This is a genomic window from Cohnella panacarvi Gsoil 349 (assembly GCF_000515335.1).
Classification (GTDB): domain Bacteria; phylum Bacillota; class Bacilli; order Paenibacillales; family Paenibacillaceae; genus Cohnella; species Cohnella panacarvi.
The window spans coordinates 2672383-2730053 of the sequence record NZ_KI911563.1 but is presented as its reverse complement, the minus strand read 5'-3'; the positions used below and the strand labels follow the sequence as shown (position 1 = coordinate 2730053).

Below are 57671 nucleotides of genomic sequence, written 5' to 3'. Positions count from 1 at the left end.
CGCGAATGTCGGGGTCGGCGAACTCGCGGCCCTCGCGCAGCATGTCGTCCCACGCGGGCCAACGGTACACGTCGTAGGGGGGCGGATACTGCCATTCGGTGACGGCTTTCGCCTCTTGTTCGGTCATGGAGTATAGTTGCATTTTTGAGCTCGGCTCCTAGTGTATGATGATTCATTATACAGGATCGGATAGAGATACATCACAATCCTGCATAGTTAGAGTTCGGCGAGAGTGGTATGATGTGGGGGCATAACGGAAAGACGCACCTTATGGAGGGAATAATAACCAAATGCCTCGTCTGATTATATTAGCGTGTATCGCATTCATCGTCGTCGGGCTCGGACAGCTTGTCGTCGGCGCGGTTATGGAACCGATGGTTCAGGACTACGGGATCGATTACAGCGCCGGGGGACAGCTCGTCATGCACCAATTCCTCGGGGGAATGTTCGGGGTCATGCTGACGCCATGGCTGATCGGCAAGCTGGGGAAGCGGAGACTGCTGCTATCCGCGCTGACGATCATGACGGTCGCGGAGCTGGTGTACGTGATGCAGCCGCCTTGGGCAGTCATGCTTACGGTGGGGCCGTTCGCGGGTCTCGGCTTCGGGACGACGGAAGCGGTCGTCGCTTCGTTCATTATCGGCGCTGCGGGCGCCAACGCGAACGTGGCCATGAGCCGCGTCGAGGTGTCGTTCGGCGTCGGCGCCTTGCTGATGCCGTTCGTCGGCGCGTGGCTGATCTCGATCGACCAGTGGGTAACGGCATTCGCCTTCGTAAGCGCGCTGGCGGGAATTACGCTCCTGTTGTGGATTTTCTGGTGGCCTAGCGTGCTGGATCAGCCGGCGGATACGAAAGCCGTGGAAGCCGCCGCCCTGGAGCGCAGCACGAGAACCCGGTCGCGCATGGCCGCGATCCTGATCAGCGGCGGACTGTTCTTCTTGGTGTACGTCGGTTTCGAGATGAGCATCGTTCACTACTTGCCGTCGCTGCTCGTGCAGAACAACGGGCTCGCGGAATCTACCGCTTCGCTGTCGCTTAGCGTCTATTGGGGCGCGATGGTGCTCGGGCGTCTCGTGTCCGGCCATATTGCGGACCGCTGGGGTAACGGGACATATATGCTGTTTACTTGCGTTGCTTGCGCGGTATTGTTCGTCGTGATGGGCGGAATCGAGAGCGTGAACGCGACCTTCGTCCTCGCGTTCTTCACCGGGCTCGTCATGTCGGGCATGTATTCGATCGCGATCGTGTTCGTGAACCGGTCGGTGCCGGGCATGTCCGAGAAAATCACCAGCCTCATGATGGTGTTCGGCGGCATCGGCGGCGCGCTCATGCCGAAATTCACGGGCTGGTTCTTCGACGAGAACGGCACGGACGCTACGCGCTGGCTGTTCGCCGCCATGTCGGGCATCATGCTCGCTGTTATTATCGGCGCGTTACTGCTGGCTCGACCGTCTAGGAAGCGCCAGGCGGAGAAAGCGGCGCAACCGCTCTCGTCTTGAGGACGCTGACTCGGACGATTACCGCAATATGATATAATAAGTCCAACCTTCCCAGCATTGCACGAATGGAGGTGGAACCGGCTGGAGCACTTTCTTGAATTGGTGCAATTGGCACTCTCGATTGGCCTTATCTCTTCTCTAGTGTTTCTTCCTTTCACGTATTTCACTGGACATCAGATAAGTTGGAGTCATGATGTTGCTGCCGTCGGTTCGACTTTGCTCGTGCCCGTCAGACAGCCTCAATTCAACGTTATTCAGCGGTGGATCGCACGTACGGTCAGACGAAAAGAAGCACCCGATGAAGACGCCTTTGGTCCTTCCCTAAGCCAATATTCCATGCTATCTATTAGGGAGGACAACAATGAAAAAGGTGTCTCGCAAATGGGTGAAGCCCATTATTGTCTTATTGATCGGGGTTATTCCGGTTATTCTGCTAAGCGGATGTTCAACGGCATCTCCGTCTAACCCGATTCATTCCGATTCTCCGGGGTTTTTTAATCACTATTTTATATATCCGTTCTCCTATCTGATCGAATTTTTCGCGAATACGTTTCATGGAGACTACGGTTTATCGATCGTGCTGATGACTTTAATCATCAGATTCGCAATCCTGCCGCTCATGTTGAATCAAACGAAGAAGCAGATGGCCATGAAGGAAAAGCTGGCCGTATTCCAGCCGGAGCTGGACGCGCTGAAAGAAAAGTACAAGAACGACGTCAGCGCGGAAGCGCGAAAGCAGCAACAAATCGAAACGATGCAGCTTTACCAGAAGCACCGATTCAATCCCTTGAACATAGGGTGTTTGCCGATGCTTCTTCAATGGCCGATCACTCTCGCATTCTATTACGCCATTCTTCGTACCCCGGAGATCGCCGCTCACGATTTTCTATGGTTTAGCCTGGGGGACAAGGATTTGATTATGCCGTTTATCGCCGTTGCGGTCTATTACGTTCAGTTCCGCGTGTCGCAATCCGTTTCGGCGCAGGTTCAGTATAATCCGAATAAACAAATGGCTTTCATCGGTTTGTTAACCCCGATCATGATGGGCGCGTTTTCTTTGGCTATGCCGGCTGCGGTGCCGTTATATTGGGCGGTTGGCGGTATATTCATTATCGTGCAAACGATTCTATTCAATAGAATGTACGCGAAGCCGAAGCCGAAGCCGATCCAGACAACGACAATAAAGTGACGAATACGCCGCCAAGATGCCCGAAGGCTCTGGCGGTGTTTTTTTTGCAACCTATTTATACGATTTCACCTGATTAACAAATATAATTAATTTTGATAGAATCCATGGTAATATGAGAATAAAATCCAATTATCGATGGAGGAACGATGAGAAAGCTAAGTTTGGTTCCGATGCTCTGCCTGATCTTTATACTTGCAACCTCTAACGGAGCGTATGCGGATCAACCCCGATTAACCAAATCGGAATCGGATATTCTTGCCCAGACGGTTAGCGATATTAACTCGAGGGATCTAGTGGGGGTATCCGAAAGCGGGATCATATAAACGTTCTACGATGTCGATGGGCAAAAAGCGGAATATCGTATCCGTATGGATGGCACCGGGAAAACGTTAATCCGCACATACGATAGTTCGGACTGGGATTATTAACCTTAACCGGAGGTGCGATTCGATACCTATGCTTAGAAAAACGACGGCATTCGGATTATGCTTGATGATCGTGTTCTCCCTCTATTCCTTTGAGACTTCGGCTGCGCCGGCTACTCGGTTCGGCGAAACGTTAGCAAGCGCCAATGGCCGCGTGTACGCCATTCAGAAAGACGGGAGTTTATGGTATTGGGGCAAAGGGACATTCAATGATTCCGCGGGAGACCAATCTCCCGAAAGAGCGAAGATAACCAAATTAATGGACAATGCTGTCGGGGTTTATGGCAATTGGTGGAGCGGCTTCGCCATCAAATCCGATCATAGCATGTGGAAATTCGACGATGACGGACAAGCCGTAAAGGTGATGGACGACGTCCAGGAAGTGGCGAATTCGTATACCCAATGGATCGCGCTGAAAACGGACGGAACCGTGTGGAGAGGCAACATCTACGGAGAGTCTAAACCTAAAAAAATGATATCCGAGGTTACCCAGATCAGCGCCGGCATTGAATCCTTCTACACCGTGAAGGAGGATGGTACTTTATGGGGTTGGGGGCAGAACTACTCTGGAGAACTAGGGGTCAAGACCAAGAGTCCGGACGTATTCAAACCCATTCTTATTATGGAGGACGTAGCGTACGTTCGCGGAGCAGGCCAGGAAGCCTACGCAGTTAAGAAAGACGGTTCGCTCTGGGGATGGGGTAACAGCGACGGCCTTATTTTTACCGGGAAAGACGAAACGTGGGCGTTCGATCCTTATAAGGACGGAAGCCAAAGCGTCGTGACCTCTCAGTTCACCCCTTCGAAGCTGATGGATGACGTGAGGACAATCGACGGAAGAAATCATTTGGCGGTCATTAATAAGGATGGCAGTCTGTGGCTCTGGGGAGACAATAGCAAGGGGCAGTTAGGAGACGGCACGCAGACTTCGAGGTTAACGCCGAAGAAGGCGCTCGACGACGTCGTAGACGTCACGGCGGAAGGGGCTTATACCATCGCTCTGAAGTCCGACGGCACGCTATGGGGGTTCGGTACGAATTCATCCGGTGAACTGGGGCTCGGATCTTTCGATTATGAGTCGCATCCAACGCCTATTTCGTTAATGGATAACGTTGCGATTCCCGGAACCGAGGCGTCCTTCCCGTCCTCATGGGCCAATTCGGATATCCAATACGCCAAGCAAGAAGGATTGTTACCCGTCTCGTTGCAGTCTCGGTACCAAAGCCATATCAAACGTGAAGAATTCATCGCATTGATTGTGCGATTGATAGAGAAAAAGACGGGGCAGACTCTTGAGCAGGTTGTCGAGGATAGAGGTTTAATACCGGCCGAGCCGTTCTTAGATACGGACGACCCGGACATTCTTCGCATTGCGGCAACCGGAATCATCAATGGCGTCGGGGGAGGAAAGTTCGACCCTTCCGGATTAATTACCCGGGAACAAGCCGCGTTGATCTTGACGAATACGGCCCGGTTTCTTGACGTTGATAGCCGCATCGACTCCTATTCCGGTCCTCTATTCGCGGATGATAAGCAATTGTCGCAATGGGCGAAGGAAGCGGTCTATTATTGTCTGCAGAACAACATCATGCGGGGTATAGGGGACAACTCGTTCGGCCCTAAAACTTATTATTCGAGAGAAATGAGCATGTCCACTATCGTACGGTTATATAAGCTTACGAATGGCGAATAGCTTCGCCATCGATCCAGCCATTCAAGAAAGCTGCCATGATTCAGTGGCAGCTTTCTTATTCTATTCAGTTGCCGACCCGTTACTGTCTAACCACGAGAATGTCTCGAGGCGGATTGCCGGTTCTTTGAATAACGGAAATTTCGGTGTTCGTAAGATTGCGGCCTACCAGAATGAATGAAGACGTGACGTTGTTGAAGTTGAAATTGCCTAAGTTCGCCACGCTCTGGCTGCCGCGAAACACGCGGAACGATCCCTGGAAGTTCGTTCCCGAGAACAATACAAGCGTTACCTGAGAGCGCTGCACTACATTGCTGAGCCGGAAGCTCGAGAGGGCATTGTTAAACCGGAACGCTCCAAGATCGCGGACGGCAATTCCTCCGCGCCTGAACAGGATTCGCCTAACGGTAAAGTTGGTGCCGGACCAAAGAGCTAGACGCACATCGCGATTCGCCAATAGGATCTCTCCTTTCTCTGAGGTTGATTCAGTCTATTACCGAATTGCAAGATTGGTATAAGACATATTCAACAGGTTAATCGTTTGTTTTTAGTGTTGGTCCGTCGGCGGGGATAGTGGCGGAATCTCTCTCGTCCTGAGATAATGGGGTCATGAGATCGTTTGTAGAATGCGGAGGCGCTGTAATGCAGAATATCGTACCCATGAAATGGTTGTTCGCCAGACTATACGAACCGGACATCGTCATCGTCGACTGCCGGTTCCAGCTCGGCAAGCCGGATGCCGGTCGCCAAGCTTACGAGGAGTCGCATATTCCCGGCGCGGTGTACTTGGATCTAGAAAAGGACCTGTCCGCCCCGATCTCCCCCGACGGCCATGGCGGTCGTCATCCGCTACCGGACGTTGCCGAGCTGACGGCGACTCTGAGCCGCGTCGGTATCGGCAACTCGTCTCGCGTCGTCGCTTACGACGACCAAGGCGGAGCCATGGCTTCCCGCCTATGGTGGCTGCTGAAATACCTCGGCCACGAGCAAGCGTACGTCATGGACGAAGGCTTCTCCGCTTGGAAAGCGGCAGGCTTGTTGGTTAACGCGGAGCAGAAAGTGCTGATCCCGGCTCTATTCCTCGCCACCGTGCAGCACAATATGCTGGTCGAAGTCGAAGAAGTCCAGGAGATTGTATCAGCCGCCGACGGCTCCGCCGTACTGATCGACTCCCGCGAAGCCCCGCGCTACCGCGGCGAAGTCGAACCGCTGGATAAGGCTGCGGGACATATTCCCGGTGCGATTAACCGCTTCTGGAAGGACGCGCTTGGGGAGAACGGCGGGTGGAAGGATGAAGCGGGGCAGGTAGCTCGGTTCGAGGACTTGCCGCGCGATAAGCCGCTCATCGTCTACTGTGGATCGGGAGTAACCGCTTGCCCTAACGTGATCGCGCTTCAGGAAGCGGGATTCTCGAAGGTGAAGCTGTATGCGGGTAGCTGGAGTGATTGGATTAGTTATGGGGAGAATTCCATCGCCACCGGGGATGAAGAAGGACGCAAATAAGGATAACAGTAACCACTCAATTAATACATCGCCATGCGGTTTGTACGCCCTGGTGATGTATTTTTCTATATAGGAGGTCAACGAGGAGTCAACAAGCGGCTTATGAAAATACTTACAATGTGGTATGGACCAAAGTGCTGTACCGACAAATAAAAGACCGGAAAATCCCACTTTAGCGGACTGCATACCCGCATCAATATACTAGTCAACAGCGTAGCGTGGCCGTAATTCCAATCAACACCAAATTAACAACGTTTTAATCAAAACTTCAACACGATGTGAGGGAATGAAATGTTCGTTGTAAAATAGTAGATGAATTAGATATACTAGGGGTATCTTGAGAGAAGGTGCCGAAACGTGACGAAATGGAATATTTACTGCGAGGAATCAGGAGACAAAGCTATTCCTTGGGTAAATGGTTCGACCCACTTCTATATTGTTACTGCTATTCTAGTAAGAGAGACTGATGACGAGGCATTGAAGGAAACGCTTCTTGATCATAAACGTAAAGTACTAAGAATGAGACCACCCTTAGAGTGGAAGAAATTAAATCCAAGGGTTAAAAGAGACGATAAAATTCTTGGTCGGTTTTTTAAAAAGATCGACGAAGATGGACCAGAATTTATTGTCTCGCAGGTGATATGTAATAAGCACGAAACAATGGGGCCTGGCTTAGTTGACCGAACAAAACTTATGAATTATCTCTATGGGCTTATGTTTAAACGCTTATCTTGGTTTTTGAAGTCAACTAAAGCCACAGCTCGTTTATTTATTGATCGAAATACCGATCCACTAGCGCAAGAGTCACTTCGTTCATATATTTCAAGTGTTACACGTTACTCAACAGGTGAACATCCACGTCATTCAAAGCCAAAATGGATGAATCCAGAGGAAGATCCAATACTGGGACTTGCTGACTTTTTATCAGGTGTAACTCTGAAGTCTATGACTGATTATCATTTGAATGTTAATGCTGCCTGTAAAAAATGTGGAAGCCATTTATGCATCTATAACTGCTCTTCGAGTAATTTTACTTATAAGCGTAGCTTTAAATATATTGTTGATTGGTGTGAGTTTGACTTTGAAAAGTGGGCATGGAGAGGATTGCTTTACCATCCGTTTATAAATAAAGATAACTATAAAAATATTTTCATTCCTATATAAAAAAAAGAGCAGCCTCCGAGGGCTGCTTTATTGTTTTTGTTGAGGCGGGAGGATCCCACACTCACAATGAGTGCTGCCACATAAAAGGAGCTTTCGCTCAGATGTGACCTGCCGCCTAACTTAAAGACTACACAGTTGTAATCTAAATGTCAACTAATTAGTTGACATTTCCAATAACTGTAGGGTGGTGCGGGAGGAGCCCGCCTTCAACTGAAGGCTGCCACATAGAAGGAGCTTACGCTCAGATGTGACCTGCCGCACCAGTAACAGTATATGCAATGGAGCAACAAACGATACAATAAGAACGTTTGTTCTTATTCCAATTTACATTATTCTTAGCCTTTAGTCAAGAAAGAGTAAAGGCTTTAATTTTACTAATTATGAATATAAAAGTACGTGGTCTTTAACGCGGTCGTTGCTACAGAATGAGATCCGAGAAGTCGTGTCCTACGGGCGCTTTCGGACTTGGTGCATGGCAAGCGAGGATGCTTCGGGATGCTCTGTAATATACGATTGTTACTAAAAATACTTTCACGACAAGTACAATCGAGCGTTCGCTCGTAAGCCGAGATTTTCGGATTGGAGCGATTTGATTGATATGAGGGGAAAATCGGTGACAGTAGCAGGTGTAGAGAAAAAGTGATATTTAGTATATCAGAATTCCAAATGAGCGCGGTGAGGTGACCGTGCTCTGTTTTTTGCTCTAAGCAATAATGATTCTTATTGAGATCTATTTTGAAACTGCTTCTATGAGTACTAAATTGTAAAGGATATGAAGAAACGGATGTCGAATAATGGAATAAAGGTAGTAGGTAGTTCAAAAAATCAAATTGGACTAACAGTAGTGGCCGTAGGTGCCAAAAAGGAAACTTGACGTTGATGTAACTTATTCATTTCAAACAAAGGTGAAAATATGTTTAATTACTCCAATCTTAACGATGTCGAATTTGAAGCGTTATGTAAAGATGTAATGGAGAAAAAGCTGTCTAAAAGTTTGCGGTTGTTTTCTAAAGGGAGAGATGGTGGCGTTGATCTAACAGATGATACTTACAAACATAACATCATTGTGCAGGTTAAGCATTATATTGGAAGTAGCTTTTCAAATCTTCGTAGTTCATTAAAAAAAGAAATTGAAAAGGTTCAAAGGTTGAATCCAAAACAATATTATATTTGTTGCGGCATGCAACTTACCGAAGGAAATATCAATGAAATATATGAAATGTTTTCAGGTTTCATGGAGTCAGATAGGAATATTATCACACTAAAAGAAGTAGATGAATTCCTTCAACAGCAAGAAAATAATGATGTAGTAAGACGACATTATAAATTGTGGCTATATGCTTCAAACATTTTAAATGAAATATATAATCAAGATATTTTCATTGATTGCGAATCGCTTCTAAGTGATATTGATGAAGAGTCTAAGTTTTTTGTACAGACAAATGTATACGGACAATGTGTTGAGCATCTAGATAAACATGGATTATTAATGATTACGGGTGGACCTGGAGTTGGGAAAACAATTACGTCTAAAATGTTAGTGCTATTTTATGCTTCACAAGGATACAGAGTCAGATATTCGACTAATGGAGATATTACGGATATAAAAAGATCTTTATCAAGTGATAGAGAGTGTAAAGAAATAGTGCTGTTAGATGACTGCTTGGGACAGCATTATTTTAATATGAAGCAGACCCAAGAAAATGAATTGCTGTCTTTGATAAAGTACATTAAGTTGACAACCAACAAAAAGCTTATATTAAATTCAAGAATTACTATTTTCAACGAGGCCAAAGAACGTTCAATTGATTTTAATAAATTTTTTCAAGAAAGAAGAATAAGAAACTATATTATTAACATGAATCTAATTACATTACTTGAGAAATCGAGGATTTTTTACAACCATCTAATTTTTAAAGCCATACCACCAGAATACTACTCTAACGTTAGAGAAAATAAAAATTATTTAAAAATTGTCCAACATGCTAACTATACTCCTCGTATAATTGAGCATGTGACTTTAGCTACGAACTATCATCAAGTATTACCACAAAAGTATTTTCAATATATTATTAATAATTTATCTAATCCAACTGATATTTGGAAAAATGAATTTGAGCGAAGACTTCAAAATGTTGATAGGGCTTTTTTAAGTATATTATATTCTTTAACTGATACTAATGTAGATTATGGTGTAATGAGAGAATGTTTTAATATGCGTTTACTAAAAATGAAAGATATTGATCATACGTTAAATAACTTTGATTTGGTTATATCACGATTAAATCAGTCGATCATTAGTATTTTTGACAATAAAGGTACTAGGCAAATCGGAGTTATTAACCCCTCGGTAAATGACTATTTAAAAAACGTATTTGCAAAAAATGTAGTTGAATTAAATGAAGTGCGAGGTTCGATTTGTTATTTCATTCAAATAGAACGGTGTTACGCAAAGAACGATTTGCCAGGCGTGTACTTAAAATATTTAGAAAGTGAAAAAATAAATAATATAGTATTTAGAAATGAATTTGAAAAGAATTATTTTATTGCAGCTCATATCTGTGAAAACACAGTAAAGAGAATTACATATAAAGGAAATATTTTTAACTACTTAGAGAAGGGTTACTGCTATGGTTATCCAGATAAAGATTGGAAAACCCATATTGAGATTTTAGAGTGTTTACTAGATGATGAATTGTATCATTTTTATTCCATATCTGATTTTTTTGAAGATGAAGACAACATTTATAAATTGTTAAAAGATCTAGATCTAGATGATTTAATACTTACTATTAACTTATTAAATGATAGCTTTATGAAAAGAAATGCAAATACTGAACGGTTTAAGTTATTGTGCCAGGATTTAATGGATGAAGCGATATCAGACTATGCTAGAAATATAGATGCAGCAAATTATTGCGAAAACTATGATATGGGAAAAATAATTCAGGAAAGTACTAGAACATACTATACTAATGACGAAGAGGACGGACATATTGACTTAGATGTGATTGTCTCAAAATTAGAAGTAAAGATAGTCGAGGACGTTGAACAAGAGATCTATGAAAAGATAGACATGTTAAATGTTGATATAAAAAGCATAATAAAAATTCCGAAAACTTTTGAGCTAGACTCAAGTGAAATTGAAAAAGTAATTGACTCCTTTTTTAGAGATGATGACTATGAAGACAGACGCGATTATGATAGATCAGACAGTTCAAATATCTCTGAAATTGATGCAATATTTGAACGCTAAATATCAATTCGGATTCCAATATTGCAGAGTAAGACTGAAGGTTATTTCCTTCACTGCGCATGCATCGTAAAAAGGCCTCAAACTTCCGTGTGGCATTGTACTTCATGTTTGGGGGCCAGTAGGCTCTCGCTGACGGGGGTAAGGGGGGGAGGGGCACTTCGCTACCACCGGTACCACAGAGGTTCCACCTTCTCTACGGAGCAACGAGAGTCAACAACAAGGCACGGTGAACTGGACTTGAAACCTTGGGGCTGTACGCTCTACCGTATTCTCAGCGTTACAAACCAATGGCGCTAACGCTTCACTTGCCGATCATCACCCTTTCCGGAGTAAAGCACCGGTCGGTACTCAATGGACCTGATGAAACAACGACGATCAACTCACCGGATCGGTATTCTCCATTATCTCGATGTACTTCTTGAAGGCATTTTCACAGGAAATCCGACAGTTGGAGTGATTGGATTAGTTATGAGGGGAATCCGATTGCGGCGGGAGAAGAGTAAGAGCCGAGAGGCCGCGTCGGACGCGGGTTTGGGGGCTGTGACAGGTTGCTAGTTGGTAGCCTGTTGCAGCCCTTTTGCGTCTTTTTGTCAACAGCTTGTAAACAAAAGGTCGACGAAAGCAGTTGCAAGATCCACGGAGCCAGCCACAGCCCCGTAGTCGGGTCAGGTTCTTGTTGAATGAGTAACAAGGTCAAGAGAGTGATTCAGCCACATCCCCGGTAACGTCAAAAGCGGAGCGCTTAGCTTCAAGAACATTGATTATTTTTTATTCTTCTTCTCTTGTTGTCACTCCTCTGTCACCAGCTGTCACCTTCTGTCACTGTGGTGGCAGTTCCGCTTGCTCCTTCTCTGCGGTTCCGAGCTTCACTTTTGTCACGCTGTCACCTTCTAACCTCGGTTCCGAGCTATTTGTTGTTGTACTACCTTGTTGTTCGGTTCCAGTCGGTATCTTCTGGTGACAACGTGACAGAGATTGCTCTGCTGCTCCTTCGCGACGGTTCCAGTTCGCTGCCACCCCCGTGACAACAAGTGGCAGTCAACCGGAGCAAGGTGCGCCCAAGTGACTGCCACGAATTTTGGTGGTGATTGGCTTATGGTGACAAAGGACTAGGAACGAACGACTGTTGCTGCACTCGTCAGAAGCTCGTCCAACTTCTCCGCTACCTCCTGTTGAAGGGTCGGGAACCTTAACTAGCATCGGTACTGTTATAAACACTAGCGGAGGCTTTAGGTTTTGCGTCGATATAGTACACTTCCGGCATTCTCATCCCATCTTGCTTAAACTTTGCTACTAATGAATACAGGTCATTCAGTCTTTTTATAGATCCACCAACAACGTCAATTATCAAATAAATACCTTCAGTTGTCTTCTCTGCTTTTTGATATTCTTTAATTTGGGTCTCAAATCCATGCAATAGTTGATTGTTAGTCGTTAGTTTAGCTTCAACTACAACTCTATTGGTATAACCTTTACTGAACTTAAAATCGACTGGTCCTCGGCCTCCGTTAACTTCCCTGCTTATATCGATATTGTTAGCTTCACAATATGCATCAGCAATTCCAAAGAAGAGTTTTTGCGCTGCTTCCTCTTTCTTCGGTTTATACTTATTCTCGTACAACAGTGATGAAAGTGCATTATTTTCAATTAAATCCTTGTACTTTTCACAAATTATTTTGATAAAACCAACAAGATCTGCCGGGGATTTTACCTCAGGAACATCCTTTAAAGGAAACTCACCGGTATATTTCTTTGATGCTGCGTACCATGCAATTTGTCCCGAACGGTCGGTGTCAAAATCATATATGGACGAAGGTTTATTTCTGTACAATGTGATCAAATCTTTTAATAATTCCGGCTCTTCTATTACAACTGATTTTAATAATTCTTTCTTCTGACTCGTCGCTTGTTTCCAAGTATCACCGATAATATTGTTTACCTTATCTCTTAACTCACTATTGTGTGAACAAACCCTATCAATATCGCTCCATTCAAATGCAATAGGGAGATCACGCAAAATAACTTTAGGAACTAACAAAACAGGTGCATTATTATGTGGATTTTTGACTGAGCAGTATGACTGGTCTCTTACCGTAAGCCTGATAGTTTCAACGCCAAGACTTTCCAAGATACTAGACGAGTATCTCAAAATATCTCCTAATATTATGTTAGCTACAATATCGCTAATCCTGTCGGGACCTATATTCTTTTCCAATAAACCTACGAGTTCAAATATTTCAGGCTCCGTGGTTCCGGCATCAATAATACTTTTTGCAGTTGCCAATAAATTTTGTCTTAGTACGGGACCGATAGCACTTCCTTGTGTGCTTTTGTTTGAATAACCAATGCATAGTCCCTTTACCTCAGGAAAATCAAAGAAACTTTCCGCCTTATTCCAAAATACATCTCCAACAGTCTTGGAGTGTTTAAGGACAGTCAGTATATCTTCAAATCTCTTCTTAACTTTTTGATATGAGTTCTCGAACTCGCTTACCTCACAGGTCTTTAATAAATGAGGGTCAATAAAAAACTTAGAGTCTACGTTTAAAATGCAATCAAACGCCCCTGTTTGATCAAACTTCTCTTTATCTACTTTTAGATAATCCGTTATTGAAATTGCCATTGTCGCACCTCCTAGATATCAAACCCATGCAGATGATGATATATGGCATAGAGTTTCTTATTGTTAATACTAAAAGCAACGTATCTATCAGGACGAATATTAATGCCGGATTCAACTTTAGTAACCTCGCCGATACAACAACATATAACGCTCTGTCCAAACTGTGGCTTGTTATTGACTACAAAGCTTTCATTAAAATGAATCTTTATTCGCATACCGCTTTTTGATTTCAAATTGATATATGCATAGTCTTCTTTGATTTGCATGTTACTAATTTCTCCGATTATACAACGAACTTGCACATAATCCTTTTCATCGATATTTTCAACGAATCTAACCGGTATTCTTGGCTCTCTTCCATGAGTTATTTCTTCACCCTCACCGAACAAGGCTGCAGTACCAGTCGGAGGGAGATCTGAAGGAATGCCCGAACCATTATTGCCTTTATTTTTACTGTCACCTGATAAGTTTGGATGATTGCCTTTAAGAAATGCATCATAGGCCCTTTTAAGGACCGCACTGATGTGCTCATCCGAAAGACGGTACTTAAAGTTAGGATCATTCTTTCTTCTTTGTTTGTCGGATTCCGATTGTTCTATACTATTGGGGCATCCTACAATATGTTTGCTCTTAATATTCTCTTCTGGATTATTACTTTTTCTCCAAGTCCGAAAATGACTTACCTGTACATCTCCTGAGACATGTACTAAGTGTGCAGTACATCCCGGATGCGGGCAAAATAAATATCCTCTATATATATCTTTGTATTTTTGCTTATCCATATCGAGAGGGGTGATAACCTTCTTTTCATATCCTTCGCGGATAAATAGTGCTTCGGTTATTTTTATTGACATTTGAACAATCCCCTCTCTGGATGGTGAATAGTATATCTTCCATTATCATACAACAATCGGCAAATTTATGGTTAAAAAGATTTAAGACGACTCGAATCGAGTCGTCCTATTGTCCCATGCTTATCATTCATTATTGTCCAAAGATTTCATCAAACGCTGTAAACGATAGCGGTTCAGATTAATGTTTTACGTCCGCAGCATGTATTTCCAAATCCTTCTCATCTTGCTTTGACCCGTTAATAATATCGATCGCTACCTGCTTCATATTTGCATCCGCTTGAAGCTCTTCCACAAAGCCGAATATCTCCTTGACCTCTTCCCAATCGAATACCGTATACCGACCGCCCGAAACGCGATAGCCTTGCGGAGCGAGTACCAGCCCGTCACCATCATTTGTTTGAGCGTTCTGGAAGTAACTTAAAATAATCGGCATAAGCATCTTCTCGTCGTACTTATTCTTTATGCCCATGCTATGGAGCGTTTGGATGGCATCGGGGATCTTAATCAGCAGCACTCTCCGGCCACGAACTTCTGCTTTCCGTTCGCCCTCTTTTCCAAATACGTCCTTCTTGTCCTGAGTAGGCTGGTATACCATCACAGTCTTGCCGATTCCGAATATATTTCCTTTGCTGTTGCCATGCGTGTTACCTATGAAGGCGAGGTCATTAAGGAATTTCCAAAGATCATCGGCCTTATTTCCAAGTGTTGTCTCTGCATGCTCGGCGATAGTATCAACGACATCGTAGATCTCTTCATCGGAATAATGGCAGTTTAATCCGTGTTTGGCTCGGGCCGATTGCTCCTAATCATGTTACAAATCGCTTTTCTTTTCTAATTGAATTATTGGAACTTGTTGGGTTGGTCTGGGATGGAGTAAGAAATGTTGAGGGCTGTGACGGATTGCCGGAAGGAAGGCCGTTGCAGCCCTATTCTGCCTTCTCATTCATCAGCCTGCTTACTCGAATAGTTCGCAATTATTATCAAAACATTCAACTAGCTAAACTATATAATTAAGGATATCAAGTGTAGAGAAAGGAATGGAAAACACGAAGTATTCCGAGAGTATTCAAAAAGCGATTCTATATGTGGAAAGCAATTTGAATAAGGAGATTATGCTTGAAGACGCTGCTGGTGCAGCTGGGTTCTCCAAATATCATTTTCACCGGATATTTCAAGCGTTAGTTGGGCAATCATTGGCAGATTATGTTCGAAGGCGCAGGCTTACAAAAGCTTCATACGATTTGCTTGGAACGCAGGCTGGAATTCTCGCAATTGCGCTAGACTATCAATTTGAATCCCAGGAATCATTTACAAGAGCCTTCAAAAAGATGTTTGGTATGAATCCCGGTCAGTACCGGAAAGCCAAACGGCGGTTACAATTAAAGGAAGAGCCTGTAATTTCTGAAGAAAGGATACAACATTTTTATGGAGGGATGCCTATGGAACCAAGAGTAACTGTTAGGGACTCATTCAAGGTAGTAGGGATGAAAGTGGAAACAAAAATGGCCGACGATAAGATACCCGAGCTTTGGCAGAAATTTATTCCAAGAATGAATGAGATCAAGCATCGAATGAATAATTACGACATGTACGGGATCAGTGAATACAGCGATAACTACGTAGATGAATGGTTTACCTACTGGGCTTGTGTTCCCGTGGAGCATGTTGATGATATTCCTGCTGGCATGGAAATCAAGACGGTATCCTCTGCCCAGTACGTCGTTGTTACTCACAAAGGTAAACTGGACTCTATGGGGAACGCATTCGATTATATCCATACTTCATGGCTCCAGAATTCGGGATATGAACTCGCTGAGAGTGACGGGTTTGAGTTGTATGGCGAGAGGTTTCTTGGCGGAGATAATGAAGATTCCGAAACGGATATATACATTGCTATCAAATCATGTACGCCTGCGCAGTAACTGTATGCATATAACGCCCATATTATAAAACCGAGGGTAATAACCAAGTTTTATAAAAGGGTGATAACGGGATGAGTGATCCATATTATCGTGGCCTAGTTACGAGCCAACCGAGTATCGTGGCGTTCGCACAGGGCGATGTGACGGGAGACGGGGTATCCGACAACGTGTATCTTACAGGGGTTCGGACCCCAGACAGTCCGTTTATTCAACAAATCACGTTGGTCGTGCAAGACGGAAGCAGCGGCCGGGTAACCCAAGCGCCGTTGCAGGACAATGCGGGATACAATCCGACTCTCTTTTTAGGCGACTTTACCGGGAACAAGGTTAATGAAATTCTGATCAGCATCGATACCGGCGGGAGCGGAGGGATCATGTATCACTTTGTATACTCGTACTTAAATAACGTTGCGCGAATCATTTTCAACTACAAGGCGTATAACGAGCTCTATTCATACATGGTGACTTTCCAGGATCAATACAAAGTTGAGGTTGTCAGCGAACGGAACAAGATGAAATACATTATCGACATCTCCACTAGAGACAAGGAGTATCTTGATGAGATCTACCAGGCGAACGGGAAGCTGAAGCAGCCGATGTCAGGGTTTGTAAATCCGCTAAGCGGGTTGTATCCTGTCGATTTCGATGGGAATCATGTTTACGAGCTGCTCGCGTATCAGAAGATCGCCGGGAGATATAACGCGGATGCCTTGGGTTACATCTTGAACACCTTGGCATGGAGTAGGAATCAGTTCGCTTTGAGCAATCAGAATGTGGCGATCTTCGGCTCGTCTATTCAATAAAGTAAATAGGCTAGTTTTAAGCAGTCAAGTTTAATAAAGAAAGCTTTCATTCTTCGTAATAATCGTCAAAATAATCAACATTTGCAGGTTGAATCAGTTGGATTCTCTCAATCTGCAAGAGGTGGATTTCTTCGGTATCCTTATCGTAAGACGTCGAGAATTGAATATCCAAAATCACTTCAGAACTCCCAGTATGAATATAATGGTCGTCATCACGGTCTCTAAAACCATTATAAATATATACTTCTACATCCACGCTAACGTTAAACTGACCTGTGATAATGATTTCATCATTTATTATATCTACTTTAAAGTATTTTATATGTTGTATCGATAGTCCGTAAGGTTGACAGTAGGCATCATCCTCACTCACAACGTCATTTCCTTCTCTAATGACGTAATCGGAAGCATCCTCGTAGATAGTGTCAAAGTTGAGTTCAAGTAACGCGTATAATTGTTTCTGAGTGATGGGGTTATCTTCCAACCATTGAACGAGTTCAACTGTTGTAATAAGTGGTTTCAATATAATATCTTTATCAAACAGTTCTCTGCTAGAGGAATATACTTTAAATTTATCGGAGTCTTCTCGTAGATGAGGATGCAGATCACCATTCGAATCCAGAAAGTCATTTTTATTATGAGTAATAAAGTAACAATACTCGTGATTTTCATCCTTAGCTTTTTTCGTATATGTAAGCCATGTAATTGCATCGCGAAACTCTTGCTTATTATCAGTGAAAGGCTTGATTCGATTAATCGATCTGCGTACAAGCTCAGGCAACAAAGCGTTGTCATAATCTACAACTTGAATCAATTTACGATCGATTAACTTATTGAAGAAAGTATCAAATTGATTTTCAAAATCGGCAGAAGATACTTGTAACTTTTCAGTAGAGAGATCATCCGGATAATAGTCTTTTAAAGCTTGTAGCGATTTTTCTAAATCGCCCATTCTCTTCTGTACATTGAGAAGGAATTTATTACGGGCTTCTTCAAATACAACTTTGGATAATATAAGAGGTGTTCCGTACACATCGGCGAATTTAAGAAGTTGTCTGTTGTATGTTTTCTTAAAAAAAGGATCACTGAATAATAGGGTAGTATCGAGGAATAAGTTTATATCTGGGGTTTTCATTTTTTCACCAGCCAGTCATTTAATAAGTTTAATTCTATTATCCCCCGAGATCCTCTAGTACCATTTCCAGGATATAGATGGTATCTGTCTTGAGGCTACCGTTCATGTACTCCTTAATGCAAGTGACCGTTGAATTACCTAATGCTACTAACTGCTCGTAGGCTTCGTAGTCGGTCTTCCAGAAGCTACGCATGCTGCCGTCGCCGAACTCCCCCTCATCGATGGCTGAAATCTAATGTTGAACTTGCTCTTGAAGAGGCTTCTCCAATACCGCTGTAATTGCGGACTTAAACGCCAAGTCTTTCTCTTTAACTTGCGGCATGGCGCTATGCAATTGTTCTTCACTTACGCATTTCCGAATCAATTGGCTAGTGGTCAAGTAGTCGCCGCCGACGCCATCCGCTGCCGATACGTAAGCGATAAAATCATCCGTTCGATCCAATTTACTAAAGCCGTTTTGCAGGCGATGAATGACATCTATAGCAATTAGGAAGAGTTGGGAGTCTACGATTTTCTTCTCGAAAATATAATTCTGATCGATATGAAGATAATCAGGTTCTTCTAGACTAATACAATAGAATATACTCAGCCACTCCTGAAGACGCTCGGGCATTTCTTCATACATAAAGGAGTAGTCGCCTTCGCTGTACTTGTATTCATTGAAGAGTTGTTCTCGGCTCTGATTATAATGGTCTTTACCCGTCTCAAGATATTTCTTCTGATATCTACTATGGGCTTCATCCACGCTTTGGTTTAGTGAAGCTAGATTGTTTATGTAAATCGTATAACTGCCGTGATAGGTATCTGTGTGAATGGAAAAAGTGTAAACATCCTTGTCCATTGATTAATCTGCCAATGTGCACATCATAAGAACTCATATCCTAAACACATCCCTCAACAAATGATTCTAGAATATTCAACAAAATCTACGAATATCCTTCATTTTACAATTGGCCTACTAATTTGGAGTGATTGGGTTAAAACGATGATTTTTGCAATCCGATTTCGTCTAAATAAATGAGAGTGGAATCTTGATAAATCTGCGATACAACCAGGGAGGAGAGTAAGTCGTATGGCAAAGATCGTTTACGCATTAAACCAGTCATTGGACGGGTATGTCGACCACATGGCATTTCAGCCAGACCCCTTGCTATTCCGTCATTTCATCGAAGACGTACGCGGTCTGACGGGTAGTCTTTACGGCCGCCGTATGTACGAGACTATGCGGTATTGGGACGAAGATCATGAGGAATGGGATGCAGCGGAACGGGAATACGCAACGGCGTGGCAAAGCAAACCGAAGTGGGTGGTGTCGAGGACGTTAACGTCCGTCGGACCGAACGCTTCTCTGATCGAGGGCGACCTTGCCTCGGCCATACGCGGGTTGAAGGAACAGCATGAAGGGGTGATTGAAGTTTCCGGGCCGGAGTTGGCACACAGTCTAGCGGAACTCGGTCTCGTTGACGAGTATCGTATCTACCTCCATCCAGTCGTATTGGGTCACGGAAAGCCGTTCTTCGCCGGCCCTCGCCCACCGTTGCGCCTCGTGGCGAGCGATCGAATGGGCGAACAGGTGATCAGGTTGACTTACGTTCCAGTTTAGTATTATGAACTTTACATGGTGCTAACCGAATAAATACATCAAACACCGCTTGTGCTTCGGCACTGGCGGTGTTTAACATGTAGATAAGGAATTATCGATTCGACAAGGAACCAACGATTTTACGGCCAAAGAGACGGCTCATTTTCTACCCTCAACGGAAGAGGCGGTTCAAGTTGCGCTTAGTCGTGCGCGGCGTGGGCCAAGGCGGAGGATGCGTCCCGCGGCAAACCGAGCAACCGGTGCGCAACGAATTGGCACAGATAGATTTTGCTCAGCCACGAATTGGAGCTCGTCGACGAAAGCTTCCAGCCGCCGTCTTCGAACAGGCAGACGCCGGGAACGAGCACCGTGTTCAAATGCGTCAAGCAGCGATGAACGCGCACGCCTATACGAACGGAGTCCGCCGTATGAATTTGATTATGTATACATCGCCAAGCGGCCTAATCGCCACGGCGATGTATTTTTTATTTGACAATATGAATAGTATTATTTACATTATGTATAGTTAACTTTACATGTAGCGCGGGAGGTTCAAGCTATGTCCTATCAAGAAATTAAGAATGTTGTATCGCTGATCAGCACCGTGTGCATCTTCGGAGGTTACTGCGCATATGTGTTCCTGAATAACCGGGATGAAATTTGGCATTCCACCGCGACGCTAAGCTTCTGGGGAGCCGTTGTGCTGATTCTGATTCCCGTGTCGATCGTTGCCAGAATCGTAGTGACGATTCTGTTCATCATGATTTACAGAATGGTAACGAAGGAGCAGGAGCCTTCTTTTGCCGATGAGCTGGATAAGTTGATCGAGCTTAAAGCTTCACGAGTTTCGTATGCCGTATTTGTCGTCGGATTTCTGTTTGGCATGTTCGCGCTGGCGATGGAGTGGCCGCTCTCCTGGGCGTTCGTCTTCATGATCTGCTCCGGCTTTATGGCCGAGGTGGCCGACGGCGTCGCGCAGCTGTATTGGTATCGGAAAGGAATTTAGTATGGATAAACTTCGGGTTAACAATTACATCAGAAAACTGCGCTTTGAACGGGATGAGATGAGCCAGCAGCAATTGGCGGACCAAGTCGGTGTAACCCGTCAGACCATTATATCGATCGAGAAAGGAAACTACTCCCCTTCCCTGGAGCTTGCATTCCGTATTGCGGAAGTGTTTGATTTGCCGATTGAACAAGTATTTTATATCGAACAATGAAACGACGAGGAGGAGCGGATGATGAAGGCTATGGTGCAAACAGGGTATGGATCGCCGGACGTGCTCGAGCTGCAGGAGGCGGAAAAGCCATCCCCCAAAGACAATGAGGTGCTCATTCGCTTGGAGGCGGCTTGCGTAGGGCCGTCCGATTGCGCTTTTCGCAAAGGCGATCCATTCATCATTAAGCTCATGTACGGATGGCAAAAGCCGAAATATCCGATCGGCGGAGCGGAATTAGCGGGAGTAGTGGAGGAGATCGGCAGCGGCGTAAAGCAGTTCAAGCCTGGGGATCGCGTGCTCGCGCTTAGTGCCAAAACTTTCGGTGCCCATGCGCAGTTCAAATGCTTGCCCGAGGACAGTCCTATGGTGACGATACCTGACGGCATCTCCTATGAGGAAGCGGTGGGAGTATGCGATGGAGGCGCTACGGCATTGACGTTCCTGAGAGACAAAGCCAAGGTGAAGGCCGGGCAGAAGGTGCTTGTTAATGGCGCTTCGGGCGCCGTAGGCATATACGCGGTGCAACTGGCCAAATATTACGGAGCCGAAGTGACTGCCGTATGCAGTGCCGCCAACGCGGAGCTGGTCGTCGCGATGGGCGCGGACCGCGTTATCGACTATACGAGGGAGGATTTCGCTGTCGCGGGCGACACCTATGACGTTATTTTCGACGCAGTCGGCAAACGCACCTTCACCCCATGCAAGGGAGCACTAAAGCCTCGCGGGATTTATATGACAACGGTGCCGCAACTGTCGGCGGTCGCGCGAATGCTGTGGACGTCTCGGTTCAACGGAAAAAAGGTTATTTTCGCAGCGGCGGGCTTAATGCAGAACAAAGCAAACTTTCGGTTTCTTATGGAGCGGGTCACGGAAGGCAGGCTACAACCGGTCATCGACCGGCGATATCCCCTTGAGCGGCTGGCGGAAGCCCATGCTTACGTGGAGACGGAACGGAAGAAGGGCAATGTCATTATTACTTTTTAGGCGCGCGGATCAAAACGCCGGAGTTCAGCAGTTAATCCCATTAGGAGGTTTACGATGAAAATTTACCAAGTCGAGGTTCTAGAGAGAGAAGAGATTAAATGTGTTGGCTTTTCGATCGTGGAGAGTCTCAACAATGTTGTTGGATCGAAGATTGGCGGCAAATTGCGCGAGCAACTAGAGAATCGCAAGTCGGAAGTGGCGAACAGGGTCGGATCGGGAATGTATTTAATTCAATTGTATCCTCAAGACGGTCATTGGACGCCCGATGTACCCTTTCAGCATGTGTTTGCTTACGAAGTTAAATCTTTGGAAAAAGTTCCTGAGGATATGGTTACGTATACCTTGCCAGCCGGACGTTATATCAAAATCGTACATCAAGGCGCTGAATCGCAAATCGGCGATACGTATGAGTATATTAATAACACCTACGGCGGCAGACCGATAGATATCGAGTATTGGAACGATATCCATTCATTAGAGAACGAAGACAATCAGATTGATATTTATATACCGTCTGAAGCAAAGTGAAAAATTAGAGTCATTCTCGTTATCGAAATGTTTTATATTTCGTTGTACGTCGCGCCGTCGCATCGTTATGGAATTGTCTTTAGAATGCTGCTGTACGGTTAAACGAAGATGGGCAGGAAGATCAGTAAGTAGAATAAGAGTGCTAAACGAATACACCGCCATTGCCCGAAGGCACTGGCGGTGTATTGTTCATGCCGATATCAACCACTACAGATCGTCAATAGGCGGTTCATGCGAGATCCAGTTCAATTCGCTGTCATGGAGGAATTGATTCGGCCAATCCAGCGACGGTTCATCCAACCGGACGAACTGCAGAATTTGAATGCAGAAGGCATCCACGTCGTCCTGCGTATGATGTGCCAGCAAGCGCTCGATCGACTTGTCGAAATCATCGGGCTTGCGTGGTGCGATCTTCACGACATTGAGCAGCCATTTGTGGTACGGATATAGCATCTGATTCTCGTTCAGAATGAGACGGCATGCGAAAAGCGTGATTTTCTGGATCGCGAGATATTTCAGATAGAGATTGTTCTTCTTGACCGCTTCGCTGTAATACCACTTCCAGGCCAAGATTTGCGAAGCGAATCTTGTTCTGCGCCGGTCTTGGTCCTGAGCCGGAAACCGCGTGATTCGATTCAGTAATTCCGGCAGGTTGTCGATTCTGGACCATAGGATCTTGCTGTCTTGGAAGGCATATCGCGCAGGATCGCTACCCTTGATCATGATCGTGTTCATGAACTCCAAGCTCACGACTTTACAATCGATATAGCCCCCTGGATAGGTGCAAATATCCCACAAGCTGAATGCAAGCTTATTATCGGCTTTCCTTCTTTGGAAATCGGACTCCTCGACGATGAGCATAATGTCGACGTCCGACTCGGGCTTGGCGAAGCCATGGGCAAGGGAGCCTCCGAGCAGGATAGCCAGAATGGCAGGATCGTCTTGGTAACGGGCGATGAATTTCTCTATCGACTCTTCATGATGACGCTGCATTCCGCTCACATCCCATCAAGCCACAGAATGCTTGTGACGCCTCGAGGATAATACCGGCTGCCGCAAGGCACGCCGTTCAGCATCTGGTCGCTCCAGCTCCAGATCGCGGATTCGGGACGGAGCAGCCACTCGACGTGCGCGGCGTCGGCCGCGGCGGAGGATGCGTCCCGCGGCAAACCGAGCAACCGGTGCGCAACGAATTGGCATAGATAGATTTTGCTCAGCCACGAGTTGGAGCTCGTCGACGAAAGCTTCCAGCCTCCGTCTTCGAACAGGCAGACGCCGGGAACGAGCACCGTGTTCAAATGCGTCTTCAAAGCGCGGATGTAGCCGCCGAATCGGCCTTCCTCTTCCAAAGCTTCGGCGTTGCCCGTGAAATAAGGGAAGATGAGCCCTTCGATCGCGGGGATGATGCGCGAATCGTTGTTCTCCCCGATGACGGCGGGAATGTAGCCGCCGGCCGTCATGCTGCCCGCCTGCGTCGCCGCGCAGCGCTCTGCTTGCAAGCCGGCTAATTGCGCCCACTCGTCCCGGCCGAAATCCCGGAAAATCTTCTCGAGCGCAACGTAAGCCGCCCAGCATTTGCCGGCCAAATAAATATTGTTGCGCGCTTGTCCGAGCGACACGTCGAGGCTGTCGTACGTCGTAATTTCCGCGCCGCCCATCGTGCGGCTGCTGTCGAGTCCCATCAGCCCGTTGCGCTGCGCCGGATCCGGATGGTCGCGGTTCATCATGCTTGCCAAGCACTCGCCGAGCAAGGCAAGCCGCTGCGCCAGCCAGTCGCGATCGCCGGTCTGTTCCGCATAGACGGCCGCGGTCAGCACCCAGTTGACGAGCTGCTCGTGCGTCATCTGCGAGAAGCAGTCCGAGATGCCGTGCAGCTCGTACGAAGAGTAGCCCGGACGCGAGAATACGTTGGCGACGCCCATGTCATGGGTGAAGCTGATGCCGCCCGGATACGCTTGGTCGCCGCCGGGGAAATGGGCTTCATCGTAATAGGAGTAGCGTTCCGCGAACAGATCGAGCTCGTTCTTAACGGTCCACGGATTCATCTTCAACTCGTAGAACAGTTGGTCGACGGTTAAATCGAAAGTATTGATCATCCGATATTCGCCTTCGTTGACGATCCACAGCGGCGAGCCGTCGCGATCGAGCAACTGGGTGTTGCCGTAATAGCTGCGAATGGAGTGCGCCATCATAAATTTCTGATCGTCGGACAACGGGGCATCGTCGACCATCCGGTTGGCATCGAGGCAAGTCTGCACGTAATCATCGAACCGGCTAAGCGCGGTTTCGACGACCGACTCGATGTTGAGGTAGTATCGGGAATACCAATAAGAGCAATCCATGCCGGAGGTCACGAGACCGTCACGATGGAAAGCAAGCACGAACCGGTAAGTCCGCTTCTGGCCTGCGGGCGTCTCGAACAACAGCGCGCCGACGCCCCCGAGACCGAACAGTCGGTTTTCTACGCGAATCGGCTTCAGAATAGCTTCCAGGTTAAAGCCTTGCGCAGGCGCGACGTTCGAATCGTTCGTCGCGATGGCGACGTTGCGTCCTTGTCCGACGCCGTGCAATCGGCCGTCGGTCGAATCGTCGAGGCGTCTCATTCCGGAGTAGGGATCGTTGCCTCTGAAGCCGAAGAACGCTTGCCGAGGCTGGTCGCCTTGGGTGTTGTCGATCGTAATTTCCGCGAGCACGGCGGGAAGCAGCGCTTCGCGCAGCTCTTGTTCGGTTGCCGTCAGCGGATCGGGGACGGAGCGGACCTGGGAATAGATGCGGAACGTGAGATCCCCGGCTTGCCATGTGTCGGTGCACAGCCGGAAATCGCGAGTGATGGCGTCGGGCGGGAATACGGAGACGATCTGATCGCCGTTGTTAAGGGAAGATCCATGCTCGGCCGCGTAACGCTTCGTCTCATCGTCTGCTCCTTCGTAGAAAGGGAGAGCCTCGTAGCTGCTTCCGTCACGTTTCTGCAGACCGATGTAGACGTTCTGTCTCGGCGGCACGCCGCGCTCGAGATCAAAGCCGCCGGTTGCGCCGGGGAATCCGAGCGTGAAGCTGGCGAAAGCGCCGATCGGGGAATGGTGGGCGTTGAAGAATGGATTCAAAGTCATGCAGGTTCCTCCTCAAGGTTAAGGGTTGCCAAGATGGGATTCTGATTTTATCCTAAATATAAATCACATTACGCTTATGAAGTAGAAGCAAATCGAACCTGATTTTACCCAAATCGTAACTAGGAGGGGCGCGCCTTGTGGAAGCTGCCGTCAGGCGAAAGGCATAGCCGGGAAGCGCATATGCTGCCCAACATGGAAGCGACGGTATCGCTGCATTACGCGCACATGCGCACGGTGGAACCGAACTGGACGTATCCCGTCCACTCTCATTCTTTGTTTGAAATCAACTGGGTGCTGGCGGGCAAACAGCTCATGCACGTAGGCGGCTTGCCCATCGCGCAGGGAGCGGGCGATATTTTGCTTGTTCGCTCGGGAGAGCGCCATCGCAGCGAGGTGCAGGGCGGAGAGGAAATGACTTATTTTTGCCTGCACTTCGACATCGGGGAAGCCCGTTTCCGCCGGAGGATGCAGCAAACGAACACGGTCGTTTTTCCTCAAGGCTCCGGGAATGCCCGCAAGCTATACGAGCCGCTCGGCAAGCTGCTCGAGATGACGCGCGCGATCCCGCAAACCGCGGACCCGAACGCTCACATTCGCGTACTGTCCGCGCTATTCGAATTGTGTTCCGTGCTGGGGGATGCGCTGGAGGAGGAGGGGAAGGCGGCGGATACCCCGTCGACTTCGCGGCTTCCCGTGGCGCGGGAGATGGCCCGCATGCTGGAAGAGGCGGCCGAGAACGCAGCGGGCGCAAGCGAGCCGGCAACCCTGGATGATGCAGGCGGCGAGGGGCGTACCGTGGAACGGATCGCAGGCCGGCTCGGATTCAGCACGGCGTATTGCAATCGGTTGTTTCACGAAGCTTTCGGCTTGTCGCCGCGGCAGTATCTATCCCAAGTGAAGCTGCAGTTGGCCAAACGCTGGCTGCTCGATCCGAGTACCTCGGTATCCGATATCGCGCTTAGACTCGGTTACCGGGACATCGCCCACTTCAGCCGGCAGTTCAAGCGCTGGTCGGGCGTCTCCCCGAGCGATTACCGAAAATCGCTCATGTAGCTCTCGTCCCAACCCATTGCGCGGTAACTGTATGCATGAAATGCCCATATCATAATAACGAGAGTTAAAACCAGGGTATTTATACGAGGGAGACAACGGGATGAGTTATCATGATTATCGTGGCCTAGCAACGAACCATCCGAGTATCGTAGCGTTTGCCGTTGGTCGTGCAAGACGTAAGCCGCGGCAGAGTAACCTATACGCCGTTACAGGATAATGCGGGATATAATCCGACCCTTTTTTTAGGCGACTTTACCGGGAACAAGGTGAATCAGTTTCTGATCGGCATCAATTCCGGCGGGAGCGGCGGGATCATGTATCACTTTACGCAGAGAACATCGCCCCGGCCCGCGCGCCCCGGCGATGTTGGTATCGTTCAGTTGTTATCCCGATCCCAGCGTTAGGCGCCCCCCTTACTTGCTCCGCTGGAATTGCGCGGGAGTAAGGCGCGTATGCCGCTTGAAGATTTTGGAGAAGTACTTGGGGTTGTCAAACCCGACTTTCTCCCCGATCTCGAACCATGGCTGGGAGCCCTCGCGGAGGAACTCCTTAGCTTTATGGACACGGAGCTCCTGAAGGTAGTAGACGAAGGACTTGCCCGTATTCTTGGAGAACAGATGGCTGAAATAGTTCTCGCTCAGGTTGACTTTGGCCGCGATGTCCGGGAGACGCAACGGACGGTTGTAGTTTTCCTTGATGTATCTGATCGCTAGCTCGATATCGCTGCGTCTGCCGCCGAATGAGACGTCGTCCCACAGCTCCCGCGTGAGCGTATGCAGCCTCAGGCACCATTCACGGAGCTCCGGATAGGTTTCCAGCCGGTTCACGCGATCGAAAGGAGAGTCGTCCTGCCAGATCCCTTGGATCGGGAGCTTCCACTCGCCGATCAGCATCAGGACGGCCGATTGCCACTGGACTATCCGGTCCCGGATGAAAGTCGGCGAGGCTCCTTTCGGCGCTTGAGACGGAAACAGCTCGTCGAAGATTTGGCGGGCATAGGCGTCATCCGGCTGCTCTAGAGCGGTCAAATAAGCTTTCAAAAACGGCCCGGAGGCGAAAGTCTCCGGGCTTTCCGTTCCTTCGGTCGGAGCGGGCGGACGAAACGCGTGAACGCGGCCGGGACCGCTGTAGAACCGCCGTTGCAGCGCGTCCGCCGCTTCGCGATAAGCGCGTATCCGATCCTGCCTGTCCTCGAATACGGAGCTGATCCCGACGGAGACGCTCCGGCCGCGCTCGCCCCATGCCTGGAGAGCCGCGGTCAACGCAGCCTTGACTTCGGAGGCCGCCGCTTCCCGATTCGGCGCGGCGCTTACTGGCATCTCGGCGTAAAAAACGGCTTCACGCTCTCCCTTTTCCATCACCGCTTGGCGCAAATCGTTGTGATCGGCCGATTGCAGCAGTTCCCGGGCCAAGCCGGGGTCCGCATCCGGAGGGAAGCGGACGACGCCGACCACGTACCGAACGTTCCCTTCTCCCGCGCCGGGCAATTCCCGGTAGCTTTCCGTCTGTCCCGCCAGCCAGTCCGTCAGTCGGCTGCCGGCGTTCGAATCGGAGTCGGGGGCAGCCGACGGGGCGGCGGCCGATCGGGAACCGCTTCGAGAGCGATTGGCCTGCAATACCGACTCCAGCAGTTCCTCCGGACTCATCGTGAGCTTGTGAACATAGTCGATAACGCCGAGCCGGAGCGCTTCCTGAACGGCGCTGAAGTCTTCTCTTACGCTTAGGATCAAGATGATCGTGTCGGGCAGTTCCCTGCGGATATGCCGGATCATCTCAAGTCCGTCCATAATCGGCATACGGATATCCGTAATAACCATGTCGGGCTTCAATTGCCGGACCAATTCGAGCCCCGTCCGTCCGTCAGCGGCGTCTCCCGCCACCTCGATGCCGTGTTCCGCCCACGGAATGCCGGATACGATTCCGCGGCGAACCAACACCTCGTCTTCAACCACTACGATTCTCAAGATGCTCTTCCTCCCTTTGAAGCGGAAGCGTTATCGTGACGTATGTTCGTCCTTCCTGTTCCGAGCGGTGAAGCTGAAGGCCGTATTCAGAGCCGTACATCATCCGCACTCTCTTATGCACATTGATCAGACCGACGCGGGAGAACGTCGAACTCCGTTCTTCCTTCCCGATGATATCCATGATGTCCTGGAACTTCTCCTTATTGATCTCAAGTCCGTTATCGACGATCTCGAGCCGCAGATCTCCAGTCGGCAGCACCAGGGATCGGATCAGCATTTCGCCTTTTCCTTCCTGAAACGAGGCATGCAGGTAGACGTTCTCGACTAGCGGTTGAAGCGAGAGCTTCGGCACCAGGGCTTCCAGCGTTCGTTCGTCCAGCTGTTCGATCACCGTGACGTGATCTCCGAAGCGGTAACGCTGAATGGTCATGAAGGAGCGGACATTATTCAACTCTTCCTGCAGGGTAATCTTGTCCTGACCGCGGTGGATGCTCATATCCAGCAAATGGCCAAGCGACAGTAGCATCTCGGTGATCGATCTCGTCCCGGCCATAATCGACATCCATCGGATCGTATTAAGCGTGTTGTGAAGGAAGTGGGGATTGATCTGCGCCTGCAGCGCTTCCAGCTTGGCCTGCTCGCGGTGACGCTCGAGCACGATTTCGCGGTCGATGTGTCCCTGCAGCCTATTCAGCATCTTATTGAAGGTTTGACCGAGCAGGCCGACTTCGTCCCTCGTGCGGATATCCACTTTCACGTCTAGCTTCCCTTTTTCCACCAGCTTCATTACGTTGCGAAGTTTACGCAACGGTTTGGTGAACATATTGGACAAGAACAAGATTACGCCCAGGAACACAGCCATGCTGACGGAGAAAATCGTAACGCTGACGGTGCGAATGGTGTCAATCTCCTGGAATATGGCGCTGTGCGGAACGATTTGGACGATCCGCCACCCCGTCATCGGCAGCGAATACGTGCTCAAGACGTAGTTTTGTCCATTGGATTCGATGCTTGCCGTGCCATCGGCAGAACGGTCGATCTCGCTCCGGAGGGAGTTGTACAGCGGAAGGGTATCCTCCGGGGAACGAGTGAGCACTTCGTCTCCCGGCCCGATGAGAAGACCATATCCGGTAATGCTCGGATCCCCGGACTGAAGGATGTCGAGATACTCCCGCGTCGGCTCGCTGATGACTAGTTGGCCGATGCTTCGGTTGCTCTCGTCCCGCACGACCATGGATACGCTGATCAACCGCTGTTTGCCGGATGAGGTCAGCGAGGCGTGGTTCAACGTCCATACCATGTAGCCGTTCTCTTGGACCGTCCGGCGAAACCATTCGGTATCCTTGATCGCGTCCGTGGTGCCCGGTGTCCTGCCCCAGTTCGTATACAGCGTGCCGAAGTTGTCGAACACGGAGAAGTCCATGCCGTCGCTCGCGATCGCTGTCGACATCTCGAGAAACTTCTTGTCCATCGCCTGCGAGTTATCCAGCATTTGTCGTTCTGTTACCGGAGGATTCACCAGCATCCGTTTCACATTCTCGTCGATCGCGAGCGAAGAGGTGGCGTTCATCATGATTTGCAGCTTGCGTTCTATATTCAGGTTGATCTGATGAAGCCGTTCCGTTGCCGAGGTTTCGACCTGGCGGTGCAGAACGGTCTCGATTTCCCGATACGTATATAAGCTCGCTCCCAGGACGGGAACAAGCACCAAGAAGACGAAGGCGGCAATCCATTTGGTGCGCAGACTGATAAACGGCATTAGGGTCGGCGACCTCCTTCATCCTTCGGATAGAGTCCAATGCGAGCGCTTTCATTAACCCAGTATAGGTCCGGGATTAAGGGTTGTAAACGACCTGGAGACCATATTCGGAGAATCGTATCTCTTTTTCGGAGAATCGGTTCCATGGAAGGTAATGAAAACAAAAATGTATCCGTTTTCAAATGGAATGGCGGTTTTCGGAGAGGTCATGCAAGCGCTACCATTAGGCATATCAACATCCGGAAAGGGGAGCGATACTCATTCGCACGCAGAGACAATCCGACACCTGGGCAGGGTGGCTGTTCATCTTGCCGGGTATTGTCGGTTTCGGGGTACTGACGATCATACCGATCGTGCTGTCGCTCGTAATCAGCTTTACTGACTGGAATTTCTTAGATGGGCTGGGCGGGCTCCGGTTCATCGGACTCGACAACTTCGTTGAGATGTGGTCGGACAATTGGTTCGTGGACAGCTTGAAGAACAACTTGCTATTCGCGGCCGTCACGGTTCCGGCCACGATCGTGCTGTCACTGCTCGCCGCCATCGGGCTGAATAAGGGCGTCTACATGAAATCGCCGATCCGCCTCATGATCTTCATGCCGTACGTATCGAATATGGTGGCGATTTCGATCGTATGGGGCACTCTCTTCAATCCTTCGATGGGTCCGATCAACTCCTTCCTGAGCAGCATCGGCATCGCCGATCCGCCGGGTTGGCTGGCGAGTAGCGCTTGGGCGCTTCCGGCGATCATGATCATCACGATCTGGGCGAATGTCGGCTATAACATGATCATCTATCTGGCGGGGCTTCAGGGGATTTCCAGAGATTTATACGAAGCCGCCACAATCGACGGTGCGGGGCCGCTCACCAGCTTTTTCCGAGTTACGCTGCCCATGCTGTCCCCAACGACATTCTTCGTTCTGATCACGAGTATTATCCATTCGTTCCAGGTATTCATCGCGGTGTTCATCATGACCAAAGGCGGTCCCGGCTCGTCGACCACCGTGCTGACCTACTATTCTTACCGGACGGGCTTTGATTTCTACAAGATGGGCTATTCTTCGGCCATGGCATGGATCTTGTTCATCATTATTTTCTTAATCACGTTCCTGCAGTGGCAGGGGCAGAAGCGCTGGGTGCATTACTGATGCCGGCTGCTGAAGTAAGGAGGAATTATCTTTGACAAGGAATAATACCGCGACGCGTGCTTCGGTTTTGTGGAAATTACTGCTGACTTGCATTCTTGCCGGTTTCGGCATTACGATGGTGCTGCCTTTCCTGTGGATGCTCTCGACTTCGTTCAAGTTCCCGGTCGACGTATTCAGCTATCCGATCGAATGGATTCCCAAGCGATTCAATTGGAACAACTATGATCGGGTATGGAACGGGTCGCAGCCCTTTGATCTGTATTACTTTAATTCTGTGAAGGTGACGGTCCTAACGGTACTCGGAACGGTGCTGATCAGTTCTGCTGCTGCATACGGTTTCGCCCGCATCCGGTTCAAGGGACGCGACGCGGTCTTCTTCCTCTTCCTGGCTACGCTTATGATTCCGGACCAGGTAACGTTAGTTCCGCGGTTTATTCTGTTCAACTATCTGGGCATCTACGATACCCATGCGGCCCTGATATTGCCGGGCATGTTCACGGCGTTCGGCGTGTTCCTGCTGCGCCAATTCTACGTCGGCATCCCCGAGGATTTCTCGGAAGCCGCGCGGATCGAAGGGGCGGGACACTTCCAGACATGGCTGCGAATCATCATTCCGCTATCCAAGCCGGCGCTCGTCTCGCTTGTCATTCTGAGCTTCACATGGAACTGGAATGAGTTCGTTAACCCGCTTGTGTTCCTGGCTTCGAAGGAGCTTTATACGATTCCGCTGGGGCTTACCAATTTCATAGACGAATCGGGCACGGATTATACCCTCATGATGGCCGCGGCCGTCAGTTCGATTCTGCCGGTCATTCTGCTATTCCTCGTTTGCCAAAAATGGTTCATCGAGGGGGTGGTGTCCAGCGGCGTGAAAGGTTGATTGACTGCTCCATCGAAGTGTTGGTTATCCACAATCAAAAAGGGAGATGTCACATGAACAAGTTAAAAACGACAGGTTTGCTGTTTGTCCTCATGCTCGCTCTCATCGTCGCCGGCTGCGGAAACAACAATGCCAATACTGGCAACGCATCTTCGGAAGCCTCCGGATCGGCCGCGAGCAGTACGGATGCGGGCAAGGCTTCGGGGAACGTTATCAAATTGAAATTCTGGGGCGCTGTGCCCGAGGAAAACGGTCCGAAGCAGGCTGTGGAAAATTGGAACAAGGCGAATCCCGATATCCAAGTCGAATACGTCCGTTTTGTCAACGACGAGAGCGGCAATACGAAGCTGGAGACCGCGCTGCTGGCGGGCGATCAGGTCGACTTGTACATCAACTACCGTATGGACAAGCTGGTCAAACGCATCGAAGCCGGCATGGTGGAACCGCTGGACAACTACATTGCCCAATCCGGCTTTAACGTGGAAGAGAACTTCGGAGCAAGCGCTATTACGAAGATCTCGGACCAAACCTACTATATCCCTGCGATCATTCTGAATGACTTCGTAACGCTAAACAAGACGTTCCTGGACGAAGCTAATCTGGAAATCCCTAAGGAATGGACTTGGGACACCTACATGGATTATGCGGCCCAATTGACGCAGGGAGAAGGCGTGAACAAACGTTGGGGCTCCTATACCGATTTGCTGCAGCCTAAGATTTTCGAATTCTTGGACAAAGCCGTGAAAACGGAACTTGGGCCGAACGCATTCTATAAAGAAGACGGTTCGAGTAATTTCGATAACCCTGCTTTCAAACGTTATTTCGACATCATGTATAATCTGGAAAAAACACTCAAGGCGCAGCCTCCAATCGCGGAAGCCAAAGCGTCCAAGATGGAAGGCATCCAACTGTACTTGACCAATAAAGTGGCGATGCAATGGATCGGCACGGCCAGCCTGCGGTACATCAAGAACACGAAAGATTACCCGCACGACTTCATCACCGCGTTCGCGCCGCCGCCGAAGATGACGGAGAATAGCCAGTATCTTGGCGGAGGAACGGGATATCTGGATTTCACTACGATTAATTCGCGCTCGGAGAACAAGGAAGCCGCTTGGAAATTCATGCAATGGTACGTGACGGAAGGCAACGAGCCGCTCATCGCTGGCGGACGCGTGCCGTCGTGGAAGAAAGCGGATAAGGACAAGGTTGCAAGTCTCGTTCTCGGGGAAAATCCGGAAAAGCTGTTCGACGTCGAATCGTTCAAGCGTGTGGTGTTCGCCGATGTCGAATATGTTCGCGATACGAAATTCGATCATCTGGCGGAAATCCAGGCGATCGTGGAGGACGAAGGCGAACGCGTGCTGATCGGGGAGAAAGCTACCGAAGACGCAGTTAAGTCGATGAAAGAACGGGCGGATAAGCTGCTTAAATAAGCCGGCGAATAACGGCAGTGAGAGAGGAAGGATCAGCAGTGGCACAACAGCAAGTTTTCTACGACAAGGGAATTCCGGTCATCGGCGAATTCGATGTGCTCGTTATCGGCGGCGGTCCGGCCGGCATTGGCGCCGCCCTAGCCGCGGCACGCGCCGGGGCCAGGACGGCACTCGTGGAGCGGTACGGTTTTCTGGGAGGCAACGCCACGGCGGGATTGGTCGGTCCTTTCATGACCTCATACAGCGATGATGGGGAGACCCAATTGGTCAAAGGCGTCTTCGACGAATTGGTGCGCAGAATGGAAACGTTCGGCGGAGCGGTTCATCCCGAGCAGGTTCGGACGGGGAGTCCTTACTCCGGTTTCTTCAGCAAGGGGCACGATCACGTGACCCCATTCGATCCTGAAGCAGTCAAGCTTGCCGCGGCGGAGATGATGGAGGAAGCTGGCGTCCGAATGTTCATGCATACGTTCTTCGTCGATTCGATCGTGGAGAATGGCCGGGTCGAAGGCGCGCTGATCGTGAACAAGTCGGGACTCCAGGCGATCCGCGCCGGAACGACAGTCGATTGCAGCGCTGATGGCGACGTAGCGTTCCGCGCCGGGGCCAGGCTCGAGGTCGGCCGGAAGTCGGACGGATTGACCCAGCCGATGACGATGTTCTTCCGCGTGGCGGGTGTGGACGACGAGAAGATTCTGGCCTACGTGGAGGCGCATCCGGAAGAGCGCGATCTGCTGTTCTCCAGCCTGATCGCCGAGAAGCGGGCGGCCGGGGAATGGACGGTTAATAAGAATCATCTAGGGATTTATCGGACGACCCAGCCGGGCGTCTGGCGCGTCAACACAAGCCGGGTGCAAGGCTTGCAGGGAACGAACGCGGAGGATTTGTCGAAAGCCGAACTGGAAGGACGCCGTCAGGTGTTCGAGCTGCTGGACTTCTTCCGGAAATACTTCCCCGGGTTCGAGAATGCGGTGCTGGTCGACACGGCTACGCAGATCGGCGTGCGGGAGACGCGGAGGCTCGTCGGGGAATACATGCTGACGGAGGAGGATCTGATCAGCGGCCGCGCCTTCGTCGACGTCATCGCGCTGTACGGTTATCCGATTGACATCCACAGTCCGAACGAAGTAACCACGGAATTCAACAAGGAGTTCTCTACGGCGAACATCTACCAAATGCCCTATCGCATTCTCGTTCCCGAGACGATGAACGGTCTGCTCGTCGCCGGCCGTTGCGTATCCGCGACGCATGAAGCGCTGGGGGCGATCCGAGTCATGCCGTGCGCATTCGCCCTTGGACAGGCCGCGGGAGCGGCAGCCGCGCTTGCGTCGCTCTCCCGCGTAGAGCCGCGCAACGTCGACGTCCGGGAACTGCAGCGCACGCTGATCTCGCAAGACGTCGTGCTTCCTGCAGGGTTAGCCTGACTTTAGCGTTTGTTTATCCGCATCTTGTGACGGATTACTATAAAGGAGGAGATCGGATTGGCCATGATGCAAGCTCTCGTCGTGGAAAAGCCCGGAAGCGCCGTCGTCAGGCAGGTGCCCGTTCCGCGGGCGAAGAAAGGCGAAATCGTCGTGCAGGTGAAGAGGGTTGGCATCTGCGGAACGGATCTTCATATATACAAAGGGGAGTACTTGTCCCCTTATCCGATCATTCCCGGGCACGAATTTTCAGGTATCGTGCATGAAGTAGGAGAAGGGGTCGAAGGGTTCCGCCTGGGAGACCGAGTCTGCGCCGATCCGAATCTGTCGTGCGGCCGCTGTCGGTTCTGCATGTCGGGCCGCGCGAACCATTGCGACCGATGGGACACGATCGGCGTTACGCTACCCGGGGCCATGGCGGAGTATGTCGCTATTCCCGCGGAGTTGGCGCTGCTTCTTCCAGATCGGCTGACTTTCGCGGAAGGGGCATTCGTCGAGCCGGTCGCGTGCGTCGTTCATGCGATGAACCGGCTGCGTCCCTCGGTTGCCGACAGGGCGCTGTTGTTCGGGGCCGGGGCGATGGGCCAGCAGTGGGTGCAGGCGCTTGCGCGATCAGGCGTGTCTGAGCTAACGGTCGTCGATCTGACGGAAGAGAAGCTTGCGCTGGCTTCTGAGTGGGGGGCAACGCGGGTTGTGCGCGCGGAAGACGCGGAGGCGGAGCTGCAGGACTTCACCGGTAGGAACGGGTATGACATCGTCGTCGATACGACCGGTGTTCCGGCGGTCATCGAAAACTCTTTTCGCTATCTCGCTCCCTGCGGTCGCTACGTTCAATTCGGCGTGACGAACGATCAGGCGACCGTGGACTTGCGGACCTTCGATCTCTATCATTACGAATGGACGCTGATCGGGTCGATGGCGCTCAATCATACAATGGCGCCCGCGCTCGCTTGGCTGGAAGCCGAACGGCTTCGGATCAACCACCTGGTAAGCCGAGAGTTGACGCTCGAAGGCGCGGTTCGTTTCTTCGCAGGCGAGCGTTATCCGCAGGACATGAAATTGCAAGTTTCTTTTGAATAAGGGAAAGTATGTCGCGGCAGCGAGACGGAATCCTATCCGTTTCGCTGCTTCTCGGTTATTGCGGACAGAGGTTAACGCCGGTTCAGCCGTCGCGGATGATAAGCGACTGTCACAATGGTCGAATCGGCTTATCCCTAAGCACGGCAAGTCCCGCCGTAAAGGCGAGCACCAACAGCACAATGCCCGTTGCTACGAACACCCCGTAGCTCTGCACCCACTTCTCGGCGTCCTTAAGAATATCGAATATATACCCGCCCAACATCGGTCCTCCGAAGCCTGCCAATCCTGTAATCCCCGAGAAAACGGCAATATAGATCGGTCTCTCGGCCTTCGGCGTATCGCCAATGACAAAGTTAAAGACAAGCTGGTTGAAACCCCCGATACCAAAGCCAAGCAGCATGTGTGCAACAATCAACACGAGAATCGCGGGAAGGAACGCCAATGTGCCCCAAACCAGGCAACAGAGGGCGATAATCGGCAATGTCCAGAATAACAGCTTCTTGTTGGAATACTTCATATTCAAATTGCCCCATATAACGAATCCGATCATGGAACATACCGTTTGAATGATCGTGACGATCGATACCCACTGATAGCTAATATGCATCAGATTGAGCATGACGTAACTAAAGAACGGTAAAGCGATGCCTTGCAACAGCATCCACAAGGACAAGAACAGCATAGCGTTCAAAAATAGGCGGTCGCGAAAAGGCTTTAGCAGAATCAACCCCATATTGTTTTCATTCGATTTCTCGAATTTCGGATTCGGGTACAACGCTAATAACACGAGATTAACGACGACCATAATCGCACTCACAATATATAGGATATTGAATCCGGTCCCGCCTGGATACTTTTCCAGCACTGCTCCGCCTACGAACAAAAACAAGCTAGTGAGGCCCCCGTGAATCGTATTCCGGATGCCGAAAAATCGCCCTCTTACTTTCGATGGGACCATATCCGAAAAAAGCGACGACAAAAATAGCGATCCTGCGGAAAGAGAAATGTACGCTATACAATAGACGATGATATAGATGACGACCCACAGCTTCTCGGGGAACAGAAACGGGATCAGCCCCGTCGAGATGGCGACGACACGATGGATGACGAAAAATATCATAAGAGCGGCTTTTCTGTTCTCCAGCTTCTGCGAAATCACGGCCATGGCGATTTGCACCAGATTTGCGAGGGCCGGTACTGCCAGTACAATGCCGATTTGCTGCGATGTCGCACCTAAATACAATAGATACCCGGTCAGAAAAGGGCCTGACAGGAAGTTCATAAAGATGACGGCAGGCAGACCTTCGTAGACGGAAATTCGCATTCCCTTGCGTAGAGGCGAGTCGTTCTTTCTGATGCGGAAAATGCGTGAGATTTCCATATGCTGATTACCTCTCAAGTCATTAGAGAATGTTCCTCCAGTAAAGATTTAAACTACAATATAAATCAAGAAATTCTGTATGGATATACACAATATTGACGTATGTATGTATTAATTTATCATCGGCAACTTTATTTTTTAGACGATTGACATAGGCGAATATTCGATTTATTCTGAACTCAGAAATCGTTACAGCTAACGATACAGGGGGTGACACCGCTATTCTGAAATCATCGAATGTGACCATAAAGGATATCGCAGCATTCGCCAAGTTGAGCGTGACTACGGTATCGAAGGTCATTAATCAGCATCCGGATATATCTACGGCAACGAAGAAGAGAGTGCTAAAGGCCATTGACGAGTTGGGTTATGTGCCTAACTTAATGGCATCCAATTTGAGAAAAAAAAGCGCGAATTTAGTAGCCCTTCTGCTGTCGGATATGTCAAAGCCTTACTTCGCGAACATGATTAACGGTTTTGACAAGGTATTGAACGAGTCGGGATATCAAACCTTGATATTCAGCTCGAATGAAGATGCCGAGCGCGAGCAGAAGTTGATTCGGCAGATTTCTTCGATTAAGATTGCCGGCATTATTGTGGATTCGGCTCAGAATGGCGAGAAGAATATCGAGCTATTAGATACGATAGGGGTTCCATACATTCGGGTTAATCGTATTTCCAATAGCGAGTCGGGATATTACGTCGCTGCGGATAATGAATTGGCGGGTTATCTTGCAACGGAACATCTGCTGCAGGTCAAGCCTGACGCACCGGTATTGTGCGTGAATGGTCCCGACGATATATCTCCTACAATCGCGCGTTACGTTGGGTATCGCAGAGCATTGCAAGAAGCAGGCGTTAACGAGGATGAACAATGGGTCTTTAATAATCATTATGGGCTAACCGATGCGTATCGTACGGGATTGTATATTGCGGATCATTACAAGCCCCCATTCTCGGTATTCTGCTCGACCGATCTAATTGCTCTAGGCTTGCTTCGGGCATTAAGCGAACGCGGGATTAAAGTTCCTGAAGAGGTTAGCGTTATCGGGGTGGATGATATCGATATAGCGGCCTATTCGACGCCGGCATTATCTACCATCTCGCTGCCCAAGGAATTAATAGGCGAGAAGAGCGCGGAGATGCTGATCGCATTGATCAACAATGAAGAGATAGAAATTCCGCGTTGCTTGCTGGCGCCGGAGCTTATTATTCGCGAATCGACATAACTAGAAATTTTTTTATCCTTTACTATAACGTTACAGGAAACGATTTCCACCGTTGTATTTTCATGATCGATGCGGCTTCAAAGGGCTTACATTCCTTTTTTTTCAACCATTCAGGTAACGATACAGTAAAGCGAGGTACTTATTAAAATGACAAAAATGGTTAAAGCAGCAGTGCTAGAACAACCGGGCAAAATCGCCATCCGAGAGTTTCCAATGCCTAAGCTGGAAAAGGGAGGGGCAATTGCAAGAGTAATATTATCGGGGATCTGCGGCACGGATAAACACAGCTATAAAGGTGAGAGCGTACAGTACAAGGGCACATCCAATGAAATCGATATTCCCTACCCTATTATACAAGGACATGAAAACGTTCTCATTATCGAAGAAATTGACGAGCTCGGAGCAAGAACTCTCGAATCCGATGGCGTGATCTTAAAGCCGGGCGACAGGGTAACGATGTGCCCGGATGTGACTTGCGGACATTGCTGGTATTGCAAAAACTTTCCCATGTACCCTTGGTGCGACAATATGCAATTCAGCTATGGAAACATGAGATCGTGCAATGTAGGCAAACACTTGTATGGCGGGTTCTCGGAATATATCTACATCGAGCCGGGAACACGGCTATATAAGGTGCCGGATGGTCTGCCGGACGAAATGGCCGTGCTGACAGAGCTGCTGTGTGTAACAGGTACATTGGATAAGGCGAAAGAATTCAATTCCTTCTCGCTTGAGGGCTTTAGTTTCAATGATACCGTTGTGATTCAAGGGGTTGGCCCTCTTGGATTATCTCATATCATTAAAGCTCGTATGATGGGCGCAGGCAAAATCATTGTTACGGATATCTCGGATTATAAACTGAACTTGGCGAAAGAATTCGGAGCCGATGTGGCGTTGAATGTGACGACAACGACAGAGGAAGAGCGGATCGATATCGTTAGACAGCACACTCACGGTAGAGGCGCGGATATTGTCGTGGAATGTGTAGGAATGCCGCATGTTGTGCCGGAAGGCTTGCGTATGCTTCGAAAAGCCGGCATGTATTTAGAGCCCGGAAATTTCGTGGATTGCGGCGCCGTCCCTATCAATATTCATGAGATTTGCTCCAAGAACCTGCGTATCGTAGGCATGTCGAATCACATTCATAACACTTACCGCTCCACAATGGAAATGATGGAGCGCAGCATGAAATGGTTCCCGTGGGATAAGTTTATTAGCCATAGATTCTCGATAGACGATGCCGACCTGGCCATCCGCACGAGCATGACGGATGAGAGCATGAAGGTTCTTATCGATCCGAGCAAGTGACGGGTGCCTCGCCATCCTTCCAAGCTTAAGGAGACGTCCTCGTTTTCCGCAGATATGTTAGCGCTTTCAATTATTGGGAAAAGGCTCTACTACACCTCGAAAATTCAATAATGGGGGGTTAAATGTGGCGAAGAAAAGCTGGCTAAGCATGGTCATCAAAAACCTGGTCAGAGACAGGTACTTATATCTGATGATTCTGCCGGGCATAACGTTCTTCTCGATCTTCAGTTACGGCCCGATGTACGGTCTCCTCCTATCGTTCAAGGATTTCAAATTCAATCTTGGCATCTGGGGCAGTCCTTGGGTCGGCATGGATAACTTCCAGAAGATGTTCGACGATTCGGATTTCTGGAATGCGTTCAACAACACGATCATTATCAGTCTAGGGAAATTGCTGTTCGGTTTTCCGTTCCCTATTCTACTAGCCATTCTATTAAATGAGCTGCGCAAGAAGTACTTTATGCGATTCATGCAATCGGTCCTGTATTTGCCCTACTTCTTATCTTGGGTTATATTGGCGGGCGTTCTGCTTAACTTGTTCTCTACGACCAACGGCACATTGCCTAAAATGTTCGAAGCCTGGTTCGGCATCGACATGCCGCAAATCATGGGCAATGCCGATTACTTCAGACCGCTGGTCTTCATCTCTCAGATTTGGAAGACGATGGGCTGGGATACGATCATTTATCTAGCGGCCATCGCGGGAATATCGCCTTCGCTGCATGAAGCGGCGGTTATTGATGGCGCAAACCGCTTCCAGCGCATCATTCATATCACACTGCCTTCGCTGGGCTTCCTCATCGGGGTATTGTTCGTGCTCAATGTCGGCGGAGTTATGAATGCGGGCTTCGATCAAATATTCAACCTGTACGACCCGGGCGTATATAACGTCGGCGATATTCTGGATACGTATATTTATCGGGTCGGGATTGCCTCCATCAATATTAATATCGAGTATGGCGTTGTTGTGGGCTTGATCAAGAGCGTGCTGAATTTACTATTGTTGGTTGCAGCCAACTCGGCGCTAAAAATGTTTAGAAAAGACAGTATTTTCTAGGAGGTGAGATGATCATATGCGCAAGAAATTCAACGGGGGAACCGTATTCGATATTCTGAATGTCGTATTCTTCCTATTGCTCGCGGTAGTGATGATATTTCCTTTCTGGAATATCCTGGTGACGTCGTTAGTCAGCAACGACGAATACTTGTCCAGGCCCGTCATTCTGTGGCCCAAAGAATTCGTATTCAACTCCTACGAAACCATCTTTGAAAACCGGTTGATGGTACGATCCTTTTTCAATAGCGTATTTATCACCGTTGTAGGCACGATATACAGTATGTTGATGACGGTCATGCTTGCATACGGTCTGTCGAAGGACAATCTGATGTGGGGAAAGTTCTTCAGAGTGTTCGTCATCATCACGATGTATTTCAGCGGCGGTCTTATTCCTTATTACATGCTGATCCGCAACCTGGAGCTTCGCGATACCATATGGGTGCTGATTCTTCCGATGGCGATCAACGCATGGAACTACATTATCGTCCGATCCTTCTTTAGGCAGCTGCCCGAAGGCTTGGATGAAGCGGCGAAAATCGACGGAGCCAACGATATCATGATTCTATTCCGGATTATGCTGCCGATCTCTGCGCCGGTGCTAGCTACATTCTCTCTCTTCTACGGTGTCGAATACTGGAACTCTTGGTGGTATTCGCTGCTGTTTATTACCGACTCCAGCCTGTTCCCGCTGCAATACGTGCTCCGCGAGCTGGTACTGGTCAATGCGACAGCAGCCAGTAAGGCTCTCTCGGCCGGCGGGATGAATATGTTCGATCAAGGCATCAAAATGGCTACGGTTGTCGTCGCCACAGTCCCGATCCTATGCGTATATCCTTTCTTGCAGAAGTATTTCACGAAAGGCGTAACGCTAGGAGCCATCAAGGAGTAGCGGATACTCTTTCAAGGGGGTGAGGCCGACTAACGTACGCGGATAAGCTAGGCAAAGCATGTAGGAACGAACAAACAACAGGAGGGTACACCGAATGAAGAGAAAAAGTTCAATATGGTTACTGGTAGCTGCTTTAGTTTCAGTATTTGCTCTTTCTGCTTGCGGTGAAAACAATAAAGAGTCTGCATCCAGCTCCCCAGCAGCATCGGCCGGCAGCTCGGCAACAACATCCGAGACGAATGCGAACGATGACCGCAAGGTCCTCGATCTTTCCATGGCCCTGTGGGAAGTGAACGACTGGAATGGAGACGCTTACGGCAAGTTCTTCCAGGATAAATTCAAAATTAATATGAAAACGATCCAACTGAGCTGGAACGAGTGGACCAACCAGTTAAATACGCTCGCCGCAGCGCAAGATTTGCCGAACTATATCGCCACTTACGGATTTAACTTCCAATATAACGACCAAGGGTTGTTGAGATCCATTCCGGACGACATGATGGCCAAATATCCGGAGCTCAAGAAAATGATCGACGGTTCCGTATACGCAAGCGCTGTCAATGAAATGCTTGGCGGGTATTATTACATTCCAAGACCGGAAAGTTTGACAGGGCTTTTCAAAGCGCAAAAAACGTACGTCTATTACAGACAAGATTGGATGAAAAACGTCGGCATTACGAAAGTGCCGGAAACCGTCGAAGAGTACTACCAACTGTTGAAGGCGTTCAAGGAAAAGGATCCGGATCAGAACGGACTTGACGATACCGTCGGTTTAACGATCGTAGGGACGAACAAGGATGCCTATCCGCTATTCCCGATGTTCGGAATCGATCCTTCGAAATGGGTAAAAGAAGACGGCAAATGGATCCCAGGCTATATGTCTTCTCTAAATATCGAGCCGCTGAAATATTACCAGAAGCTGTTCCGCGAAAAGCTGCTTGATCCCGAGTTCCTGCAGTTGAGCTATAACGATGCGATCAGCAGACTGGCACAAGGCAAAGCCGGTTCGATGCACCGTGACGGCGATTCAGCTTGGCTCAATAATACTTTCAAAGCCTTTAAGGAAGCCAACGCAAACACTGATCCGATGGAGGCGCTAGCCATCTTGCCTCCGTTGAAGAAGGACGAGAACAGCGCGCCATCCGTTAAACAGGATATTTCCGACGGCGGCACGATGATCAGCGCCAATACGTCTGACGAACAACTTGATCGTCTATTGGAAATGTTGAACTGGATGCTGACCGATGAAGGGCAAAGAGTCAAATTCTACGGTCTTGAAGGAGTAGACTTCAAGGTTGAAGACGGTAAGGTCACTAGACTCGTAGACGATGAGGAGCTCAACAAGAAATATCCTTCTAAGAACCCGATCTCTTTCATGAATGACTGGAGCATCGATGTGGATGAAGGAGTATCTACTGTAAAGGCGTCGGTTATTCCGCAAGAATACATCGCGCTATCCACAACGGCTAGAGAACAGTACAATGCCGCGGCGAGACAAGATAATCTGATTGCGAACTTGATCGTTACGCCTGCCAAGATGGAATTGGCGATTAACTGGGTCGATTCGTTCGCGCAGATCATCGGCGGCAAAGAAGATGCCGAGACTGCCTTCAAGAAATTGACGGAAGAATGGGCAACGAAAAAAGGCGTAAACAAAGCGATCGAGGAAGTTACTGCGGAAGCGAACAAGAGAGGCCTGTAATCAGAGCAAGCGGGACGGGGAGACCGGCAACGGTTTCCTCTTCCTATATCAGGGGAGAGCTTTCATGAAATATACATTCGGCATTTCCGCGATTAACTGGGTTAACGAAGACGTGTTGGAGGTAGGCGACTGGTATACGTGCGACGACGTGCTGTCGGATATGTCTCGGCTAGGCTTCAAGGGCACCGAGTATTGCCGCAAGTTCCCGCGGGATACCGGACAGCTCGCCAGTAAGCTGAAGGAATACGGGATGGTATTGACGTCGCAGTGGAAGTCGGTGCTGTTCAGCGATCCGCAACGGAGAGAGGCAGAGCTGCAAGCATTCCGCGAGCATGCCGATTTCCTAAAGGAGATGGGCTGCGGTCAGGTGGTCGTATGCGAAGTCGCCTATGCGTTCAACGATCCGGTTGTCGAGCGGCGACGCACCCGCACCGCGTTGACGGACGAGGAGTGGCAGCATATGGTCGACGGCTTGCATGCCGCCGGGACCTATTGCCGCGACAACGGGATGAAGCTAGTGTATCACTACCATGCGGAAACGGTCGTCGAAAGTCCGGAGCAAATACGTCGACTCATGGACTCGACCGACCCGCGGCTCGTCCATATGCTGTACGATACGGGCCATACGTATTACGGGGGCAGTGATCCGCTGGAATTGCTGCGGACGTATTACGACCGGATCGCCTACATCCATCTGAAGGACGTACGGCAGAATGTACGCGAATGGAAAAGGGATAGCGGCACGGGATTCACGGACGCAGTCGTGAAAGGCTTGTTCACCGTACCGGGTGACGGCTGCATCGATTTCGGGCCGATCATGCGGGAGCTGGACGAACGGGGATACGATGGCTGGATCATTCTGGAGGCGGAGCAGAACCCGGCAGTTGCCGATCCGGTGGAATACGCGCAGAAAGCCAAACAATATCTGTCTATATAAGGATGGCATCTTACATTCGCTCTATTCCCGAAAGGAGCCGCAATGGAAATGTTGAGAATAGGCGTCATCGGCGCCGGCCGCATCGGCAAATTACACGTGGAAAATATGATTCGTATGACGGGGCTGGAAGTGGCCGCCGTATCCGATCTGATGTTGAACGATTCGTTGAAAGAGTGGGCTGCAGAGATGGGCATCCCCAGCGTTACGGCGGATTACCGGGAAATCGTGCAGGATAGCGGGATCGACGCCGTATTCGTCTGTTCGTCTACGAATACGCACGTACAGGTGATTATAGAGGCAGCTCAAGCGGGCAAGCACATTTTCTGCGAAAAACCGCTCAGCTTCGACCCGGAACAGACACGGCAAGCGTTGGAAGCCGTCGAGGCGGCAGGCGTGCAGCTGCAGGTCGGGTTCAATCGCCGATTCGACCATAACTTCCGGCGAGTGAAGGAGATGGTAGAAGAGGGACAAGTCGGCAGTCCGCATCTGATCAAGATTACATCGCGCGACCCTTATCCGCCGTCGCCCGAATATATACAAGTGTCCGGCGGCCTGTTCATGGACATGGCGATCCACGACTTTGACATGGCGCGGTATCTAGCGGGCAGCGAAGTCGTCGAGGTATATGCGAAAGGAGCGGTACTCGTCGACCCGGTGTTCCGGGAGTTGGGCGATATCGATACGGCGGTCGTCACGCTGACGTTCGCGAACGGGTCGCTCGGCATCATCGACAATAGCCGCAAAGCCGTATACGGCTACGACCAGCGAGTTGAAGTGTTCGGTTCGGGCGGCTGCGCGACGGTCAGGAACGACTACCCGAACAGCGCCGAGCTCGTGACCGAAGCCGGGGTGCGGAGCGACAAGCCGCTGCTGTTCTTCCTGGAACGCTATCAACAAGCTTATATCGAAGAAGTGAAGCAATTCGCGGATTGCGTTCGCGGCGGCAAGCCCGTGTCCGTCGATGGGAAGGACGGGTTAAAGGCGGAGCTGATCGCGCATGCCGCCAAGAGGTCGCTGCTGGAAGGCAAACCCGTTCGCTTGGAAGAGGTGTAACCGCAATGAGCGAATTTGTTGTTCCGGCGCGCAAGAAGCCTGCGGAGGACGGGAACGTGTTAACCATCACGCCCGAGAGCGCCGGATGGAGCTATGTCGGATTCCAGGTGTACGTGCTTGAGCCGGGTCAGACCTATCGATGCGAGACGGGCAGCCGGGAGTTATGCCTCGTTCTGCTCGCCGGTACGGCGAACGTAAAGACGGCCAACAAGCATTGGGCGGCAATCGGAGGAAGACAGTCCGTATTCGAGCGGATTCCGCCCTACTCCGTCTATATCCCGTCGGGCGATGAAGTCGAGGTCGAGGCGATTACGCACACGGAGCTGGCGGTATGCTCGGCTCCGGGCGAAGGCACCTTCGAAGCGCGGCTAATAGGGCCCGATCAGGTTGGCGTTGAGCTGCGCGGCTATGGGCATATGGAGCGCATTATCCACAATATTCTGCCGGAGACGGAGCAGGCGGACAGCTTGCTGGTCGTCGAAGTCTTTACGCCGGCAGGGCACTGGTCCAGCTATCCTCCGCACAAGCACGATCGGGATGCGCTCCCGGACGAGTCTCTGCTGGAGGAGACGTATTACTACAAGGTAAACCCGGGGTACGGATTTGCCGTTCAGCGGATCTATACCGACGACGGATCGCTTGACGTGGCGGTCGCGCCGCGAGACGGCGAAGCGGTTCTGGTGCCGCGCGGCTATCATCCCGTCTCGGCGCCTCCGGGCTACGACGTCTATTACTTGAACGTCATGGCCGGTCCCGTTCGGACGTGGAAGTTCCACAACGATCCGCAGCACGCTTGGTTATTCAAGGCCCGGGACTCGTAGAGAAGCGGTTGGGAGATAAGGAGAAGGGAGCCGGAGTTCATGAACGGCATACATTTTGCTGCAGATAGACAGCTTGACTTGATCGGTCTGGGAAGAGCGTGCATCGATCTGAATGCGAACGAAATTCACCGGCCGATGGAGGAGACGAGGACGTTTACGAAGTATGTCGGCGGCTCGCCGGCCAATATCACGATCGCGCTGTCCAGACTCGGAATGAAGACCGGCTTTATCGGCCGGGTAGCGAACGATCAGCATGGCCGGTTTATCGTCAATTACATGCGCAGGAACGGCATCGATACCTCAATGATGGTTACCGACACTTCAGGCAGCGTGACGGGTCTTGCCTTCACGGAAATCAAATCGCCGACGGATTGCAGCATTCTGATGTACCGCGACAACGTTGCGGATCTGTTGCTGGAGACGGACGACGTGCAGGAAGAGGATATCCGGAGCGCTAAGGCGCTGCTCATCTCCGGCACGGCACTGGCTAAGAGCCCGTCGCGAGAGGCGGTATTCCGCGCGCTGGAGCTGGCGCGCAAGCATGGTACGGTCGTCATCTTCGATATTGACTATCGGGCGTATACCTGGAAGTCGCGCGAAGAAACATCCGTCTATTGCAAGCTTGTTGCGGAGAAGAGCGATGTGATCTTCGGCGGGCGGGAAGAATTCGACATTCTGGAAGGCAACGTGATCGACCATCCGCGCAAAGATGCGGAGACGGCCGACGCATGGTTGAAGCATCACGCGCAGCTCGTGCTCGTCAAGCGCGGCGGCGCCGGATCGACGGCCTATACGCGCGACGGCGGCGTGTACCCTGGCAGAACGTTTCCGGCCGAGGTGGTCAAGACGTTCGGTGCAGGCGATTCGTTCGCAGGCGCATTCCTGTATGGTCTTCTGCAAGGCTGGAGCGTGGACCGCTGTCAGACCTACGGCAGCGCGGCCGCATCGATCGTTGTTGCGAGCCACAGCTGTTCCGACGCCATGCCGACCGTGGAGCAGATCGAGCAAGTGTTGAGAACTCACGGGGCGACCTAGTACAACAATAACGGGGGAAGATCAAGTGGGAGAAGTTAAAGAAGCGAAACGACTGCAAAACTACATCGGCGGAAATTGGGTGGACGCATCATCCGGACGAACGGAGATCGTGCCGAACCCCGCAACGGGAGAGGCGCTGGCGATCGTGCCCATCTCCAACCGCGAGGATCTGGATGCTGCCGTACAGGCGGCGAAACAAGCGTCGGAGGACTGGAAGCGAACGGCCGTACCGCGCCGAGCGCGTATCTTGTTCGCCTATCAGCAGCTTCTCGTGCAAAATTGGAAGCAACTGGCCGAGCTCATTACAGCCGAGAACGGCAAGAGCTATGCAGAGGCGTACGGGGAAGTCCAGAGGGGAATCGAATGCGTCGAGTTCGCCGCCGGTGCGCCAACGCTCATGATGGGCAGTGTACTGCCTGACATCGCGACGGGACTGGAGTCCGCGATGTACCGCTACCCGGTCGGGGTCGTCGGGGGCATTACGCCGTTCAACTTCCCGATGATGGTGCCGTGCTGGATGTTCCCGCTTGCGATCGCTTGCGGCAACACCTTCGTGCTGAAGCCGTCGGAACGCACGCCTCTGCTGGCTAATCGCCTGGCCGAGCTGTTCGCGGAAGCGGGCCTGCCGAATGGCGTCTTGAACATCGTCCATGGCGCGCATGACGTCGTGAACGGACTGCTTGAGCATCCGCATGTCGCGGCCGTTTCCTTCGTCGGTTCGCAGCCTGTCGCGGAGTATGTATACAAGACGGCCGCCGCGAACGGCAAACGGGTGCAGGCGCTCGGAGGCGCGAAGAACCATACGATCGTCATGCCCGATGCCAATATGCAGCTCACGGCCAAGGAAATTATTAACGCCGCATTCGGGTCCGCAGGGGAGCGCTGCATGGCATGCTCCGTCGTCGTTACTGTCGGCAGCGCGGCTGACGAGCTTATTCCTCGTCTTGTGGAATCGGCCAAAGCCATCACGATCGGCAACGGAATGGACGACAAGGTGTTCCTCGGCCCGGTTATCCGCGAATCGCACAAAGCGCGTACGCTGCAATACATCGACAAGGGATGCGCCGAAGGCGCGGAGCTGCTGCTTGACGGCCGAGAATCCGCGGCGTGCGACGGTCCGGGCTACTTCGTCGGCCCGACGATTCTTGACCGAGTGCAGCCGGGATCAACGGTGTGGAGCGACGAAATATTCGCGCCCGTGCTTTCGATCGTCCGCGCCGATTCGCTTGAGGACGCGGTAGCCATAGCGAACCGCTCCGAGTTCGCCAACGGCGGGTGCATCTTTACCGACAGCGCGAAGGCGATACGGGAATTTCGCGAAACGATGGACGCCGGCATGCTAGGGGTGAACGTAGGCGTTCCCGCGCCGATGGCATTCTTCCCTTTCTCCGGCTACAAGAAATCGTTCTATGGCGACCTGCACGCGAACGGCAAGGACGGGGTAGAGTTCTATACGAGGAAAAAAATGGTCGTCGCTCGAAGCTAGAAGGAGGTTGTTCGATTGGAAACGGTCACTTTAACGATGTCCCAGGCTTTGGTCGCCTTTCTGAATAAGCAGTATATTTCGATTGACGGTCGGCGGCACAAGTTTTTTAAGGGCGTAATGGGCATTTTCGGACACGGCAACGTGACGGGAATCGGCCAAGCGCTGGAGCAGATGCATGAGGAGCATGCGAAGGACGGTTTTCTGTTCGTTCAGGGAAAAAACGAGCAGGGCATGGCTAATGCCGCCATCGCCTTCGCCAAGCAGCAGAACCGGCTGCAGACGTTCGCCTGCACCTCGTCGATCGGGCCCGGGGCGCTGAATATGGTGACGGCGGCGGGGACGGCGACGGTCAACCGCATTCCGGTGCTGTTCCTGCCGGGAGATACATTCGCGTCAAGACAGCCCGATCCCGTTCTGCAGCAGATCGAGTATCCGCTGGACTACACCATTACGGCCAATGACGCGTTCAAGCCGGTCAGTAAATATTGGGATCGTATCGTGCGTCCGGAGCAGCTAATGTCCGCGGCGATCCAGGCGATGCGGGTGTTGACCGATCCGGCGGATACGGGCGCGGTGACGCTCTGCTTGCCGCAGGATGTGCAGTGTGAAGCGTATGATTACCCGCTGGACTTCTTCGCCGAACGCGTGTATGTGATCGACCGGCGGCCTGCCGCCGCGTCCGCGATCGAGCGTGCGGCCTCTGTGCTTCGCGGGAAGCGGAAGCCGGTTCTCATCTGCGGCGGCGGCGTCCATTATTCGCAGGCCGTCGATGAGCTTCGGAAGTTCGCGGAGACGTTCGGCATTCCGGTCGTGGAGACGCAGGCCGGCAAGAGCGCAATGGCATGGGACCATCCGCTGGCCATGGGCGGCGGCGGCGTCACCGGCACGCTTGCGGCGAACCGGCTGCTCCGCGAAGCGGATGCGGTTATTGCCGTCGGCACGCGGTTGGCGGATTTCACGACGGAATCGAAGACGGCGTTTCGCAATCCGGATGTTGAGTTCGTCGCGATCAACATTTGCCAGGCGGACGCGATCAAGCTGAACGCGGCAGCCATAACGGCAGACGCCCGGGAAGGGTTGACCGCGCTCGGCGAAGCGCTCCGTCGGGACGGCTACAGCGCAGGCTACGAGGCGGGTGAGCTGCTGCGACTGAAGTGGGAGTGGGACGCCGAGGTCGATCGGCTGTATACGATCGAACGCAGCGATGGACTTGCGCAGACGCGGGCGCTTGGAGTCATTAATGGCTTCGTCGGAGATAGCGACGTCATCGTCTGCGCGGCAGGCAGCCTTCCTGGCGATCTGCATCGGCTATGGCGTGTCAGAGAACCCGATACGTATCATATGGAGTATGGCTTTTCCTGCATGGGCTATGAAGTGTCCGGCGCTCTCGGCGTCAAGCTGGCTCATCCGGAGCGCAACGTGTATTCGCTTGTTGGGGACGGCAGCTATCTGATGCTGCATTCCGAGCTGGTGACAAGCCTGCAGGAAAACCGCAAGATTACGGTGCTGTTATTCGATAATCATGGCTTTCAGTGCATTCATAATCTGCAGCGCGGCCACGGGAGCAGCGGTTACGGCAACGAGTTTCGCATGCGGGAGACGGAAGCCGGACGGCTGGACGGCAGCTTCATGCCGATTGATTTCGCCGCTCACGCCCGCAGCTTGGGGGCGAGGGCTTATACCGCCGCCTCCGCGGAACAACTGGAGGAAGCGCTGCGGCTTGCGCAGCGCGAGACGGTCAGCACGCTGATTCACATTCATGTGCTGCCCGGAACGAATACGGACGGCTACGATTCCTGGTGGCACGTAGGCGTAGCCGAAGTGTCGGAGAGCGAACGCGTGCGCCGATCGTACGAAGGGCTTCGGAGCAAGTTGGGGACGGCTCGGAAGTATTAGGCGAGCCAAGTATTCATATGATTAATTTACTCAGAGCGAAGGAAGTGGTCATATGCCAATGCCACCTGTAAAAATTCCGATTATCGATTTCAATCCCCCTCGCTATATTTGCCGTAAAACCCGTATGAAGCTGGGAGAACCCGACGGGCGGCTGGACAAGCCTTTCTGGGAGCAGGGCGAGTGGATCGAGGATTTCCAAGACATCGAAGGCGACTCGATGCCGCGTCCATTCAAGCGCACCCAGGCCAAGATGCTCTGGGACGAGGATTACCTGTACGTCGGCGCCAAGCTTTGGGACGATGAGATCTGGGCCACCGTCACCGAACGCGATGCGATCATATTCGTAGACAACGATTTCGAAGTGTTCATGGCGCCGCAAGATACGACGCACCGGTATTACGAGCTGGAGATGAACGCGCTGGGCACGGTATGGGATTTGCTGATGGAGAAGCCCAATCGCGACCGGGTGCACCGGATCATATCCTGGGACATCAAAGGATTGAAGAGCGCCGTTCATGTGGAAGGGGAAATCAATAATCCGGCGGCGGACAACCGTTACTGGTCGCTCGAGCTGGCTATTCCCTGGTATTCGCTGCGCGAATGCGAGGTGGATAACTGTCAACCGGCACACCTGACGCCGGATCTTGGCGAGATATGGCGGATGAATTTCTCGCGGGTTCATTGGCGCGTAGAAGTCAAGGACGGACGCTATGTGAAGTGTATCGATCCCGCGACGGGAAAGCCTTATCCCGAATACAACTGGGTATGGGCGCCGACCGGCCTCATCGATATCCATCTGCCGGAGCTGTGGTCGTTCGTATACTTCGGCGACGAAGAGCAAAGCTTCGAGCTTCCGGCGGACGAACAAGTGAAATGGGAGCTTCGCAAGCTCTTCTACCGGCAACGGAACTGGATTCATGCCCATGGCGCTTATACGACGTCGTTCGACGATTTGAAGGGAACGGATGTGTGGACGATCAAGCCCCAAATCCATGTAACGCCGAACCTGTTCGAGATTAGCGCGCCCGCTTCGCAGGGCACGCTGCACGTCCGCCAAGACGGGTATCTGTGGCGGGAAGCGTGAGCTGTCTCATTCCCGATCCTGCTTCGGGCTCTTACCCTCCACTTTCTTGTAGACTCGGCTGAAATACAACTGATCCTCGAAGCCGACGATAAGCGATATTTGCCGGATCGTCAGCTGCGTGTCGCGCAGCAGCTCCTTCGCTTTGCGAATGCGGAAATGGACCAAGTAATCCTTAGGCGTGAATCCTGTAAGCTGCTTGAACAAGTGGATGTACCGGCTGACGCTGAGACCGGCGAGTTCGGCAAGCTCGGGAACGGTGAGAGGCTTCTCATAGTTGGCGTGCAAGTAGCTGACGGAAAGATCGAATCTGTCGCTGCGTTCGATTTGCTCCTTCGTATACTTGGCTCGCGAGCAGCTCCGCGAAATCAAACAAAGGATTTGAGTCAAGATGGAGGCAATGTTCAACTCGAATCCGATCCGCTTCGAATGGATTTCATTGCGGGCCATCTTGGACAGGTAACCGTATTCATCCATCTGCTTGGTGCGATAGATGCCTCCTTTGGACAAGTTCAAGCTGCGCAAGACCTGTTCGGCGCCATATCCGGTGAAATGGATCCAGTAGCTTTCGCTCGGCTGTTCGTCGCTTAATCGGTAAAGCTGCTCTTCCCCGGGACGATAGAGAACGACGGTGCCGTCTCCGATTTCGTGATCGACGCCGCCGACTCTCGCGACCGCCTTTCCTTTATGGTGGTAGATAAGCAAATAGTCTTTTCTTCCGTGTTTGCGATAGCGTTCCGACTTCATGTTCTGATGTCCATAGTAGCCTAGGCAGTTCATTTGGAGAAACTCGGATTTACTCTCGGTTCCCGTATCCTCGATCTCGGGGATGTGAAAAGCGGAATAATACATGTCCATTCTCCTTTCAATCATTTAATCCATAATATTGCAATTATTATCCCTATTAAATTAGATAATCATATAATAGCATTATAATAAAGTGCATATCTAGTATCTAGGAGGGAAAGAGCATGGCCGTTTATCAATCCGAATTGCTTATTGAAGGGGCGGAGCTGAATGGGGAAAACCCGCTCCCGATCTTCAGGAACAAAATGAGAGATCAGGTCATCAAAGAGGATGGCTCTCTTACAGAGAAGCAGAAAGAAAAGCTAGGCTACGAAACGAACACGAGGGTTTTGCCCTATCGCATGCAAGACAGATACACAAGAGAAAAGAGCATGATGAAGCTTAAGACGATTATTCTGGAGAACAACATACTGGAAGCTGTTTTTCTACCCGACTACGGCGGCAGACTCTATTCGCTCAAGGATAAGCGGACGAATCGGGAGCTTCTGTTCCGCAATCCCGTCATGCAGCCGGCGAACTTCGCCATCCGGAACGCATGGTTCTCGGGAGGGATCGAGTGGAATATCGGGCAATTCGGCCATACGTTCTCGACTTGCTCTCCGCTTCATGCAGCGAAGCTTGTAGACGACGAAGGACATGAGTTTCTCCGGATTTACGATTATGAACGTTGCAAGAATGTGTTCTGGCAGATCGACTTTCACCTTCCGCCCGATTCTGAGCATCTGTGCGCCTATGTCCGAATCACGAACGATAATGCCAATTCCGTTCCTATGTACTGGTGGACGAATATCGCGGTTGAGGAGACCAAAGAGGTGCGCGTATTCTCCTCGACCGAAAAAGTAATCTATATGGATAATCGTGTAGGAGTAATTGGCAATGGACAGCTTCCTCATTTGCCTGTCTCGCCGGATATTGATGCCTCTTATACGATGCGTTTCCCGTACTCTTGCGACTACTTCTTCCAGAACCCGGAAGAGGTCAAAGCGCCTTGGGAAGCGGTTGTCTATGGGGATGGCCGATTAGTGTACGATCGTTCGACAGCGAAGCTACGCTATCACAAGGTGTTCTGTTGGGGCAACCATGTCGGCGGCAGACGTTGGTGCGATTTTCTGGCCAAGCCGGGCGAAGGCGACTACCTCGAAATTCAAGCTGGACTGGCGCCGACGCAGATGCATGGACTGGACCAGCCTGCCGAGACAGCGTGGGACTTTACGCAATTGTTCGGCGTAGCCAATGTAGACGCGAATAAAGCCCATGAGGAGAATTGGCTCGCGGCGCGGGAGTATATAGATAACGAGGTGGATCGTCTTCTTCCGGAGGATCAGGTCTACAGCATCCACGAGAAGCTGAAGAACTACGCTGACCGGGAACCGGGACAGGTATTGCATACAGGCTTGGGCTGGGGCGCGTTGGAGCGGCGCCGCCGGGAGAAGAACGAAGGCCGATCGACGCCGGCAGGGCTCCGTTTCGAAGATGAGAGCTTGTCTGCCGAGCAGAGCATCTGGCTGGAGCTTCTGGAGAAGGGCCGACTGCCGGACAGCCGCATTGAAGAGATCCCGGCTTCCTGGATGGTGCAGGACGAGTGGCGCGACTTGCTCCAGGAAAGTCTGTCGGAACAGGGGAATGAGTCGTGGGCGGCGTATATGCATCTTGGCGTAATGCTGTTCGAACAAGGAGCCGAAGAGGAAGCGGTCGAAGCGTGGAGGCGCTCCCTGCAAATTCGTCCGTCCGCCTGGGTATACCGCAATCTGGCTGAGGCGTTGTTGCGCAAGGAAGACAAGGAGGGAGCCCTCTCCTTTATGAAATGGGCGCATGACGTTTCGAACGGCTTCCCGGACGTGGCATTCGCGGATGAATACGTGAAGCTGCTTATCGAATGCGGCAAGCGGTCCGAAGCCTGGGATGTCTACCGGGCGATGCCGGTATCGGTTCAAGAGAATCAGCGAGTGCAAATTATCGTCGCTCCTCTGGCGCTGGAAAATGGCGATTTTGAATTCCTCGAGCGGTTGTTTGCCGCGGATGTGGCTACTCTCCGCGAAGGCGAGAAGTCAATCGTGGAACTCTGGTATAAGTATCAGGCTCGCAAAATGGCATTGAAGGACAACGTGGAGATGACGGATGAGCTTATCGCCCAAGCGGCTGCTCTGTATCCGCCGCCGGCCCATATCGATTTCAGAATGAATTAATGGGCAGAGCCATTCGAAGGGGTTGAGAGGATGGACAAGGGGATGTCCGATCTGACGCTGGTTAAAGAGTATCGGGGCGGATGGGTGGAGAATGTACATGCGGGTCACATCTGCGGGGTATCGGATAACGGCGAGCTCCGGTATGTATTCGGCAATCCGCTGCATCGAACGTATCTGCGCTCATCGGCGAAGCCGATACAGGCGATCCCGGCCATCATGCACGGTGTGGATGAACATTATGCGCTGACGGACGAGGAGATTGCGATTCTGGCAGGATCGCATAATGGGGAGCCATTCCACGTCAGGGTGCTGGAATCGATGATGGCGAAGATTGGCGTGCGCGAAGAGCAACTTGTGTGCCACCCGACGTATCCGAACCACGGCGCTTCCCGCGATGCTCTCATCGTCAGCGGTCAAGAGAAGAGGAGCATCTATCACAACTGCTCCGGCAAGCATCTGGGCGTCTTGTCGCTGTGCCTCAAACAAGGTCTGAGCACGGAAGATTACTGGCGAATCGATCACCCGGCGCAGCAGGCAATATTGCGAACGATGTCCATTCTGGCGGAGATCCCTATGCAGGAAATCGCGATCGGTACAGACGGTTGCGGACTCCCGGTTATGGCGATCTCGCTGCAGCATCTCGCTACAGCTTACTTGAAGCTGGCTTGTCCGGATCTCATCTCCGATGAGCAAGTACGCGCCGCTGTTGTTAAGCTCACGGGCGCCATGAATCGGAACGGCTTGATGATCTCAGGTACCGGCACGGTCTGCTCGACATTACTGCAAGACGATAATATTGTAGCTAAAGGCGGGGCCAAAGGCGTATACTGCTTCGGACTTCGCGAGGAACGGCTTGCTTTCGCGCTTAAGGTGATGGACGGATCTTCCGAAGAGTGGCCTCTCATCCTGGCTTCGATTCTAGAACAGATCGACTATCGTCGCACGGAGACGATAGTGAAACTGAGAGGGCTGTATCCGGCTGATATATTCAACGACAACAAGCTGATCGTAGGCCGTAACGAGACGGTGTTCCGTTTGAAGACAGTTGGATAATTCATGAGCGCGTCAGGGCCATTAATATAGTATCGAGGAACAGGAACTAATCATTGTTTTTGTCACAATAGACACGGGAGATGGTAAACGATGCAAGCCATGACGATACCTGAGAAAATGAACTCGCCTCTCTTCGCGGACAACAAAAAAATCGTTTATGTCGAGAAAGAAGTACCCGTGCCGGGACCCGGTCAATTGCTGTTAAGATCAAAGGCGAATGCGCTATGCGGTTCGGAAAAAGGCTTCTACTTGAACGGTTCGGGACAGCTCACGCCCGGTCACGAGGCAGCGGGAATCGTTGCTGCGGCCGGCCCGGATACGACGATTAAGCCAGGGACGCCAGGCGTTGTGTTCCTTATGGATTTCTGCGGCGATTGCCGCAGTTGCAAGCTCGGTTTCACGAATCAGTGTCTGGACAAACGGGCTGACATGGGGTTTTCCCATGACGGAGGCTACGGGGAATACATGCTCATCCATGAAAATATCTTTTTCCCTGTCGATGAAGATCTGCCTTTGACGGATGCGACTTTGCTGCTCGATATTATGGGTACGGGAGGCCATGCGATCCGCAGAGCCAATCTCGTTCGCAAAGACATCGAATCCGTCCTGATCGCCGGAGCGGGACCGATCGGGCTTGGAGTTCTGGCAATGGTTAAGATCATGCTTGGACAACATATTCCCGTCTATATTACCGACGTGATGCCTTACCGGCTCGAGTTGGCCAAGAAGCTGGGAGGGATACCTGTCCAGGTGAATACGGATAACTTGGGCGATATACTTCGTGCGGACGGGCTTGCCGGCGTTGACGCCGCCTTCGATACAAGCGGACAGACTGCCGCGCGGCATTCCTGCATCGAACATCTGGGCCAACGGGGAGTCCTCGTATGCGTCGGACATGGCGGAGATGTCGCTCTACAAGTATCGCCTGGCCTGATCGCCCCTGAACGCGCTGTACTCGGCAGCGAGTATTTTGCATTTGATGAGCTTCATGCGAACGCTGAATATCTTAAAGGCCACCGGGAGTATTTATCTCAAATTATTACGCATCGGTATCCGGTTTCCCGGTTGCAGGAAGCCTGCGACCTGTTCTTCAGCGGGCAATGCGGTAAAGTCGTGGTGGAACAATGATTGGCGGCTCGGCAACAAAAACGAAGGTAGCGCTGATTGGAGCAGGCGGGTGGGGAGAACAGCACGCGCGGGTAATGTCCAACCACGAGCAGGTCGAGTTATGTGCGATTGTGGGACGAAATTTGGAACGAACGCAGAAACGGGCTGCGCAATATGGGGCTGCCTGCTACACAGATATAGGAACCATGCTTGACCGAGAGCAACCGGACCTCGTCAGTTTATGTTTGCCGAACGAAGATCATTATGAGGCTACGCTAAAGGTCATCGAAGCCGGATATCCGCTGCTGGTCGAGAAGCCCCTCGTTTTCGATTTGAAGCAGGCGGATACGCTGATTAACGAAGCGGCCAAACGCCATTTGTTTTTTGCCATTAATCTTAATCACCGGTACGCCAA

At 50.7% G+C, this 57671-nt stretch carries 48 protein-coding genes and 1 pseudogene (2 of these 49 only partly in view); 35 read left to right on the top strand and 14 right to left on the bottom strand.

The window, feature by feature from the left end; genetic code table 11:
* Positions 1-142: the beginning of a GNAT family N-acetyltransferase gene (locus COHPA_RS0113085; RefSeq protein ID WP_027086611.1), read on the bottom strand. It extends 335 nt beyond the left edge of the window; the window shows 142 of its 477 coding nt (coding positions 1-142); its start codon is at positions 140-142; its stop codon lies beyond the left edge, outside the window.
* A 148-nt stretch (positions 143-290) separates the two neighbouring features.
* Here COHPA_RS0113085 and COHPA_RS0113080 point away from each other — a divergent pair, with 148 nt between their 5' ends.
* From COHPA_RS0113080 to COHPA_RS0113065, 3 genes are all read left to right on the top strand, one after another.
* On the top strand, positions 291-1499 hold the full coding sequence (locus COHPA_RS0113080; RefSeq protein WP_027086610.1) for an MFS transporter: 1209 nt from the start codon (positions 291-293) through the stop codon (positions 1497-1499).
* A 361-nt stretch (positions 1500-1860) separates the two neighbouring features.
* A complete protein-coding gene (gene yidC / locus COHPA_RS0113075; RefSeq protein ID WP_027086609.1) occupies positions 1861-2688 on the top strand; it encodes a membrane protein insertase YidC in 828 nt (275 codons plus the stop codon).
* Between the two features lie 456 nt (positions 2689-3144).
* Complete coding sequence (locus COHPA_RS0113065; RefSeq protein WP_027086608.1) at positions 3145-4806, top strand: S-layer homology domain-containing protein; 1662 nt, start codon at positions 3145-3147, stop codon at positions 4804-4806.
* A gap of 79 nt (positions 4807-4885) precedes the next feature.
* Here COHPA_RS0113065 and COHPA_RS0113060 read toward each other — a convergent pair whose 3' ends face one another.
* On the bottom strand, positions 4886-5260 hold the full coding sequence (locus COHPA_RS0113060; protein ID WP_027086607.1) for a hypothetical protein: 375 nt from the start codon (positions 5258-5260) through the stop codon (positions 4886-4888).
* Positions 5261-5445: 185 nt separating this feature from the next.
* Here COHPA_RS0113060 and COHPA_RS0113055 point away from each other — a divergent pair, with 185 nt between their 5' ends.
* From COHPA_RS0113055 to COHPA_RS0113045, 3 genes are all read left to right on the top strand, one after another.
* Entirely contained in the window at positions 5446-6306 is an 861-nt protein-coding gene (locus tag COHPA_RS0113055; protein ID WP_027086606.1) for a sulfurtransferase, read from the top strand.
* 357 nt (positions 6307-6663) lie between these two features.
* Entirely contained in the window at positions 6664-7470 is an 807-nt protein-coding gene (locus COHPA_RS0113050; protein ID WP_027086605.1) for a DUF3800 domain-containing protein, read from the top strand.
* 913 nt (positions 7471-8383) lie between these two features.
* Positions 8384-10726, top strand: a complete 2343-nt coding sequence (locus COHPA_RS0113045; protein ID WP_027086604.1) for an nSTAND3 domain-containing NTPase — start codon at positions 8384-8386, stop codon at positions 10724-10726.
* A 1189-nt stretch (positions 10727-11915) separates the two neighbouring features.
* Here COHPA_RS0113045 and COHPA_RS0113040 read toward each other — a convergent pair.
* From COHPA_RS0113040 to COHPA_RS0113030, 3 genes are all read right to left on the bottom strand, one after another.
* The gene (locus COHPA_RS0113040) at positions 11916-13349 is read right to left on the bottom strand and encodes a hypothetical protein (RefSeq protein ID WP_027086603.1); all 1434 of its coding nucleotides are present in this window, start codon (positions 13347-13349) and stop codon (positions 11916-11918) included.
* Between the two features lie 11 nt (positions 13350-13360).
* Positions 13361-14203 carry a hypothetical protein gene (locus COHPA_RS0113035; RefSeq protein WP_027086602.1) on the bottom strand — a complete coding sequence of 281 codons (843 nt, stop codon included), beginning with the start codon at positions 14201-14203 and terminating at the stop codon, positions 13361-13363.
* Between the two features lie 178 nt (positions 14204-14381).
* Complete coding sequence (locus tag COHPA_RS0113030) at positions 14382-14801, bottom strand: hypothetical protein (protein ID WP_156926660.1); 420 nt, start codon at positions 14799-14801, stop codon at positions 14382-14384.
* A gap of 439 nt (positions 14802-15240) precedes the next feature.
* Here COHPA_RS0113030 and COHPA_RS0113025 point away from each other — a divergent pair, with 439 nt between their 5' ends.
* Together COHPA_RS0113025 and COHPA_RS0113020 are read left to right on the top strand one after the other, a co-directional pair.
* Positions 15241-16125 (top strand): AraC family transcriptional regulator, encoded by an 885-nt coding sequence (locus COHPA_RS0113025; RefSeq protein ID WP_027086600.1) that lies wholly within the window; start codon positions 15241-15243, stop codon positions 16123-16125.
* Positions 16126-16196: 71 nt separating this feature from the next.
* Positions 16197-16928, top strand: a complete 732-nt coding sequence (locus COHPA_RS0113020) for a hypothetical protein (protein ID WP_027086599.1) — start codon at positions 16197-16199, stop codon at positions 16926-16928.
* 46 nt (positions 16929-16974) lie between these two features.
* On the opposite strand, the gene COHPA_RS0113015 is transcribed toward COHPA_RS0113020, so the two are convergent.
* A complete protein-coding gene (locus COHPA_RS0113015) occupies positions 16975-18063 on the bottom strand; it encodes a PIN domain-containing protein (protein WP_027086598.1) in 1089 nt (362 codons plus the stop codon).
* A 232-nt stretch (positions 18064-18295) separates the two neighbouring features.
* Positions 18296-18904: a hypothetical protein gene (locus tag COHPA_RS0113005; protein ID WP_027086597.1), complete on the bottom strand. Its 609-nt coding sequence runs from the start codon at positions 18902-18904 to the stop codon at positions 18296-18298.
* A 231-nt stretch (positions 18905-19135) separates the two neighbouring features.
* Between COHPA_RS0113005 and COHPA_RS0113000 the strand changes: the two genes are divergently transcribed.
* Entirely contained in the window at positions 19136-19666 is a 531-nt protein-coding gene (locus COHPA_RS0113000; RefSeq protein WP_027086596.1) for a dihydrofolate reductase family protein, read from the top strand.
* A gap of 185 nt (positions 19667-19851) precedes the next feature.
* Here COHPA_RS0113000 and COHPA_RS0112995 read toward each other — a convergent pair.
* Positions 19852-20058 (bottom strand): annotated as a pseudogene (locus COHPA_RS0112995) (hypothetical protein); the annotation flags it as partial.
* 146 nt (positions 20059-20204) lie between these two features.
* Here COHPA_RS0112995 and COHPA_RS0112990 point away from each other — a divergent pair.
* Genes COHPA_RS0112990 through COHPA_RS0112975 form a run of 4 tightly spaced genes read left to right on the top strand, consistent with a single transcriptional unit; the run spans position 20205 to position 22377 of the window.
* On the top strand, positions 20205-20651 hold the full coding sequence (locus COHPA_RS0112990; RefSeq protein ID WP_027086594.1) for a hypothetical protein: 447 nt from the start codon (positions 20205-20207) through the stop codon (positions 20649-20651).
* Position 20652: 1 nt separating this feature from the next.
* Positions 20653-20865: a helix-turn-helix transcriptional regulator gene (locus COHPA_RS0112985; protein WP_027086593.1), complete on the top strand. Its 213-nt coding sequence runs from the start codon at positions 20653-20655 to the stop codon at positions 20863-20865.
* Between the two features lie 21 nt (positions 20866-20886).
* Positions 20887-21849 (top strand): NAD(P)-dependent alcohol dehydrogenase, encoded by a 963-nt coding sequence (locus COHPA_RS0112980; protein WP_027086592.1) that lies wholly within the window; start codon positions 20887-20889, stop codon positions 21847-21849.
* Positions 21850-21903: 54 nt separating this feature from the next.
* Positions 21904-22377, top strand: a complete 474-nt coding sequence (locus tag COHPA_RS0112975) for a GyrI-like domain-containing protein (RefSeq protein WP_027086591.1) — start codon at positions 21904-21906, stop codon at positions 22375-22377.
* 207 nt (positions 22378-22584) lie between these two features.
* Here the strand turns inward: COHPA_RS0112975 and COHPA_RS0112970 are convergent, their stop codons facing one another.
* Both COHPA_RS0112970 and COHPA_RS0112965 read right to left on the bottom strand, forming a co-directional pair.
* Positions 22585-23370, bottom strand: coding sequence for a nucleotidyltransferase domain-containing protein (locus COHPA_RS0112970; protein ID WP_027086590.1), 786 nt, complete (start codon positions 23368-23370; stop codon positions 22585-22587).
* Between the two features lie 5 nt (positions 23371-23375).
* Entirely contained in the window at positions 23376-25487 is a 2112-nt protein-coding gene (locus COHPA_RS0112965) for a glycoside hydrolase family 52 protein (protein ID WP_027086589.1), read from the bottom strand.
* A gap of 135 nt (positions 25488-25622) precedes the next feature.
* On the opposite strand from COHPA_RS0112965, the gene COHPA_RS0112960 reads away from it, so the two are divergent.
* Positions 25623-26540, top strand: coding sequence for a helix-turn-helix transcriptional regulator (locus COHPA_RS0112960; protein WP_027086588.1), 918 nt, complete (start codon positions 25623-25625; stop codon positions 26538-26540).
* Between the two features lie 413 nt (positions 26541-26953).
* Here the strand turns inward: COHPA_RS0112960 and COHPA_RS0112955 are convergent, their stop codons facing one another.
* Together COHPA_RS0112955 and COHPA_RS0112950 are read right to left on the bottom strand one after the other, a co-directional pair.
* Positions 26954-28504: a response regulator gene (locus COHPA_RS0112955; protein ID WP_027086587.1), complete on the bottom strand. Its 1551-nt coding sequence runs from the start codon at positions 28502-28504 to the stop codon at positions 26954-26956.
* Positions 28485-30263, bottom strand: a complete 1779-nt coding sequence (locus COHPA_RS0112950) for a cache domain-containing sensor histidine kinase (protein WP_027086586.1) — start codon at positions 30261-30263, stop codon at positions 28485-28487. Before COHPA_RS0112950 ends, COHPA_RS0112955 begins: the two co-directional genes overlap by 20 nt.
* A gap of 308 nt (positions 30264-30571) precedes the next feature.
* Between COHPA_RS0112950 and COHPA_RS0112945 the strand changes: the two genes are divergently transcribed.
* The 5 genes from COHPA_RS0112945 (at position 30572) to COHPA_RS0112925 (ending at position 36228) form a co-directional block, all read left to right on the top strand.
* Positions 30572-31411 (top strand): carbohydrate ABC transporter permease, encoded by an 840-nt coding sequence (locus COHPA_RS0112945; RefSeq protein WP_027086585.1) that lies wholly within the window; start codon positions 30572-30574, stop codon positions 31409-31411.
* Between the two features lie 31 nt (positions 31412-31442).
* Positions 31443-32291, top strand: coding sequence for a carbohydrate ABC transporter permease (locus tag COHPA_RS0112940; RefSeq protein ID WP_027086584.1), 849 nt, complete (start codon positions 31443-31445; stop codon positions 32289-32291).
* A gap of 53 nt (positions 32292-32344) precedes the next feature.
* The gene (locus tag COHPA_RS0112935) at positions 32345-33727 is read left to right on the top strand and encodes an extracellular solute-binding protein (protein WP_027086583.1); all 1383 of its coding nucleotides are present in this window, start codon (positions 32345-32347) and stop codon (positions 33725-33727) included.
* Positions 33728-33765: 38 nt separating this feature from the next.
* Positions 33766-35151 carry an FAD-dependent oxidoreductase gene (locus COHPA_RS0112930; protein ID WP_027086582.1) on the top strand — a complete coding sequence of 462 codons (1386 nt, stop codon included), beginning with the start codon at positions 33766-33768 and terminating at the stop codon, positions 35149-35151.
* A gap of 63 nt (positions 35152-35214) precedes the next feature.
* A complete protein-coding gene (locus tag COHPA_RS0112925; RefSeq protein WP_245590345.1) occupies positions 35215-36228 on the top strand; it encodes a zinc-dependent alcohol dehydrogenase family protein in 1014 nt (337 codons plus the stop codon).
* A 109-nt stretch (positions 36229-36337) separates the two neighbouring features.
* Here COHPA_RS0112925 and COHPA_RS0112920 read toward each other — a convergent pair whose 3' ends face one another.
* Positions 36338-37609 (bottom strand): MFS transporter, encoded by a 1272-nt coding sequence (locus tag COHPA_RS0112920; protein WP_027086580.1) that lies wholly within the window; start codon positions 37607-37609, stop codon positions 36338-36340.
* 239 nt (positions 37610-37848) lie between these two features.
* Here COHPA_RS0112920 and COHPA_RS0112915 point away from each other — a divergent pair, with 239 nt between their 5' ends.
* The 12 genes from COHPA_RS0112915 to COHPA_RS0112860 all read left to right on the top strand — a co-directional run bounded on the left by COHPA_RS0112915 (position 37849) and on the right by COHPA_RS0112860 (position 52106).
* On the top strand, positions 37849-38838 hold the full coding sequence (locus COHPA_RS0112915) for a LacI family DNA-binding transcriptional regulator (protein WP_027086579.1): 990 nt from the start codon (positions 37849-37851) through the stop codon (positions 38836-38838).
* Between the two features lie 147 nt (positions 38839-38985).
* On the top strand, positions 38986-40146 hold the full coding sequence (locus COHPA_RS0112910; protein ID WP_027086578.1) for a zinc-binding dehydrogenase: 1161 nt from the start codon (positions 38986-38988) through the stop codon (positions 40144-40146).
* Between the two features lie 124 nt (positions 40147-40270).
* Complete coding sequence (locus COHPA_RS0112905) at positions 40271-41203, top strand: ABC transporter permease (protein WP_027086577.1); 933 nt, start codon at positions 40271-40273, stop codon at positions 41201-41203.
* Between the two features lie 16 nt (positions 41204-41219).
* On the top strand, positions 41220-42092 hold the full coding sequence (locus COHPA_RS0112900; protein WP_027086576.1) for a carbohydrate ABC transporter permease: 873 nt from the start codon (positions 41220-41222) through the stop codon (positions 42090-42092).
* A gap of 274 nt (positions 42093-42366) precedes the next feature.
* Entirely contained in the window at positions 42367-43794 is a 1428-nt protein-coding gene (locus COHPA_RS0112895) for an extracellular solute-binding protein (RefSeq protein WP_027086575.1), read from the top strand.
* Between the two features lie 64 nt (positions 43795-43858).
* Positions 43859-44731 carry a myo-inosose-2 dehydratase gene (gene iolE / locus COHPA_RS0112890; protein ID WP_027086574.1) on the top strand — a complete coding sequence of 291 codons (873 nt, stop codon included), beginning with the start codon at positions 43859-43861 and terminating at the stop codon, positions 44729-44731.
* A gap of 42 nt (positions 44732-44773) precedes the next feature.
* Positions 44774-45784 carry an inositol 2-dehydrogenase gene (iolG, locus tag COHPA_RS0112885; RefSeq protein ID WP_035119487.1) on the top strand — a complete coding sequence of 337 codons (1011 nt, stop codon included), beginning with the start codon at positions 44774-44776 and terminating at the stop codon, positions 45782-45784.
* 5 nt (positions 45785-45789) lie between these two features.
* On the top strand, positions 45790-46605 hold the full coding sequence (gene iolB / locus COHPA_RS0112880; protein ID WP_027086572.1) for a 5-deoxy-glucuronate isomerase: 816 nt from the start codon (positions 45790-45792) through the stop codon (positions 46603-46605).
* Positions 46606-46644: 39 nt separating this feature from the next.
* Positions 46645-47640, top strand: coding sequence for a 5-dehydro-2-deoxygluconokinase (iolC, locus tag COHPA_RS0112875; protein WP_027086571.1), 996 nt, complete (start codon positions 46645-46647; stop codon positions 47638-47640).
* A 25-nt stretch (positions 47641-47665) separates the two neighbouring features.
* The gene (locus tag COHPA_RS0112870) at positions 47666-49126 is read left to right on the top strand and encodes a CoA-acylating methylmalonate-semialdehyde dehydrogenase (RefSeq protein ID WP_027086570.1); all 1461 of its coding nucleotides are present in this window, start codon (positions 47666-47668) and stop codon (positions 49124-49126) included.
* Positions 49127-49141: 15 nt separating this feature from the next.
* The gene (gene iolD, locus COHPA_RS0112865; protein ID WP_027086569.1) at positions 49142-51022 is read left to right on the top strand and encodes a 3D-(3,5/4)-trihydroxycyclohexane-1,2-dione acylhydrolase (decyclizing); all 1881 of its coding nucleotides are present in this window, start codon (positions 49142-49144) and stop codon (positions 51020-51022) included.
* A gap of 52 nt (positions 51023-51074) precedes the next feature.
* Positions 51075-52106: a carbohydrate-binding family 9-like protein gene (locus COHPA_RS0112860; RefSeq protein WP_027086568.1), complete on the top strand. Its 1032-nt coding sequence runs from the start codon at positions 51075-51077 to the stop codon at positions 52104-52106.
* Positions 52107-52112: 6 nt separating this feature from the next.
* Here COHPA_RS0112860 and COHPA_RS0112855 read toward each other — a convergent pair whose 3' ends face one another.
* Positions 52113-52955, bottom strand: coding sequence for an AraC family transcriptional regulator (locus tag COHPA_RS0112855; protein ID WP_027086567.1), 843 nt, complete (start codon positions 52953-52955; stop codon positions 52113-52115).
* A 119-nt stretch (positions 52956-53074) separates the two neighbouring features.
* Here COHPA_RS0112855 and COHPA_RS0112850 point away from each other — a divergent pair, with 119 nt between their 5' ends.
* The 4 genes from COHPA_RS0112850 to COHPA_RS0112835 form a co-directional block, all read left to right on the top strand.
* Entirely contained in the window at positions 53075-55096 is a 2022-nt protein-coding gene (locus COHPA_RS0112850; protein WP_027086566.1) for a DUF5107 domain-containing protein, read from the top strand.
* A gap of 30 nt (positions 55097-55126) precedes the next feature.
* A complete protein-coding gene (locus COHPA_RS0112845; protein WP_245590301.1) occupies positions 55127-56149 on the top strand; it encodes an asparaginase in 1023 nt (340 codons plus the stop codon).
* A 90-nt stretch (positions 56150-56239) separates the two neighbouring features.
* Complete coding sequence (locus COHPA_RS0112840) at positions 56240-57277, top strand: alcohol dehydrogenase catalytic domain-containing protein (RefSeq protein WP_027086564.1); 1038 nt, start codon at positions 56240-56242, stop codon at positions 57275-57277.
* Positions 57274-57671: the start of a Gfo/Idh/MocA family protein gene (locus tag COHPA_RS0112835; RefSeq protein WP_035119484.1), read on the top strand. It continues 598 nt past the right edge of the window; only the first 398 of its 996 coding nucleotides appear in the window; the start codon lies at positions 57274-57276; its stop codon lies off the right edge, out of view. The genes COHPA_RS0112840 and COHPA_RS0112835 overlap by 4 nt, the downstream gene beginning before the upstream one ends.

Excerpts from the sequence above, each read along its gene's own strand:
- COHPA_RS0113080 (WP_027086610.1), top strand. The coding sequence starts at position 291 with ATGCCTCGTCTGATTATATTAGCGTGTATCGCATTCATCGTCGTCGGG.
- yidC (WP_027086609.1), top strand. The coding sequence starts at position 1,861 with ATGAAAAAGGTGTCTCGCAAATGGGTGAAGCCCATTATTGTCTTATTG.
- COHPA_RS0113065 (WP_027086608.1), top strand. The coding sequence starts at position 3,145 with ATGCTTAGAAAAACGACGGCATTCGGATTATGCTTGATGATCGTGTTC.
- COHPA_RS0113055 (WP_027086606.1), top strand. The coding sequence starts at position 5,446 with ATGCAGAATATCGTACCCATGAAATGGTTGTTCGCCAGACTATACGAA.
- COHPA_RS0113045 (WP_027086604.1), top strand. The coding sequence starts at position 8,384 with ATGTTTAATTACTCCAATCTTAACGATGTCGAATTTGAAGCGTTATGT.
- COHPA_RS0113040 (WP_027086603.1), bottom strand. The coding sequence starts at position 13,349 with ATGGCAATTTCAATAACGGATTATCTAAAAGTAGATAAAGAGAAGTTT.
- COHPA_RS0113035 (WP_027086602.1), bottom strand. The coding sequence starts at position 14,203 with ATGTCAATAAAAATAACCGAAGCACTATTTATCCGCGAAGGATATGAA.
- COHPA_RS0113025 (WP_027086600.1), top strand. The coding sequence starts at position 15,241 with ATGGAAAACACGAAGTATTCCGAGAGTATTCAAAAAGCGATTCTATAT.
- COHPA_RS0113020 (WP_027086599.1), top strand. The coding sequence starts at position 16,197 with ATGAGTGATCCATATTATCGTGGCCTAGTTACGAGCCAACCGAGTATC.
- COHPA_RS0113015 (WP_027086598.1), bottom strand. The coding sequence starts at position 18,063 with ATGAAAACCCCAGATATAAACTTATTCCTCGATACTACCCTATTATTC.
- COHPA_RS0113005 (WP_027086597.1), bottom strand. The coding sequence starts at position 18,904 with ATGGACAAGGATGTTTACACTTTTTCCATTCACACAGATACCTATCAC.
- COHPA_RS0113000 (WP_027086596.1), top strand. The coding sequence starts at position 19,136 with ATGGCAAAGATCGTTTACGCATTAAACCAGTCATTGGACGGGTATGTC.
- COHPA_RS0112990 (WP_027086594.1), top strand. The coding sequence starts at position 20,205 with ATGTCCTATCAAGAAATTAAGAATGTTGTATCGCTGATCAGCACCGTG.
- COHPA_RS0112985 (WP_027086593.1), top strand. The coding sequence starts at position 20,653 with ATGGATAAACTTCGGGTTAACAATTACATCAGAAAACTGCGCTTTGAA.
- COHPA_RS0112980 (WP_027086592.1), top strand. The coding sequence starts at position 20,887 with ATGAAGGCTATGGTGCAAACAGGGTATGGATCGCCGGACGTGCTCGAG.
- COHPA_RS0112975 (WP_027086591.1), top strand. The coding sequence starts at position 21,904 with ATGAAAATTTACCAAGTCGAGGTTCTAGAGAGAGAAGAGATTAAATGT.
- COHPA_RS0112970 (WP_027086590.1), bottom strand. The coding sequence starts at position 23,370 with ATGCAGCGTCATCATGAAGAGTCGATAGAGAAATTCATCGCCCGTTAC.
- COHPA_RS0112965 (WP_027086589.1), bottom strand. The coding sequence starts at position 25,487 with ATGACTTTGAATCCATTCTTCAACGCCCACCATTCCCCGATCGGCGCT.
- COHPA_RS0112950 (WP_027086586.1), bottom strand. The coding sequence starts at position 30,263 with ATGCCGTTTATCAGTCTGCGCACCAAATGGATTGCCGCCTTCGTCTTC.
- COHPA_RS0112935 (WP_027086583.1), top strand. The coding sequence starts at position 32,345 with ATGAACAAGTTAAAAACGACAGGTTTGCTGTTTGTCCTCATGCTCGCT.
- COHPA_RS0112925 (WP_245590345.1), top strand. The coding sequence starts at position 35,215 with ATGATGCAAGCTCTCGTCGTGGAAAAGCCCGGAAGCGCCGTCGTCAGG.
- COHPA_RS0112920 (WP_027086580.1), bottom strand. The coding sequence starts at position 37,609 with ATGGAAATCTCACGCATTTTCCGCATCAGAAAGAACGACTCGCCTCTA.
- COHPA_RS0112910 (WP_027086578.1), top strand. The coding sequence starts at position 38,986 with ATGACAAAAATGGTTAAAGCAGCAGTGCTAGAACAACCGGGCAAAATC.
- COHPA_RS0112900 (WP_027086576.1), top strand. The coding sequence starts at position 41,220 with ATGCGCAAGAAATTCAACGGGGGAACCGTATTCGATATTCTGAATGTC.
- COHPA_RS0112895 (WP_027086575.1), top strand. The coding sequence starts at position 42,367 with ATGGCCCTGTGGGAAGTGAACGACTGGAATGGAGACGCTTACGGCAAG.
- iolE (WP_027086574.1), top strand. The coding sequence starts at position 43,859 with ATGAAATATACATTCGGCATTTCCGCGATTAACTGGGTTAACGAAGAC.
- iolG (WP_035119487.1), top strand. The coding sequence starts at position 44,774 with ATGGAAATGTTGAGAATAGGCGTCATCGGCGCCGGCCGCATCGGCAAA.
- iolB (WP_027086572.1), top strand. The coding sequence starts at position 45,790 with ATGAGCGAATTTGTTGTTCCGGCGCGCAAGAAGCCTGCGGAGGACGGG.
- iolC (WP_027086571.1), top strand. The coding sequence starts at position 46,645 with ATGAACGGCATACATTTTGCTGCAGATAGACAGCTTGACTTGATCGGT.
- COHPA_RS0112860 (WP_027086568.1), top strand. The coding sequence starts at position 51,075 with ATGCCAATGCCACCTGTAAAAATTCCGATTATCGATTTCAATCCCCCT.
- COHPA_RS0112855 (WP_027086567.1), bottom strand. The coding sequence starts at position 52,955 with ATGTATTATTCCGCTTTTCACATCCCCGAGATCGAGGATACGGGAACC.
- COHPA_RS0112850 (WP_027086566.1), top strand. The coding sequence starts at position 53,075 with ATGGCCGTTTATCAATCCGAATTGCTTATTGAAGGGGCGGAGCTGAAT.
- COHPA_RS0112845 (WP_245590301.1), top strand. The coding sequence starts at position 55,127 with ATGGACAAGGGGATGTCCGATCTGACGCTGGTTAAAGAGTATCGGGGC.
- COHPA_RS0112840 (WP_027086564.1), top strand. The coding sequence starts at position 56,240 with ATGCAAGCCATGACGATACCTGAGAAAATGAACTCGCCTCTCTTCGCG.